This window comes from Streptomyces sp. NPDC005761 (genome assembly GCF_040630635.1).
Classification (GTDB): domain Bacteria; phylum Actinomycetota; class Actinomycetes; order Streptomycetales; family Streptomycetaceae; genus Streptomyces.
On record NZ_JBEXXX010000012.1, the window covers coordinates 127052 to 183719 of the forward strand.

50 protein-coding genes (1 of these 50 only partly in view) are annotated in these 56668 nt (G+C 72.1%); 28 read left to right on the top strand and 22 right to left on the bottom strand.

The genetic code is table 11. The features are described from left to right. Together ABZ434_RS14665 and ABZ434_RS14670 are read right to left on the bottom strand one after the other, a co-directional pair. Positions 1-1255 carry the 5' portion of a SpoIIE family protein phosphatase gene (locus tag ABZ434_RS14665; RefSeq protein ID WP_359135501.1) on the bottom strand. The gene continues 464 nt to the left of window position 1, outside the view, so 1255 of the gene's 1719 nt are visible here — the first part of the coding sequence; its start codon is at positions 1253-1255; the stop codon falls past the left edge of the window. Between the two features lie 156 nt (positions 1256-1411). After that, positions 1412-2119 (bottom strand): alpha/beta family hydrolase, encoded by a 708-nt coding sequence (locus ABZ434_RS14670; RefSeq protein WP_359135503.1) that lies wholly within the window; start codon positions 2117-2119, stop codon positions 1412-1414. A gap of 96 nt (positions 2120-2215) precedes the next feature. Here ABZ434_RS14670 and ABZ434_RS14675 point away from each other — a divergent pair, with 96 nt between their 5' ends. From ABZ434_RS14675 to ABZ434_RS14695, 5 genes are all read left to right on the top strand, one after another. After that, positions 2216-2701 carry a peroxiredoxin gene (locus ABZ434_RS14675; protein ID WP_359135504.1) on the top strand — a complete coding sequence of 162 codons (486 nt, stop codon included), beginning with the start codon at positions 2216-2218 and terminating at the stop codon, positions 2699-2701. 106 nt (positions 2702-2807) lie between these two features. Then, positions 2808-3317, top strand: a complete 510-nt coding sequence (locus tag ABZ434_RS14680) for a hypothetical protein (RefSeq protein WP_359135506.1) — start codon at positions 2808-2810, stop codon at positions 3315-3317. A gap of 75 nt (positions 3318-3392) precedes the next feature. Continuing rightward, on the top strand, positions 3393-4844 hold the full coding sequence (locus tag ABZ434_RS14685) for an SPFH domain-containing protein (protein WP_359135508.1): 1452 nt from the start codon (positions 3393-3395) through the stop codon (positions 4842-4844). Between the two features lie 168 nt (positions 4845-5012). Next, positions 5013-5483 (top strand): TrkA C-terminal domain-containing protein, encoded by a 471-nt coding sequence (locus ABZ434_RS14690; protein WP_326737269.1) that lies wholly within the window; start codon positions 5013-5015, stop codon positions 5481-5483. A gap of 2 nt (positions 5484-5485) precedes the next feature. Beyond that, the gene (locus tag ABZ434_RS14695) at positions 5486-6733 is read left to right on the top strand and encodes a cation:proton antiporter (RefSeq protein WP_359135510.1); all 1248 of its coding nucleotides are present in this window, start codon (positions 5486-5488) and stop codon (positions 6731-6733) included. A gap of 15 nt (positions 6734-6748) precedes the next feature. On the opposite strand, the gene ABZ434_RS14700 is transcribed toward ABZ434_RS14695, so the two are convergent. Next, the gene (locus ABZ434_RS14700) at positions 6749-7300 is read right to left on the bottom strand and encodes a MarR family winged helix-turn-helix transcriptional regulator (protein WP_359135512.1); all 552 of its coding nucleotides are present in this window, start codon (positions 7298-7300) and stop codon (positions 6749-6751) included. A 66-nt stretch (positions 7301-7366) separates the two neighbouring features. Next, positions 7367-8014: a class I SAM-dependent methyltransferase gene (locus tag ABZ434_RS14705; RefSeq protein WP_359135514.1), complete on the bottom strand. Its 648-nt coding sequence runs from the start codon at positions 8012-8014 to the stop codon at positions 7367-7369. A 171-nt stretch (positions 8015-8185) separates the two neighbouring features. Here ABZ434_RS14705 and ABZ434_RS14710 point away from each other — a divergent pair, with 171 nt between their 5' ends. After that, on the top strand, positions 8186-8701 hold the full coding sequence (locus tag ABZ434_RS14710) for a nitroreductase family deazaflavin-dependent oxidoreductase (RefSeq protein ID WP_359135516.1): 516 nt from the start codon (positions 8186-8188) through the stop codon (positions 8699-8701). 19 nt (positions 8702-8720) lie between these two features. Here the strand turns inward: ABZ434_RS14710 and ABZ434_RS14715 are convergent, their stop codons facing one another. Both ABZ434_RS14715 and ABZ434_RS14720 read right to left on the bottom strand, forming a co-directional pair. Then, on the bottom strand, positions 8721-10265 hold the full coding sequence (locus ABZ434_RS14715; RefSeq protein WP_359135518.1) for an MFS transporter: 1545 nt from the start codon (positions 10263-10265) through the stop codon (positions 8721-8723). Between the two features lie 175 nt (positions 10266-10440). Next, entirely contained in the window at positions 10441-11526 is a 1086-nt protein-coding gene (locus ABZ434_RS14720; protein WP_359135520.1) for a helix-turn-helix domain-containing protein, read from the bottom strand. 288 nt (positions 11527-11814) lie between these two features. Between ABZ434_RS14720 and ABZ434_RS14725 the strand changes: the two genes are divergently transcribed. Together ABZ434_RS14725 and ABZ434_RS14730 are read left to right on the top strand one after the other, a co-directional pair. Then, positions 11815-12477, top strand: coding sequence for a hypothetical protein (locus tag ABZ434_RS14725; RefSeq protein WP_359135521.1), 663 nt, complete (start codon positions 11815-11817; stop codon positions 12475-12477). A gap of 219 nt (positions 12478-12696) precedes the next feature. Beyond that, positions 12697-14706, top strand: coding sequence for an NAD-binding protein (locus ABZ434_RS14730; RefSeq protein ID WP_359135523.1), 2010 nt, complete (start codon positions 12697-12699; stop codon positions 14704-14706). Positions 14707-14814: 108 nt separating this feature from the next. On the opposite strand, the gene ABZ434_RS14735 is transcribed toward ABZ434_RS14730, so the two are convergent. After that, complete coding sequence (locus ABZ434_RS14735) at positions 14815-15225, bottom strand: VOC family protein (RefSeq protein WP_359135525.1); 411 nt, start codon at positions 15223-15225, stop codon at positions 14815-14817. 391 nt (positions 15226-15616) lie between these two features. On the opposite strand from ABZ434_RS14735, the gene ABZ434_RS14740 reads away from it, so the two are divergent. The 3 genes from ABZ434_RS14740 to ABZ434_RS14750 all read left to right on the top strand — a co-directional run bounded on the left by ABZ434_RS14740 (position 15617) and on the right by ABZ434_RS14750 (position 17907). Further along, positions 15617-16711: an LLM class flavin-dependent oxidoreductase gene (locus ABZ434_RS14740; RefSeq protein WP_359135593.1), complete on the top strand. Its 1095-nt coding sequence runs from the start codon at positions 15617-15619 to the stop codon at positions 16709-16711. A gap of 2 nt (positions 16712-16713) precedes the next feature. Then, a complete protein-coding gene (locus tag ABZ434_RS14745) occupies positions 16714-17367 on the top strand; it encodes an FMN reductase (protein WP_359135527.1) in 654 nt (217 codons plus the stop codon). A gap of 117 nt (positions 17368-17484) precedes the next feature. Beyond that, on the top strand, positions 17485-17907 hold the full coding sequence (locus ABZ434_RS14750; protein WP_359135595.1) for a universal stress protein: 423 nt from the start codon (positions 17485-17487) through the stop codon (positions 17905-17907). A gap of 73 nt (positions 17908-17980) precedes the next feature. Here ABZ434_RS14750 and ABZ434_RS14755 read toward each other — a convergent pair whose 3' ends face one another. Next, positions 17981-18379, bottom strand: coding sequence for a hypothetical protein (locus ABZ434_RS14755; protein WP_359135529.1), 399 nt, complete (start codon positions 18377-18379; stop codon positions 17981-17983). Positions 18380-18499: 120 nt separating this feature from the next. Between ABZ434_RS14755 and ABZ434_RS14760 the strand changes: the two genes are divergently transcribed. The 5 genes from ABZ434_RS14760 (at position 18500) to ABZ434_RS14780 (ending at position 23695) form a co-directional block, all read left to right on the top strand. Next, complete coding sequence (locus tag ABZ434_RS14760) at positions 18500-19393, top strand: hypothetical protein (RefSeq protein WP_359135531.1); 894 nt, start codon at positions 18500-18502, stop codon at positions 19391-19393. Beyond that, positions 19390-20358, top strand: a complete 969-nt coding sequence (locus ABZ434_RS14765; RefSeq protein WP_359135533.1) for an endonuclease/exonuclease/phosphatase family protein — start codon at positions 19390-19392, stop codon at positions 20356-20358. The genes ABZ434_RS14760 and ABZ434_RS14765 overlap by 4 nt, the downstream gene beginning before the upstream one ends. A gap of 91 nt (positions 20359-20449) precedes the next feature. Next, a complete protein-coding gene (locus ABZ434_RS14770; protein ID WP_359135535.1) occupies positions 20450-21409 on the top strand; it encodes an NADP-dependent oxidoreductase in 960 nt (319 codons plus the stop codon). A gap of 36 nt (positions 21410-21445) precedes the next feature. Next, entirely contained in the window at positions 21446-21697 is a 252-nt protein-coding gene (locus ABZ434_RS14775; RefSeq protein WP_359135537.1) for a DUF2630 family protein, read from the top strand. Positions 21698-21793: 96 nt separating this feature from the next. After that, a complete protein-coding gene (locus tag ABZ434_RS14780; protein ID WP_359135597.1) occupies positions 21794-23695 on the top strand; it encodes an FUSC family protein in 1902 nt (633 codons plus the stop codon). A 137-nt stretch (positions 23696-23832) separates the two neighbouring features. On the opposite strand, the gene ABZ434_RS14785 is transcribed toward ABZ434_RS14780, so the two are convergent. Together ABZ434_RS14785 and ABZ434_RS14790 are read right to left on the bottom strand one after the other, a co-directional pair. Then, positions 23833-24240, bottom strand: a complete 408-nt coding sequence (locus tag ABZ434_RS14785) for a S4 domain-containing protein (protein WP_359135538.1) — start codon at positions 24238-24240, stop codon at positions 23833-23835. A gap of 64 nt (positions 24241-24304) precedes the next feature. Beyond that, positions 24305-25963, bottom strand: a complete 1659-nt coding sequence (locus ABZ434_RS14790; RefSeq protein WP_359135540.1) for a hypothetical protein — start codon at positions 25961-25963, stop codon at positions 24305-24307. A 322-nt stretch (positions 25964-26285) separates the two neighbouring features. Here ABZ434_RS14790 and ABZ434_RS14795 point away from each other — a divergent pair, with 322 nt between their 5' ends. Then, positions 26286-27794, top strand: coding sequence for a VWA domain-containing protein (locus tag ABZ434_RS14795; protein ID WP_359135542.1), 1509 nt, complete (start codon positions 26286-26288; stop codon positions 27792-27794). On the opposite strand, the gene ABZ434_RS14800 is transcribed toward ABZ434_RS14795, so the two are convergent. Then, complete coding sequence (locus ABZ434_RS14800; protein WP_359135544.1) at positions 27743-28939, bottom strand: HAMP domain-containing sensor histidine kinase; 1197 nt, start codon at positions 28937-28939, stop codon at positions 27743-27745. The two genes, ABZ434_RS14795 and ABZ434_RS14800, sit on opposite strands and share 52 nt — an antisense overlap. After that, positions 28936-29589, bottom strand: a complete 654-nt coding sequence (locus ABZ434_RS14805) for a response regulator transcription factor (RefSeq protein ID WP_359135599.1) — start codon at positions 29587-29589, stop codon at positions 28936-28938. The genes ABZ434_RS14800 and ABZ434_RS14805 overlap by 4 nt, the downstream gene beginning before the upstream one ends. Before the next feature lie 147 nt (positions 29590-29736). Here ABZ434_RS14805 and metG point away from each other — a divergent pair, with 147 nt between their 5' ends. Next, positions 29737-31338, top strand: a complete 1602-nt coding sequence (gene metG, locus ABZ434_RS14810) for a methionine--tRNA ligase (protein WP_359135545.1) — start codon at positions 29737-29739, stop codon at positions 31336-31338. Positions 31339-31888: 550 nt separating this feature from the next. On the opposite strand, the gene ABZ434_RS14815 is transcribed toward metG, so the two are convergent. Together ABZ434_RS14815 and aspS are read right to left on the bottom strand one after the other, a co-directional pair. Further along, a complete protein-coding gene (locus tag ABZ434_RS14815; protein WP_359135547.1) occupies positions 31889-32710 on the bottom strand; it encodes a L,D-transpeptidase family protein in 822 nt (273 codons plus the stop codon). Positions 32711-33026: 316 nt separating this feature from the next. After that, positions 33027-34826 carry an aspartate--tRNA ligase gene (gene aspS, locus ABZ434_RS14820; RefSeq protein ID WP_359135549.1) on the bottom strand — a complete coding sequence of 600 codons (1800 nt, stop codon included), beginning with the start codon at positions 34824-34826 and terminating at the stop codon, positions 33027-33029. Positions 34827-34978: 152 nt separating this feature from the next. Between aspS and ABZ434_RS14825 the strand changes: the two genes are divergently transcribed. Next, complete coding sequence (locus ABZ434_RS14825; RefSeq protein WP_359135551.1) at positions 34979-37075, top strand: SpoIIE family protein phosphatase; 2097 nt, start codon at positions 34979-34981, stop codon at positions 37073-37075. Between the two features lie 17 nt (positions 37076-37092). Here ABZ434_RS14825 and ABZ434_RS14830 read toward each other — a convergent pair whose 3' ends face one another. The 3 genes from ABZ434_RS14830 to ABZ434_RS14840 all read right to left on the bottom strand — a co-directional run bounded on the left by ABZ434_RS14830 (position 37093) and on the right by ABZ434_RS14840 (position 39810). Continuing rightward, positions 37093-38178 (bottom strand): AI-2E family transporter, encoded by a 1086-nt coding sequence (locus ABZ434_RS14830; RefSeq protein WP_359135553.1) that lies wholly within the window; start codon positions 38176-38178, stop codon positions 37093-37095. 84 nt (positions 38179-38262) lie between these two features. Continuing rightward, a complete protein-coding gene (locus tag ABZ434_RS14835) occupies positions 38263-39219 on the bottom strand; it encodes a pirin family protein (RefSeq protein ID WP_359135555.1) in 957 nt (318 codons plus the stop codon). A gap of 150 nt (positions 39220-39369) precedes the next feature. Beyond that, positions 39370-39810: an SseB family protein gene (locus tag ABZ434_RS14840; protein ID WP_136207169.1), complete on the bottom strand. Its 441-nt coding sequence runs from the start codon at positions 39808-39810 to the stop codon at positions 39370-39372. Positions 39811-39958: 148 nt separating this feature from the next. Here ABZ434_RS14840 and ABZ434_RS14845 point away from each other — a divergent pair, with 148 nt between their 5' ends. The 4 genes from ABZ434_RS14845 to ABZ434_RS14860 all read left to right on the top strand — a co-directional run bounded on the left by ABZ434_RS14845 (position 39959) and on the right by ABZ434_RS14860 (position 44888). Then, positions 39959-41785, top strand: coding sequence for an acyl-CoA dehydrogenase (locus ABZ434_RS14845; RefSeq protein WP_359135557.1), 1827 nt, complete (start codon positions 39959-39961; stop codon positions 41783-41785). Between the two features lie 336 nt (positions 41786-42121). Beyond that, entirely contained in the window at positions 42122-42805 is a 684-nt protein-coding gene (locus tag ABZ434_RS14850) for a hypothetical protein (RefSeq protein ID WP_359135558.1), read from the top strand. Positions 42806-42860: 55 nt separating this feature from the next. After that, complete coding sequence (locus ABZ434_RS14855; protein WP_359135560.1) at positions 42861-43529, top strand: hypothetical protein; 669 nt, start codon at positions 42861-42863, stop codon at positions 43527-43529. A 60-nt stretch (positions 43530-43589) separates the two neighbouring features. Next, on the top strand, positions 43590-44888 hold the full coding sequence (locus ABZ434_RS14860) for a M18 family aminopeptidase (RefSeq protein WP_359135562.1): 1299 nt from the start codon (positions 43590-43592) through the stop codon (positions 44886-44888). A gap of 48 nt (positions 44889-44936) precedes the next feature. On the opposite strand, the gene ABZ434_RS14865 is transcribed toward ABZ434_RS14860, so the two are convergent. Continuing rightward, positions 44937-45929: a helix-turn-helix domain-containing protein gene (locus ABZ434_RS14865; RefSeq protein ID WP_359135564.1), complete on the bottom strand. Its 993-nt coding sequence runs from the start codon at positions 45927-45929 to the stop codon at positions 44937-44939. Positions 45930-46103: 174 nt separating this feature from the next. Between ABZ434_RS14865 and ABZ434_RS14870 the strand changes: the two genes are divergently transcribed. From ABZ434_RS14870 to ABZ434_RS14880, 3 genes are all read left to right on the top strand, one after another. Beyond that, positions 46104-46694: a cysteine hydrolase family protein gene (locus ABZ434_RS14870; protein ID WP_359135566.1), complete on the top strand. Its 591-nt coding sequence runs from the start codon at positions 46104-46106 to the stop codon at positions 46692-46694. 181 nt (positions 46695-46875) lie between these two features. Further along, the gene (locus ABZ434_RS14875; protein ID WP_359135568.1) at positions 46876-47094 is read left to right on the top strand and encodes a DUF6458 family protein; all 219 of its coding nucleotides are present in this window, start codon (positions 46876-46878) and stop codon (positions 47092-47094) included. Positions 47095-47220: 126 nt separating this feature from the next. Further along, positions 47221-50064, top strand: coding sequence for a BTAD domain-containing putative transcriptional regulator (locus ABZ434_RS14880; RefSeq protein WP_359135570.1), 2844 nt, complete (start codon positions 47221-47223; stop codon positions 50062-50064). Positions 50065-50191: 127 nt separating this feature from the next. On the opposite strand, the gene ABZ434_RS14885 is transcribed toward ABZ434_RS14880, so the two are convergent. Beyond that, positions 50192-52003 carry an NHL domain-containing thioredoxin family protein gene (locus ABZ434_RS14885; RefSeq protein WP_359135572.1) on the bottom strand — a complete coding sequence of 604 codons (1812 nt, stop codon included), beginning with the start codon at positions 52001-52003 and terminating at the stop codon, positions 50192-50194. Positions 52004-52067: 64 nt separating this feature from the next. Between ABZ434_RS14885 and ABZ434_RS14890 the strand changes: the two genes are divergently transcribed. Continuing rightward, complete coding sequence (locus tag ABZ434_RS14890) at positions 52068-52559, top strand: LURP-one-related family protein (RefSeq protein ID WP_359135574.1); 492 nt, start codon at positions 52068-52070, stop codon at positions 52557-52559. Positions 52560-52603: 44 nt separating this feature from the next. Here ABZ434_RS14890 and ABZ434_RS14895 read toward each other — a convergent pair whose 3' ends face one another. Next, positions 52604-53404: a carbon-nitrogen family hydrolase gene (locus ABZ434_RS14895; RefSeq protein ID WP_359135576.1), complete on the bottom strand. Its 801-nt coding sequence runs from the start codon at positions 53402-53404 to the stop codon at positions 52604-52606. A 169-nt stretch (positions 53405-53573) separates the two neighbouring features. On the opposite strand from ABZ434_RS14895, the gene ABZ434_RS14900 reads away from it, so the two are divergent. Continuing rightward, positions 53574-54398, top strand: coding sequence for a maleylpyruvate isomerase family mycothiol-dependent enzyme (locus ABZ434_RS14900; protein ID WP_359135578.1), 825 nt, complete (start codon positions 53574-53576; stop codon positions 54396-54398). An 82-nt stretch (positions 54399-54480) separates the two neighbouring features. On the opposite strand, the gene ABZ434_RS14905 is transcribed toward ABZ434_RS14900, so the two are convergent. Next, complete coding sequence (locus tag ABZ434_RS14905) at positions 54481-55791, bottom strand: MFS transporter (RefSeq protein WP_359135580.1); 1311 nt, start codon at positions 55789-55791, stop codon at positions 54481-54483. Further along, positions 55788-56462, bottom strand: a complete 675-nt coding sequence (locus ABZ434_RS14910; RefSeq protein WP_359135582.1) for a GntR family transcriptional regulator — start codon at positions 56460-56462, stop codon at positions 55788-55790. Before ABZ434_RS14910 ends, ABZ434_RS14905 begins: the two co-directional genes overlap by 4 nt. Positions 56463-56668 lie beyond the last annotated feature (206 nt).

The window sequence follows — 56668 nt, forward strand, 5'->3', positions numbered from 1 at the left end:
GGTGCGGCGGCAGTTCCTCGTCCGCCAGCAGCCGCAGCAGCGAGCGGTAGTGGCTCATGGCGACGGCCGCCTCGACACCGTGCCCCATCACATCGCCCATCGCCTTGAGGTGCCTGCCGTCGGGCAGCGGGATGACGTCGAACCAGTCACCGCCGACCAGGACGCTCCGGTCGGCCGGCAGGTAGCGGGTGGCGACCTCGATGTGCGGGTGCGGCGGACGGGGCTCGGAGAGCAGGGAGCGCTGGAGCTCCAGGGCGATGGTGTGCTCGTGGGTGAAGCGGCGCGCGTGGTCCAGGTCGACGGCAACCCGGCCGGCGAGCTCCCGGGCGACCACCACGTCCTCGTCCGTGAAGACGGGCGAGTCCCCGGCCCTGACCAGGCCGAGGACGCCGATCGGCTCACTGCGCACGGCGACCGGCACGATGACCGCCGAGTGCATGCCGAGGGCCCGGTAGGCGGCGGCCCGTTCGGGCGAGGCCGCGGAACGACCGAGCTGCTCGTCGCTGGTGAGGTTCTCCACGACGGGCTGGTTGGCGGCCAGGCAGCGCGGCACGGCCGAGTTCTCCTGGTAGTCGATGTAGTCGCCGGGCCCGCCGAACCGGGCCACCTGTTCGCGCAGTCCCGGCACCGCCGTCAGCGCCGCCCGCCGCAGCCGGAGCACCCCGGGCGGTGCGGGGCGCACCGGCGGGGCGATGTCCGGCGGGAAGACCTCGACGGTGGCCAGGTCGGCGAGTGCCGGCACGACGAGGTCGACGAGTTCGGCGCAGGTGGTGTCCATGTCGAGGGTGGTGCCGATCCGGGTGCTCGCGGTGTCCAGGAGGTTCAGGTGGCGCTGTGCCTGGGCGAGCCGGCGCTGGTCCTCGTCGGACGCCATGACCTCCAGCACGATCCCGGCGACGCCCACGACCCGGCCGCCGACCTCCAGCCGGTGGTAGGCCCCGTGCCAGTACCGCATGGCGGTGCCGGACGCGGCGGGGGTGCGGCCGCTGGAGGTGATCTCGCGCGCCCGGCCGTCGGCGAGGACCGCCCGCATCAGGTCCTCGCGGGCGTCGACCTCGGGCAGCACCTCGGAGACCGTACGGCCCAGATGCGCGGCGGCCGGGATGCCGTTGAGCCGTTCGAGGGCCGGGTTCACGTACAGGTAGCGCAGCCGGGTGTCGAGGACGCCCACCCCGGCCGTGGTGCCGTCGATCAGGGCCGCGAGCGTCACGATGTCGAGCGGCGACGGGATCTCGGCGTGCGCATCGGCCGGCAAGACAACCTCCTGGGGCAGGGCGCGGGCCGCCGGACTGCCCGGCCCTTCATCGTCGGACGCCCGCACCGCCCCCGCATCCGCAGGACGCCCGCCGAACCGTGCGGTTCGGTGCACCGGCATCGCGCCCCAGGCCGGATGCCGGACGCCGGAGACCGATCAGCCCGGCCCGCCGGGGCGGAGCACCCGGTCCAGCTCCACCGTCCCCTCGTCCGCCGCGGCCCCCGGCGGCAGCCGCAGCGCCTCGGCCACGGGCCCGGGCAGCGGTGCACGGTCCAGCATCCCGGCGACCAGAGCCGTCGTCAGGCGGTGCCAGCCGGCGGCGCTCCGGAGCATCGCGTGGTCGCCGCCCGGCACGGTGACCAGACAGGTCCGGGCGCCGCCCTTCCTGGCCCGTTCGGTGAGCGCGCGGGAGTCCGCCGGGTCCGTGACGCGGTCCCGGGTGCCGTGCACCAGGACGACGTCCCGCCCGGCGAGCCGCTCGACGGGGTCGCTCCGCGGGCACCACGGGGCGAGGCCGACCACGCCCCGCACCAGCGGATGGCCCGCGGCGGCGAGGGCCGCCCGGCCGCCCATCGAGTGCCCGAGCAGCACGACGGGGATCTCCCCCGCCGTCCGCCGCAGTTCATCGAGGGCCCGTACCGCGTCGTGCACCGGATCCGCCCGGTCCCCGTTCCACCCGCGGTGCCCGTACCGGACCGCCCGCACCAGCACGTCGCCGGGCAGCGCACCGCGCAGGCCGCGCGCGAACGGCCGCATCCGCACCGCGGGCAGGTCGAACGGGGCGGGCGGCGGCACCCCGAGACCGGTCTCCCGGCCGCCGTGCAGGACCAGTACCGCGGCCGCCGGCGGGTGTGGTTGCGTCATGCGTACCTCCGGGTGCGGTGGGGCGGGCCCTACCGAGCATGCTGTACGGAGCACGGGCCGCACCATCAGGCAGCGCAGGACACCGAAGGACACCACATGGCAGCGTCACCCCAACTCGGTCAGCAGGTCCAGGACTTCACGCTCGCGGGAGGTGTGCTGGACGGGGACTCGTTCGAGCGCCGCGACTACACGCTCTCCGCCGCGCGCGGCCGGGCCCTCGTCCTCGCCTTCTACCCGGGCGACAACACGGCCGTCTGCACCAAGCAGCTCTGTTCGTACTCCTCCGGCATGGAGACCTTCGAAGGGCTCGACGCGGAGGTCTGGGGGATCAGCCCGCAGGACGTGGACAGCCACGAGGCGTTCGCCCGCGCCCACCGGCTGCGCATGCCGTTGCTGGCCGACCCGGGCCGCGCGACGGCCCGCGCGTTCGGGGTGGCGGCGCCCGGGATCGGGGTGCGGCGGGCGGTGTTCCTGATCGACGCGGACGGGGTGCTCCGCTGGAAGCACGTGGCACTGCTCGGTGCCACCTTCCAGTCACTGGACACGCTGGCGGAGCGGCTGTCCGGCATTGGTAACAGCTAGAACTCTGCCGGGATACGGCAGTGTCGGCGGCCGGGGATGTATGGGACCATCCAGCCAGTTCGACGGAAATCCTCGGGGGATTCCCGCAGCCGGGAGGGGAGTTCACGTGACCTTGTTTCTCGGTCTCGGCATTGCGGGGCTCGTACTGCTCGCCCTGTCACTGATCTTCGACGGCATCCTCGAAGGGCTCTTCGGAAGCTTTCTGGAGGGCCTCTTCGGCGGGCTGGTCTCCCTTCCGGTGATTGCCGGTTTCATCTCGATGCTCGGATTCGGCGGCGCCATCGTGCTCGGTACGACCGGTGCCGGCACGGTCGCCGCCACGGGTGCCGGGGCGCTCGCCGGGCTGGTCGCGGCCTGGCTGACCTGGAGGTTCAGCCGGGCCCTGATGCGAGATCAGACCCACGCCACACCGCGGGACGAGGACCTCGTCGGCACGTCGGGGTCCGTGGTCACGGCCATTCCGGCCGACGGCTACGGGGAGGTGCTGCTGCGGCTGGGGGGCCAGCCCGTGAAGCTCTCGGCGAAGAGCCCGGTCCCGGTCGCACGCGGCACCGAGATCTGGGTCGAGGCCACGCTCTCGACCACCTCGGTCTCGGTCCGTCCCGTCGAACGCTGAGCCGGCACACCGGCCGGCACGCCACCGCTCGCCACAGAACTGCCGCCCCGCAGGGAGGCAGAGGGGGACACCGTCATGAGTCCAGTCCTGATCGCCATCGCCGGAGTCGTCGTACTCCTCTTCCTGCTCACCCTCGCCGTCATCACCCGCTACAAGGTCGCGGGGCCCAGCCAGGCGTTCATCATCACCGGCCGTCGCGGCAAGAAGTCCGTGGACCCGGTGACCGGGCGGTCCAGCATCGACAACAGCGGCCAGAAGGTGGTCGTCGGGGGCGGCGTCTTCGTCGTGCCGTTCGTCCAGCAGAAGTTCACCCTGGACCTCTCCAGCCGGCACATCCCCGTCGCCGTGCGCGGGGCCGTCACGCTGCGCGGGGTCAAGTCGCACCTCGAAGGCGTCGCGATCGTCAAGGTCGGCGGCAGCGAGGACGCCATCCGGGCCGCGGCCCAGCGTTTCCTGCGGCAGCAGGACGGCATCGTCGGCTTCACCCAGGAAGTGCTCTCCGGTGCGCTGCGCGCCATCGTGGGCCGGATGTCGGTCGAGGACATCATCCGCGACCGGGCCGCGTTCGCCGGCCAGGTGGCGGAGGAGGCCGAGGCCAGCCTGTCCGGTCAGGGCCTGATCCTGGACGCCTTCCAGATCCAGGACATCACCACCGAGGGCTCCTACCTGGAGGACCTCGGCCGCCCCGAGGCCGCCCGCGCCAAGCAGGAGGCGGACATCGCCGAGGCGAACGCCCGCCGCGCCTCGGAGCAGGCCCGGCTGAAGGCCGCCGAGGAGATCGCCATCGCCGAGCGGACGTTCAACCTGAAGCAGGCGGAGATCAAGGCCGAGACGGAAGCGGCCGTCGCCAGGGCGAACGCCGCGGGCCCGCTCGCCGAGGCCGCCCGTCAGCAGGAGGTCCTCCAGGAGCAGGAGAAGGTCGCCCAGCGCCAGGCCGCCCTGACCGACCGCGAACTCGACACCAAGGTCCGCAAGCCCGCCGACGCCGCGCGCTACCAGGCCGAGCAGGAGGCGGAGGCCCGTCGCATCGCCCAGGTCAAGCAGGCCGAGGCGGACGCCGAGCGCTCGCGGCTGACCGGTCAGGGCGAGAAGCTGCACCGCTCCGCGCTCGCCGACGCCGTACGCATCGAGGGCGAGGCCGAGGCCGCCGCCATCGCCGCCCGGGGTTCGGCCGAGGCCGAGGCCATGCAGAAGAAGGCGGACGCCTTCGCGCAGTACGGCGACGCGGCCGTGCTCCAGATGCTCGTCGAGGTGCTCCCGCAGGTCGTCGCCAAGGCCTCCGAGCCGCTGAGCGCCATCGACAAGATGACCGTCATCTCCACGGACGGCGCCAGTCAGCTGTCGCGCACGGTCACGGACAACGTCGCCCAGGGCATGGAACTCCTCAGCTCCACCACCGGGGTCGACCTCGCCGCGCTGCTGCGGAACCTCAAGGGCGCGAACCCGAAGCCGGAGGTCCCCGCCCGCACCGACACCGCCACCGCCACCGCCGCCGCACCGAACGGCAGGATCGAGATCAGCGACTGACGCCTCGCGTCACCACCGTGTGCCCGGCCGGACGCGCACCGGCCGGGCACACGTGTGTACGGGCCCGGGAACCGGCCGGAAGGCGGCGGGACCCTCCGGATAAGGTAATGCGGAGCTAAAGAGATCACCAAGTACGTCGGGACGCACCGGACTCCTCGGGAGAAAGCCATGGGAACCCACCGCACCACACTGCCCGGAGTCGGCGTGCAGTACGACTACACCACCGAGTCGGGACAGCACATCTCCGTCGTCGTGCACCACGACGGGCGCCGGTTCATCGGCTTCTACGACCAGGACGATCCCGATTCCTGCAAACTCTCCGTGCCCCTGACTCCACAGGAGGCCACCGGTCTCGCGCACCTCATCGACGCGGCACCCATCGACGCCGTGCGGACCGAGGGCATCGACCTGGTCACCGAGCACATCCCGCTCGGGACGCGTTCCCCGTACGGCGGCCGGCTGCTCGGGGACACCCGGGCGCGGACCCGGACCGGGGCCTCCATCGTGGCGGTGCTGCGGACCCACAGCGCGCATCCGTCACCCGGGCCGGACTTCCGGCTCGCCATCGGGGACACGCTCGTCGCCGTCGGTACGAGGGAGGGCGTCGACACGCTCTCCGAGATCATTGCGGAGGGCTGACCGTGCATGACACGACCGCACTGCTGGTGGAGCTCGGCTCCGTCATCCTGGGACTGGGCATCATCGGGCGGTTCGCCGGCCGCGTGGGACTCTCGCCCATCCCGCTGTACCTGCTGGCCGGGCTCGCCTTCGGTGAGGGCGGGCTGCTGCCGCTGGGAGCGAGCGAGGAGTTCACCGCCGTGGGCGCCGAGATCGGCGTCATCCTGCTGCTGCTCCTGCTGGGCCTCGAATACAGCGCCTCCGAACTCGTCACCAGTCTGAAGACCCAGTACCCGTCCGGCGCCGTGGACTTCGTCCTCAACGCGACCCCGGGCGCCGTCGCGGCCCTGCTGCTGGGCTGGGGGCCGGTGGGTGCCGTGGCCCTGGCCGGAGTCACCTGGATCTCCTCGTCCGGGGTGATCGCCAAGGTCCTCGCGGACCTGGGCCGGCTCGGCAACCGGGAAACGCCCGTCGTCCTCGGGGTGCTGGTCATCGAGGACCTGTCGATGGCCGTCTACCTGCCACTGCTCACCGCGATGCTCGCGGGCGTCGGCTTCGCCGGGGGCAGCATCGCGCTGCTCGTCGCGCTCGGCACCGTCGGGTTCGTGCTCTACCTCGCGCTGCGGCACGGCCGGCTGATCAGCCGGGCCGTGTCCTCGGACAACCCGGAGATGCTGTTGCTCGTCGTGCTCGGGCTGACCGTCCTGGTCGCCGGCGTGGCCCAGCAGCTGCAGGTGTCGGCGGCCGTCGGCGCGTTCCTCGTCGGCATCGCGCTCTCCGGTGAGGTCGCCGAGGGCGCGCGCAAGCTGCTGACCCCGCTGCGGGACCTCTTCGCCGCCGTGTTCTTCGTGTTCTTCGGACTCTCCACCGATCCCGCGGAGATCCCGCCGGTGCTGCTGCCGGCCGCGCTGCTGGCCGTCGTCACCGTATTCACCAAGATCGCCACCGGCTGGTACGCGGCCCGGCGGGCCGGTATCGGACCCCGCGGGCGCTGGCGCGCGGGCGGCACGCTCGTCGCCCGCGGCGAGTTCTCCATCGTCATCGCCGGTCTGGCCGTGGCGACCGAGCCACGGATAGGGCCCATCGCCACCGCGTACGTCCTCATCCTCGTCATCGTCGGCCCGCTCACCGCACGCTGGACCCAGCCGGCGGTCGAGCTGATCCAGAAGTGGCGCGGCGGCGGAGACGGCCCGGCCGGCACGCCCGGCGCGGTCCCCGCCACGCGGCCGACGGCGGCCCCCCAGGAGGAGCTGGCCACCTCCGCGGACTGAGCGCCCGGGGCGCCGTCAGCCGTCGTGCGGGGCGGGGAGGTCGGGCGCCCAGCCCAGGGGGTAGGCGTCCGCGCCGCCCCCGGGCACGGCCGGCTCGCCGCCCGCCGCGGTGAACGCGGTGAGTGCCTCGATCAGCGCGGTGCACTGTTCCGGCGCGAGACGTTCGACGATGGCGGCGACTTCCCGGCGGCGGGCGGAGGTGACGTCCTCCACCAGACGGCACCCCTCGGGCGTCACCCGCAGCGAGGTCTCCCGGCGGTTGGCCGGGTTGACCTGCCGTTCCGCCAGACCGGCGGCGATCAGCCGGTCCACCATCCGCATCGCGGTGGACGGGTTCACGCCGAGCCGCTCGGCGAGCGACACCAGCTTGGCGTCCCCGTGCGTGGCCAGGACCACCAGCAGCCGGAACTGGGGCAGCGTCACCCGGTCCTCGACCGTCGCCAGCGAACGGGCGGACACCGCCACCAGCAGCCGCGACGCCGTGAGCACCGCGCGCGTCACCGCGTCGACGTCATCCCTGCCCGGGGCGGACGGTCGTTCCTCAGATGACTGTTCCTGCGCGGCCATGCCTCTTTGTACCGTGCGGGAGGGCCGTACTCGAACCAGGACGGGCCCCTTCGCGGGCCTGCGTGCTCAGCCCTTGCGCGCCAGGAGGTACGTCTCCCGGAACTGCCGGCGGTCGGCCGGCTGGGGCTCGCGGACCATCCGGGCCACCTCGGCCAGGCCGGCCGCGCGCAGCAGCGCTGCGAGGTGATCGGGCCACCACCGGTAGGCCGGCGCGACCGCGTGGTCGAAGACCTGCGTCGGGTGCGAGGGACCGTCACTGGCGGAGAAGCCGATCAGGAGGTGACCGCCGGGGGCCAGCACCCGATGGAACTGCGACAGGATGACGGGGAGCTCCGGCGGCGGTGTGTGGATGACGGACCACCGTGAGAGAACGCCGCCCAGCACGCCGTCGGCGATGTCCGGCGCGGCCATGTCGCCGGTGTCGAACCGCAGGTCCGGATGGGTGCGCCGAGCCGTTTCGATCATCGCGCGGGACGCGTCGATGCCGAACACGGAGAGTCCCAGCGTGTCCAGATGGGCGGCGACATGACCGGGCCCGCATCCCAGATCCGCGACCTGTCCGTTCCCGCTCTCGCGCACGAGCTCGGCGAAGGCGCTCAGCATCGCGCGGTCCAGAGGCCTGTCACGCAACTCGTCACCGAACAATTGCGCATAGGCGGGGGCGGCAGCGTCGTAGGCCTCGCGGGTGGCACTGAGGGCATCGTGTTCGACCATGCCCGCGAGAGTAGTTGCCTGCCCGGAAGCGGGCGGGAGAGTTGCACCGGCTCGCCCGCGGCCCCCACCGCTCCGGGAACACGCCTGGGCCGAAACGGTGTCGAACCGTCACCGAATCCCTGGCACAAGTCCATGACACCCACCTTTGGACTGTGCAACGTTTGCACAGTGATGTCTGAACCCGCACCTGCGCCCGAACCGGAGCGACCGCCCCTGCCGACCGGCCTGAGGCGCGTCGCCGCCCGGCTGCCCGTCCATATGTTCCGCGCGGGGCTCGGACCGTTGTTCCGGGGCCGCCTGCTGCTCCTCGTCCACACCGGGCGCGCCACGGGCCTTTCCAGGCGGACGGTGATCGAGGTCGTCGAGTCCGCGAGCGTGGACGGCCGGCAGAGCTGGACCGTCGCCTCCGGCTTCGGCCCCGCCGCCGACTGGTACCGCAACCTGCTCCGCACGCCGCACGCCACCGTGCAGGCCGGGCGCAGGTTCCACGCCGTGACGGCGCACTCCCTGCCGGCCGAGGAGGGCGGCGAGCTGATGGCGCGCTACGCCCCCCGCCACCCCCGGACCGCCCGCCGTCTCTCCGCCTTCATGGGGTTCACGGTCGACGGCGGCACGGAGGACTACCGGCGGGTCGGCGAGTCGATCCCGTTCGTCCGGCTCGTGGCGAGCACCGGGCCCGGCCGCTGAGCCCGTGCGGCCGGGCACGTCAGGCCCGCGCCGCCTCGGCCTCCTCCACCAGGTGGGGGCTGGGCGCGCCCCGGCGGTAGAGGATCACCGTGACCAGCAGGCCGAGGGCGAAGAAGCCCGCCGACCACCAGTACGCCGTGGAGTAGCTCTCCAGCTGGGCCTGGGCGACCGCGTCCGGTGTCGGCCTGCGGCCCACCAGGTAGTCCGTGGCGGCGCTGGTGGCCAACGTGTTGAGCAGCGCCGTGCCGATGGAACCGCCCACCTGCTGACTGGTGTTGACCATCGCCGAGGCCACCCCGGCGTCGCGCGCCCCCACTCCGGCGGTGGCCAGGTTCATCGCCGTGGCGAAGATCATGCCGAGCCCGAGGCCCAGGCAGAGCAACGGCGGCAGCACATGGGCGAGATAGCTGCTGCCCAGGTTCAGCGTGGTCAGCCACATCATGGCGGCCGCCGAGATGCCCATGCCGAGCGGCACGATCGGTTTGGCGCCGTACCGCGGGACGAGCGCATTGGTCGTCGTCACGGACGTCACGATCATGACGGCGACCATCGGCAGGAAGGCCAGACCGGTGGAGACCGGAGAGTAGGACAGGCTCTTCTGCAGGTAGTACGTGAGGAACAGGAACACGCCGAACATGCCGCCGCCGGAGATGAACATCGCGAGGAACGACGCCCCGCGGTCCCGGTCCAGCACCACCCGCATCGGCAGCAGCGGATGCTCCGCCCGGGTCTGCCACCACGCGAAGGCGGCGAGGAGCACCGCACCCGCCAGCAGGAACCCCCAGGTCTGCACCGAGCTCCACGGATGCATCTCGGCCTTGGAGAAGCCGAACACGATGCAGAAGAGTCCGGCGGAGACCAGCACGGTTCCGGGGATGTCGAGCTTCGGACGGTCGGCCGGCGCCCCGGCGGTGAGCAGACGTACCCCGCCGACGAAGGCGACGAGCGCGAACAGCAGGTTCACGTACAGGCACCAGCGCCAGTCCAGGTATTCGGTGAGCACCCCGCCGAGCAGCAGCCCCACCGCGCCGCCCGCACCCGCGATGGCGCCGTAGATCCCGAAGGCCTTCGCCCGTTCCTTGGGCACGGTGAACGTCGTGGTGAGGAGTGAGAGCGCGGCCGGGGCCAGGAGGGCACCGAACATCCCCTGCAACGCGCGGGCCAGCACCAGGATCTCGAAGCTCGGGGCGGCGCCGCCGATGGCCGAGGCGACCGCGAAGCCGACCAGACCGGTCAGGAACACCACCCGGCGGCCGACCAGGTCGGCGATGCGTCCGCCGAGCAGCAGCAGCGAGCCGAAGGCGAGGGCGTAGGCCGTCACGATCCACTGCCGGTTCCCGTCGCTGAAACCGAGGTCCTGCTGGGCGGAGGGCAGCGCGATGTTCACGATCGTCGCGTCGAGGACCACCATCAGCTGGGCCAGCCCGATCACGCCCAGCACCCACCACCGGTGGGAGGGTCCGCGCTCGGGGCCGGGAGCCGCCCGGGGCGCCGCCCCGGTGGCCACTCGTCCCCCCTGTCCGTCCTCGGCGGGCTCACCCGGCTGACGTGAATGACGGGCCATGGTGCGGATCTCCCTCACTGCACACGACACCAGAAATCCCCCCGGGTGATCACGCTAGGCGGAGCTCGGCATCCCCGCATGCGGGGAGAGCCGGCAGCACGTGATGCTGCCGGAACCCGGCAGTGGGGAGAGTGGGGAGACAGCGTCCGGTGCCCTCTGACGGGCAGTCCGGGGGTCAGATCTCCTTGGCCGGCCAGTCCAGCAGCCGGGCACCGATCACCGCGGTCTGGAGGGTGTAGCGGTGCATCGGGTCGGACGGGTCGGAACCGGTGAGCTGATGGATCCGCTCCAGCCGGTAGGTCAGCGCCCGCACGCTCAGCGCGAGGCGCCGGGCCGACTCGGCCGCGACACAGCCGGCGTCGAAGTACACGGAGAGCGTCTTCAGCAGCGGCTCCGCACCGCCCCGCGCCTGCTGGAGCGGTCCCAGCTCGCTGCGGACCAGATCGGCCATGGCCTGCCGGTCACGGGTGAGCACGGGGTAGACGAGCAGATCCGCCGCGTACAGCACGGGGTCGTCCAGCCCCATCCGGTCCGCCAGATCGAGCGCGTCCAGCGCCTCGTCGTACGACTGGACGACCCCGCCGGGCCCCCGGTGGGCCCGGCCGACCGCCACCCGGCCGCCGTCCGTCGCCGCGTGCGCCTGCTTGGCGAAGTACCGCAGGACATCGGGCTGACTGCCGGGCGCAATGCAGATCAGCCGGCCGTCCTTCGTCGTGAGCAGGATCTTGCGGCCGCTGAACCGGGCCAGCAGCGCCGACTCCACCTGCCGCGGGACGGCATCGGTCTCGGTGTACGCCTCCGGGCCCGCGGCCACCGCTACGGCGTGCGCCCGGGAGAGCCGCAGCCCGAACCGGGTGGCCCGCTCGGCGAGCCGGCCCAGGTCGCTGCGCCCGTACAGCAGATCGTCGATGAACTCCCGGCGGGCGGCCTCCTCCCGCCGGACGGTGAGGCGCTGGGCCCGCTCGAAGCCCTCGGCGAACGCGTCGACCGCCTGCTCCACCGCGGCCAGCACGCTCTCGGTGGACGCGGCGGTCGCGGCCGCCGTCGCTCCGGGGACGGCGGCGGGCCAGGTGGTCCGGGTCTCGGCCAGATGCATGCGGACGAGGGCGCGCAGCTGGTGTCCGGCCTCGGCGGCCTGCCTGCCGAGGGCGCGGCGGGTGTCGATCTCCTCCCGGGTGAGCCGACGGCCCGAGACGGCGACCTCGCCCAGGATCCGGGCGTAGTCCTCCAGAAAACTGTCGGGAATCACCGGTTCCGCCACCCGCCCCGCCCCCTCTGCCGAAACGTCACTGATATTTGCACAACGCATACGTGTGCATGCCGGTGCCCGGCATGGAGCGTGAAGAAAGTTTGCCGGATCCCGGCAATGCGGCCGACCAGCTGCAAATGACACGATCCTGTCAGCACCAACCGGGGGACCACGGGGGAAACACGGGGGTGCAGGGGGACGGGGGCGACCCGGCTGTCGCGGTGCCGTTGGGACGGCACCGCGGCTCCGGGTTCACCGCGGGACCCCGCGACACGCGCCGGCAGCGGGCAGGGGTGGACGATGCAGGAGTTCCTGATCGCGACGCAGTCCTTCCCCACGGTGCTCTTCTCCGCGGCCCTGGTGGTCGTCATCGCCTTCTGGCTGCTCGTCCTGGCCGGTGCGGCCGACCACCACTCCTTCGACGCGGACCTCGACACCGATCTCGCCGGGATCGGCGGTGTGCCCGTCACCGTCTCGGTCTCGGTGATGGTGGCCGCCGGCTGGTTCACGGCGCTGACCGGCTCGGTCCTGCTGCACCGCAGCGACGCCACCGGGACCGTCCGGGCCGCACTCGCCTTCGGCGTCCTGGCCGGCGCGCTGCCGGCCGCCTGGGCCGTGGCCCGGCTGCTGGTGCCCCACCTCCGCCGCTTCTTCGCGGACCGGCCCCCTCCATCGCGCCCGGGCGGCCTGGACCGGGTCGGCACGATCCGTACCGGCTCGGTCGGTACGGACTCCGGCCGGGCCGAGGTCGTCGCGGCCGAGGGATCCACCGCGGTCGTCCAGGTGCACCGGCCCGCCCCGGCCGACGGGACACCGTCGGCGGGGAGTGCCGGGCCGCTGTACGCGTACGACGACACGGGTGAGTTCTTCCGGGTCGCCCCGTACGACCGTGCGCTCGACCCGGGACCGCCACCGGCCCTGCCGCGTCCTCGGCACCGTCCACCGCCCCGCCACCCCGCCTGATCCGGGCGCACGCCCGAGCCCCCACCACGCACCGCCCCGGGCTGCCCGGGCCTGCGCACACCTCTGGCGCCCCGTTCCGGATCGCGGCCGTCGCATCGGCGATCGGCCGGGCGGCGGGCCCCCGTCATCTGCTCACGCGGCCGCGGCCGTGTCCCCTCGGAAACCCACCAGGACACCCGGGAACCACTGACCGTACCGATCACGAGAAGGGAGCAGGGCATGCTGGGACATGTGCCTCCTCTTCCCCAGCAGCCCCAACGCTCCCCGTTCTCCGGCCACATGGTCGTCTGCGGCGACGACGCCCTCGCCCAGCGGCTCGCCGTGGAACTGCGTTACGTCTACGGGGAGCGGGTCACCCTGGTCCTGCCGACGGAGCCGGGCGCGGCCGGACCGGAGCTGCCGCTGAGCGGACGCGGGCGGGCGGCCGCCCTGTTCGGCAGGATGTCGTCGGCGATGAGCCGGAACGGCGGCCTGACCCACGGCAGCGCCGGGGACGGGGACACCAATGCGGGGGTGGACGCGATCCGCATCCTCCAGACGGCGGAGCCCTCCGACGAGTCCCTCGAAGAGGCGGGCATCGGCTCGGCCTCCGCGGTGGCCCTCGTCTACGACGACGACGAACGCAACATCCGCGCCGCGCTGACCGCCCGCCGGCTCAACCCCCGTGTCCGGCTGGTGATCCGGCTCTACAACCGCAAGCTGGGCCAGCACCTGGAGACCCTGCTCGACCAGGCGGCCGCCGTCGCCTCGCCCGGTCTCGACCCTGCCACGCTGGACGCCTCCACCACCGTCCTGTCCGATGCCGACACCGCCGCCCCCTCCCTCGCGGCCACCGCGCTCGCCGGATCCACCAAGGTGATCCGCGCGGAGGGCCTTTTCCTGCGGGCGGCCGAACGCCCGCCGCCCCGGGACGGCCGGGCCGCCGACCCGGGCCTGTGCACCCTGGCCCTGCTCTCCTCCACCACGCACGACCCGGCCGGCACCGAGGGCTCCGACAGCAGCGGCGCCGAAGGCCCCCAACTCCTGCCCGACCCCGCGCAGGTCGCCGCCGCGGCCGGGCGCGGAACGGTGGTCCTGGAGGCCGTCACCCAGTCCGGCCCGGCCGCCCCGAAGGCCCGGATGAGCGGCCGGAGCGCACCGCTGAGCCAGTTCTTCTCACGTCGGCTGCGCTGGTCGGCGCTGGGCGTGGGACTCGCCGTCCTGGGCCTCGCGGTGGCGTCCTCGCTCACCACCGGCGACCATCCCCTGCACGCCGCCTACCTCACCCTGCTCGACCTGTTCGCGATGGGTGACCCGGCCATCGGCGACCCCACCGCCCGGCAGGTCATCCAGCTCCTCTCCGGCATCGCCGGGCTGATGCTCCTGCCCCTGCTGGTCGCGGGCGTGCTGGAGGCCTTCGGTTCGCTGCGTTCGGCGTCGTCGCTGCGCCGCCCTCCGCGGGGGCTGTCCGGGCACGTGGTGCTCCTCGGCCTCGGAAAGATCGGTACCCGCGTCCTGGTGCACCTGCGGGAACTGGGCATCCCCGTGGTCTGCGTCGAGGACGACCCGGACGCCCGTGGCATCCCGGTGGCGCGGCGGCTGCACGTGCCCGTGGTTCTCGGGGACGTCACACAGGAGGGCGTGCTGGAGGCCGCCAAGATCGGTCGCTCGCGCGGTCTGCTCGCCCTGACCAGCGTCGACACCACGAACCTGGAGGCCGCGCTGTATGCCCGCTCCCTCAAGCCGGATCTGCGGGTGACGCTTCGCCTCTTCGACGACGAGTTCGCCACCGCCGTCTACCGCACACTGCGCACCGCCCACCCGCAGGCGCTGACCCGCTCCCGTTCGGTGTCCCATCTGGCCGGGCCCTCGTTCGCCGTCGCCATGATGGGGCGGCAGATCCTCGGGGCGGTGCCGGTCGAGCGGAAGGTGATGCTCTTCGCCGCGGTCGAGGTGGCCGGGCACCCGCAACTGGAGGGCCGGACGGTGGAGCAGGCGTTCCGGGCCGGTTCCTGGCGGATCCTGGGCCTGGACGTGGCCCCGCCCGCCGACCGCGGGCCCAGCCCGGCCGCTCCCGCCCCGCCCCCTCGGGCCCCAGGGGCCGACCCGTCGGGCGACCGTCCGGGCGGACTCGTGTGGAACCTCCATCCCGGCTACGTCCTCCGGCCCACCGACCGGGTGGTGATCGCGGCCACCCGCCGGGGCCTGGCGGAACTGCTGGGCAGGCAGGGTTCGTTGACTCGGCGCTGAGGCGGGGCGCCCGCCGGCGCAGACGCCCGTCGCCTCCCGCACCGCTGCCGGCGCCGCGTCGGCGACGGCGCGTTCGTCGCACGCGATGCGCCGCTCGGCGTTCCTCCGTCAGGCGTTGGACCAGCTACGCCGGCAGAGCACGAGCCGGTACCCGTCCGGATCCTCGACGGTGACGCCCCACTCGTTCCAGTACGGATTGGGCGAGGGCACCCGCGTGCCGCCATGGGCCACGAGCCGTTCCACCAGTTCCTCCGGTACGGGCTCGTCCAGATACACGACGAGCAGGTCCTCGTCGGTGGGGCGGGGGTCCACCGGATGGTCGCCGCCGTGCACGAGCTCCAGATGCCAGGAGGCGTCCGGGTGCCCCACCATGAGCAGGTCGTGCTCGCCGGGCTCCCCGCCCCCCTCGGTGCGGAACAGGACCGTCAGCCCGAGTCCCGCCACCCAGAACCGCTCGGCGGCCGCGAGATCCCGTGACGGCCGGGCCATGCGGATGTGGGCGTGACCGTTGAACAGCACGGAGTTCCTCCCTGTCGTCGGCCCGCTCGGCAGCGCGCCGGACCCCGGAGCGTAGGCGTTCGGCGCGGATGCCGCATCGGCCGATGGTCGTGGTCCTGCGGCCCCGGGCACGGTCGGCGCCGCCCCCTGCCCCTGCTTCTTCGCGTGCTCGGGGACGGCCCCGCTCGGCGCTCCGGCCCCGTTCATGCCTGCCTCCGGCCGCCCGGACCCGGGCGGCCGCCGTGTCCGTCCGGCGTGCGCAGCGGGCTCGGCGGTGATGGCTGGTGTCCGGCGCGGAACGGATGCGGACAGGCGGAATAGGGAGGTGGGGTGCTCCGTTGTAGGGTGTGTTCAGATAGTTCAACGTTCAACCATAATGTTCGACACGGATCGACCTCTGGAGGCGGGCGCCATGCAGTTCGGGATCTTCACCGTCGGGGACATCACCACCGACCCCACGACCGGCACGACACCGAGCGAGCACGAGCGGATCAAGGCCACCGTCGCCATCGCGCGGAAGGCCGAGGAGGTCGGGCTCGACGTGTTCGCGACCGGGGAGCACCACAACCCCCCGTTCGTCCCGTCCTCGCCGACGACCACCCTCGGCTACATCGCCGCCCGCACCGAGCGCATCATCCTGTCCACCTCGACGACCCTGATCACCACCAACGACCCGGTGAAGATCGCCGAGGACTACGCCACGCTCCAGCACCTCGCCGACGGCCGCGTCGACCTGATGATGGGCCGCGGCAACACCGGACCTGTCTACCCCTGGTTCGGCAAGGACATCCGCCAGGGCATCCCGCTCGCCATCGAGAACTACGCCCTCCTGCACAAGCTGTGGCGCGAGGACGTCGTGGACTGGGAGGGGAAGTTCCGCACACCGCTGCAGTCCTTCACCGCGACCCCGCGCCCGCTGGACGGCGTCCCGCCGTTCGTCTGGCACGGCTCGATCCGCTCCCCGGAGATCGCCGAGCAGGCCGCGTACTACGGCGACGGCTTCTTCCACAACAACATCTTCTGGCCCATCGAGCACACGAAGAAGATGGTGAACCTCTACCGGCAGCGCTACGCCCACTACGGCCACGGCACCGCCGAGCAGGCCATCGTCGGCCTCGGCGGCCAGGTGTTCATGCGCAGGAACTCGCAGGACGCGGTACGGGAGTTCCGTCCGTACTTCGACAACGCACCGGTCTACGGGCACGGTCCGTCGATGGAGGACTTCACCCAGCAGACGCCGCTCACCGTGGGGTCCCCGCAGGAGGTCATCGAGCGGACGCTGTCCTTCCGGGACGCCGTCGGTGACTACCAGCGCCAGCTGTTCCTGATGGACCACGCCGGGCTCCCGCTGAAGACGGTGCTGGAGCAGCTCGACATCCTCGGCGAGGAGGTCGTCCCCGTGCTGCGCAAGGAGTTCGCCAACCTGCGGCCCGCCGGGGTGCCCGAGTCCGCGCCCCTGCACCCGGCCGTCGTCGCGGCCGCCGCCACCGTCACGAAGGAGAGCTGACCGTGTTCGCCACCGAACCGCTGAGGATCGTCGCCGTCTCGGCCGGCCTGAGCAGCCCCTCGTCGACCAGGCTGCTGGCCGACCGGCTGGCCGCGGCCACCCGGGAGCGGCTGGAGACCGAGCAGGACCGCCCGGTCCAGGTACGGGTGATCGAACTGCGCGACCTGGCCCTCGACATCGCCGGGAACCTGGTGTCCGGATTCCCGTCCGCCACCCTGGAGGAGGCCATCGGCGCGGTGACGGGGGCCGACGGGCTGATCGCCGTCACGCCGGTCTTCACCGCCTCGTACAGCGGCCTGTTCAAGTCGTTCTTCGACCTGGTCGAGAACACCGCGCTGACCGGCAAGCCCGTCGTCGTCGCGGCGACCGGCGGCACCGCACGGCACTCGCTGGTGCTGGAGCACGCGATGCGCCCGCTCTTCGCCTATCTGCGGGCCGTCACGCTGCCGACGTCGGTGTACGCGGCGTCGGAGGACTGGGGCTCGTCGGGCGACGAGTACACCGAGGGCCTGCCGGCCCGGATCCGTCGCGCGGGCGGCGAGCTCGCGCAGGCGGTCACGGGCGGCCGGGCGGTCTCCGGAGCCAGCAGAACCCTCGGACTGGACGACGAGGTGGTCCCCTTCGAGCGGCAGCTGGCCGACCTTCGGCTGAACTGACCGGCCCGAAGGATGTGCTTTCGTCCGGTTTGACTACAGTTGCGCGAGGAGGTGCGTGGTGCGGGTATCCGTCACCACGCACCCGTGCGACGCAACGGAACCGAGCTGGAGGCAGATATGGGCAGGATCGTGGTGGGCGTTGACGGCTCCGAGTCGTCGATCAAGGCACTGCACTGGGCCGTACGCCAGGCGGAGCTGACCGGTGACACGGTGGAGGCCGTCAACAGCTGGGAGTACCCCTCGACCAGCTGGGCGTCCATGATGCCGGGCATGCCGGAGGACTTCGATCCGCAGGCCGTGGCCACCGTGTCGCTCACCGAGGCGCTGGAGGAGGCCCTCGGTGCACAGGGTGCCGCCGCGGTCAGCAAGGTCGTGGTGATCGGCAACCCCGCTCAGGCCCTGCTCGACCGGGCCGCGGGCGCGAGTCATCTGGTCGTGGGCGCGCGCGGCTACAGCGGCTTCAAGGCCACCCTGCTCGGCTCGGTCAGTCTGCACGTCACCCAGCACGCATCGTGCCCGGTGACCGTGGTCCGCGGCTGACGACGGCCCCGTACACCGGTACGGGCCCGCGCATCCGAGGCGCGGGCCCGTACCGGCACAAGCCGCGGCGGGCTCAGTCCTCCCGCGTGTAGAAGAAGTAGAACGCGGCGAGCAGCGTGCCCGCCCCGATCAGCAGTCCCAGCACCGATGCGGCCAGCACGCTCTTGCCGGAGAGGCTGTAGAGGAAGCCGATCGAGCCGCCGGACAGCGCACCGTACGCGGCCGCCCTCAGCCCGACCGGCAGGTGCTTCTGCACCCGGCCCAGACCGAAACAGAGAGCCGCGAGCACGGCGCCGGAGACCAGTCCGAGCGCGAGCTGCGTGCCGGTGAGCACACCGCCGCCTCGGACGATGGACGTCGCGTACCAGCCGAGGATCACACCGAGCGTCACGGGAACGGCCCAGCTGAGCGCGGAGTGGTGCTGGGCACGCGCGCGCGTGCCGCGTGCCTGCACCGAAGCGTGTGCGGCCATGGCAGGAAGCTCCTTCCGTCGCCCCCGCTTTCCTCAAGGGCACACCCGGCCGGGCCCCCCGGCAACTCGGATGGCCCACGGCCCGGGGCGCGGTCTCACCATCCGCGGTTCCCTGGTGAGGTGCGGACCTACTTCTCGGCGGCTCTCTCGGTGGCATTCCTGGTGCTGCTCGCCGTCCTGGTGCCGCTGAGCGCGTTGTCCGCCTGGGTCGACCTGGAGATCGACGACACCGACCGTTACGTGGCCGCGGTGGCGCCGCTCGCCTCCGACACCGATGTGCAGAACACCGTCGCCGACCTGATCACGGACGAGGCGATGAAGCAGATCGACGTCGGCCCGCTCCAGGGGACCGTCCGCGAATTCCTCCACCAGGCCGTGCGGTCCTTCACCACCACCGACGCCTTCCAGGCCGCCTGGAACGCCGCCAACCGCACGGCCCACGAAGCCGTCACGGCGGCCCTGGACGGGGAGAGCGGCGAGAGCGTCACCATCGATCTGGCGCCCGTGACGGAGAAGGTGAAGCAGAACCTGGTGGACAACGGGGTGCCGTTCGCCGACCAGATCCCCGCCCAGCACACCGACATCCAGATCGTCTCCGCCGACCGCGCCGACCAGATGCGCCAGAGCTTCCGGTGGCTGCGGGCCGCCAGTGTGTGGCCCGCGGTCGGCACGCTCGTGTTCGCACTGCTCGCCGTCCTCCTGGCCTGGGTGCGCGGCGGGCCCGGCCGCCGCGGCTCGACTCTCGCCGCGCTCGCCGCCACCGCCGTCGCCGGGGCCGGTTTCGCGCTCGGCGCGCTGGTGCTGCGCGGGGCGATCGCGCTGGCACGCAACCGGGTGCTGGCCGAGGTGCCCGGCAGTGACACCGACGGAGCGGCGGCGGTCTACGACGCGCTGACCGCCTCGCTGCGCACCACCGTGTGGATCGTCTTCGGTACGGGCCTGGCGGTGGCCGTGTGCGCGGTGGCGGCACGGATCTGGGCCCAGCGGGTGCTGCCGGCGCCGTCCGGGGCATGAGGGGGGCCTCCGCCCCGAGGAACGCCTCGCTCTGCGCGGCCGCCCTCCTCCTCGCCGGGGTGAGTCTCGTGATCGGCTTCCGCGCCGCCGGCTCCGACGGCACCACGCCCGTCCCGCAGGCCCTGGCCTTCCTGCCCTGGCTCCTGGTGCCCGGCGCGGCCGGTCTCGGACTGGCCGCGCTGGCCCGGTGGCGCGGGGGCCTGGTGTGGGCAGCGGTGGTGCTCGCGGTGACCGTGTGGTTCGTGCGGCCGTACGGCCCCGGCACCACGGGCGCCCGCGGTCCGGTGGTGGCCCGGCTGGATGTCCTGACCTCCAACGTGGAGTTCGGGAACGCGACGGACGCGCTGATCGCGACGGTCCACCGCGAGAGGCCCGATGTGGTCTTCGTCCAGGAGTGCGACCCCGCGTGCGCGGACAAGCTCGCCGCCCACGTCCCGGCCGCCTCGTACCCGTACCGCGACGTCGTACGGCTCGACGGTTCGCACGGCTCCGCGATCCTCAGCAGGTTCCCGCTGCGCCCGGCGGGCCGGATCGACGGCACGATGGCGATGCCCGGGCCGGTCGCGGTCGTGGCCGGCCGGGACGTACGGCTCCAGCTCGCGCACCCCATGCCGCCGGTCCCGGGCGGGGTCGCCCTCTGGCGCCGGGAACTCGGCCGGATCCGCGACCTCGCCGCCTCCGTCCGGGCACGGCCCGCCGTCGTGGCGGGCGACTTCAACGCCTCCCAGGACCACGCCGCCTTCCGGGCCGTCCTGGACGCCGGCGACCTCCACGACAGCGCCCGCCTCGCCGGCTCCTCCCGTACGTATTCCTGGCCCGCCGACCGTGCCTCACCCCTACGCACCCAGATCGACCATGTGCTGGTCAGCGAGGAGTTCTCGGTCCGCTCGGCCCGCTTCCTGCGCCTGGCCGCCACCGACCACCGCGCGCTGCTCGTCGGCCTCGAACTGCACGACGGCCCCTGACGTCCCGGTCCCTCCGTGCCGACGTGCGGGCGCCGTCGGGCCGGGGAAGAGTGGATGGGGTGACTGCCGGGGGCTACTGGGAGGTCTGCGTATGCGAGCCGTCGCCGTCAGCACGTTCCGGGCCGGTCCCTCTCTGGTCGTCGTCCCCAAGCCGGAACCGGGGACCGGCGAGGTCCGGGTGCGGATCGAGTACGCCTCACTCAACCCGCACGACCGTCAGCTCGCGTACGACGGCGCCCCGGACGCGCCCCTCGCCCACCCGGTGGTCGTCGGAGTGGACTACGCGGGCCGGGTGGACATGATCGGCAGCGGCGACAACCGCTTCCGGGTCGGCGACCACGTCTTCGGCCGGGCCGGCGGTCCTGCGGACGGGGCGGGGACGTACTGCGACTACGTCTGCGTACCGCAGGATTCCGCCATCGCCCTCGTCCCGCGCGGGCTGGACGCCCGGATCGCGGCCGCGCTGCCCTCCGCCGGGATGGCCGCCGCGCAGATCCTGGAGGCGGTGTCGCTGCGGGGCCACGAGAGCCTGCTGGTCGTCGGCGCGGCGGGCGGCGTAGGCAGCTGCCTGACCCAGCTCGCCAAAGCCCGGGACGTACGCGTGATCGCCGCGGTGCGCGGCGACGAGAGGTCCAGGATGGGGTCGTTGGGCGCCGCCGTCACGATCGACGTCACGGACGGCCCGGCTGCCGACGCGATACGTGCGGCCTGCCCGGACGGTGTCGACGCGCTGGCCGACCTGGCCTCCGCGACCCCCGGCGCCTTCGCCGAGCACGCCGCGACCCTCCGGCCGGGCGGCATCGCGCTCTCCACCCTCGGCGTCGCGGCCGGGGCGGAGCTCCCGGCGACGGTGCGGGGCGTCGACTTCCGGCTCGACCCGAGCCCGGTCCTGCTGGACGTGCTGGCCGCAGGCGCCGCGGACGGGATCCTGCGTGTCCCCATCGACATCGAACTCCCCCTGGAGAAGGCCCCGCAGGCCCTGGCCCGCGACCGGGCCGGCGGGGCGCGCGGAAAGACCGTCATCGTGCTGAAGGAGCACGGGCACTGCTGAAACCGTTGAATCCGTTGCGGCTGAGAGGACGACGTCATGGACGACCAGGAACGGGACATCATCGGCGGCATCGACGGTCTCGTCGCGGAGGAACGCGCCCTGCGTGACCGCAACGGGCGGGAACCCGGCCTGTCCCCCGAGGAAAGGGCCCGACTGCGTACGGTGGAGGTCCGTCTCGACCAGTGCTGGGACCTGCTGCGGCAGCGCCGAGCACTGGACGAGTACGGCGAGGACCCGTCACAGGCCCGGGTCCGCCCGGCCGACCAGGTCGAGGGCTATCGCAGCTGACCGCTGCTGGGAGGGGACGCAGTGACCGGCAGCAGGGCCGACGGAGCCGGCCACTCCTCCACCGCGGCGCAGCGCCGCGGAACGCCGCCCGTCTGGCTGCGCTACGGCCTGCGCCCCCTGCCCACGCCGGTCCCCTGGGCCGCCGTCGCCCGCGCGAGTGTCGCCCTGGCCGCACCGCTCGCCGCCGGATTCGCCGCCGACCGGCCGATGTACGGGGCGCTGGCCTCCATGGGCGCGCTCTCCGGTGTCATCGGCGACACCGCCGACGCGTACCGGATGCGCATCCTCAACATCGCCGTGCCGCAACTGTTCGGCGCTCTCGGCATCATGCTCGGCACGTTCGTGTACGGGACCGGCTGGGCGGCCGTCGCCGTGCTCACGGTCGTCGGCCTCGCCTCCGGGATGATGTCGTCGATCGGTGCCGTCGCCTCCGTGTCGGGCCTGCTGCTCCTGCTCAACTCCGTGGTGGGCGCCGGACTCCCGATGCCCGACCCCTGGTGGGTGGCGCCGCTGCTGCTGACGCTGGGCGGTCTGTTCGTCCTCGTCCTGACCCTGCTGGCCTGGCCGTTGCGCCGGAAGCTCCCGGAACGCGTCGCGGTCGCGGACACCTATCTCGCGGTCGCCGATCTGCTCGCCGCCGCCGGTACACAGGCGTACGAGGAGAAGCGGCAGGCCGTCACCGAGTCCCTCAACGCCTCCTACGACCTGGTCCTCGCCCGCCGCGCCCGCTACCACGGCCGCAGCGGCACCATGGTGCGGATGCTCTCCCAGCTCAACGTGGTGATCCCGCTGGTCGAGGCGGCGCCCGCGGTGCACGTACGAGGGTTCCTGCTGCCCGACGAGATCCCGGCGGCGGTCCGGGCACTGGCCGAGGACATCGAGGAGAGCCGCACCGGCGGCGACGGACCCGGCCTGCCGGCACCCGACTCACCCGCCACCCGGGCGGTCGACGGCGCCCTGCGCCATGCCGCCGCCGTCGTGCACAAGGCCGACCCCGACCCGTACAACGTCGACGACCGGCTCGGCAGGCCCGCGGCCCTCGGGGTCCGCGTCCGGCGCGCCACCCGCAACGTCCTGCTCTCCGGGCCTTCCTGGCGGTACGGGCTGCGCCTCGCGCTCTGCATCGGGCTGGCCCAGGCGCTGACCTCGCTGATCGACGTGCCGCGCTCCTACTGGGTGGCGCTGACCGTCACCTTCGTCCTCAAGCCCGACTTCGGCTCGGTGTTCTCGCGTGCCGTGCTGCGTTCCGTGGGTACGGCCGCGGGCCTCGTGATCGCGGCGCCGGTGCTGGCGGAGGTGCCGGTCGGATGGTGGGACGTGCCGGTGATGATGGTGCTCGCCGCGCTGATCCCGGCCCTGACAGCGAAGGGGTACGCCTTCCAGACCGCGGCCGTCACCCCGGTCATCCTGCTGCTGTCGGACCTGCTGAACCACCAGGGCGTGCACCTGGTCTGGCCGCGCTTCCTGGACAGCCTGATCGGCTGCGGCATCGTGCTGGTGGCCGGATATCTGCTGTGGCCGGAGAGCTGGCACACCCGGATCGGCCGCCGCCTGGCCGACGCGGTCGCGGACATCGCGGACTACGTGGGGGTGGCGTTCGAGCCGGACGGCGACGGTGACGGGGCCGAGCGGGTCCGCGCCCGCCGCCGCATCTACCGCGATCTGTCGTCGGTGCGCTCCGAGTTCCAGCGCGCGCTGACCGAACCGCCGCCCACCGGCAGGCGCGCCGCCGCGTGGTGGCCGCTGGTCGTGGCCGTGGAACGCATCGTGGACGCCACCACGGCGGCCCGTGTCCGCGTCGACCACGGGGCCCCGGAACCGGAACCGGCCGAGGTCGCCGCGGTCCGGGCCCAGCTCCGCGAACTGGCCGAGGGAATGAGGGCGAGCGAGGTCCTGGTGGCGGTACGCACCGAACTCCCCGGGGACGAGGAGGGCGTCCTGGCGCCGCTGCGCCAGGAGGTGGCGGCAGCCCGGGCCATCGCCTCGCCCGAGCCGTAGAGCCGCAAAGCCGTCCGCCCGTGGGGCCGAGCGGTATCACGCCGTGGGCCGAGGGGTCTGTCGCCGTGGGGCCGTGGGCCGAGGGATCTGTCGCCGTCGGGCCCGGTCCGGCCGCACGCCCTCGCGCGCCGCGCCCGTCACTCCGTGGCGTCGGGACCCGCGCCCCGCAGGCGGTCCATCTCGCGCCGGTCCCGCTTCGTCGGCCGCCCCGCGCCCCGGTCCCGTACCGGAACCTGGATCGCGGCCTCGCGCGGCGGCGGGGGCGGGCTGTTGTCGACGAAACACTCCGCCGCCACCGGCGGGCCCACCCGCTTCTTCACGATCTTCGACACGACCACGACCCGGTCCCGGCCCGCGTGCCGCAGCCGCACCTCGTCGCCGACGCGCAGGGCCTGGGCCGGCTTGGCCCGTTCGCCGGCGACCTTCACATGACCCGCGCGGCAGGCGGCAGCAGCCTGCGCGCGGGTCTTCGTGAGCCGGACCGACCAGATCCAGACATCGACCCGAACGCTGCCTGCCGCCTGCGGCGCCTCACCGGAAACCATGGGTCCGACTGTAGTGCGGCGGACCGTGATGCGGCGGACCGTGATGCGGCGGACGCCGACGGGGTCAGCCGAAGTCGCTGATCACCTCGGACATGTTGTAGCTGTACACCTCCCGCTTGCACGCCCCGCACTTGCTCGGCGCGTGCTCGCTCAGCGACCAGAGCTGCGGCGGGAAGCCGTCACCTCGCCCGTGGGCGAGGTAGAGGTCCTCGGGGCCGAACGCCGACTGCAGCGTCTTCGCGTTGCCGACGAGCCGGCTCGTTCCGTCGACCGTGCCCGGGGTGGCCTGGAGCAGTCGGCCGTTGTCGTAGGCGTTGCTGCGGTGGAAGTACCACTTGCCCTCGTACCGCATCGCACCCTGCATCTTGTGCCACAGGTCCTCGTTGCCGAACGTGGCCCCGGTGGGCAGTCCGTAGGCCTCGTCGGCACCGGCGGCCGTCCCGGACGCGCCCTCGACCGCGGCGGTCAGCGCGCTCATCGGATAGGTGCCGACCCGCCCGGGGCTGCTGCCCCCGTTGTTCGTGTTGCAGTACTCGCCGAGGATCATGTGGTCGGTCCCGGTGCGGTCCAGCGAGATGTACGACGCCTTCGGCCGGCCGGTCGCGTAGCACTGGTTCCCGCTGGTCGTGCCGCTGTTCTTCGCCGTGCTGAACTTCAGCGTGGCGACCTGCGGCATGACGTAGCGGTAGCCGTATCCGTACCAGACGTTGCTCTGCCGCCCGATCCGCTTCTTGTCCTGGACGTCGCTGACCAGTCCGTCCGGCGTCGGGTCGTTGACGGCCGCGTCGTTGTCCGGGTTGAGGTCCATGATCTTGCGGAGGTCGAAGACCCGCATGCCGTTGGCGGTGTCGGCGACGTACAGGTAGTTGCCGTACCAGACCATGCCGCCCGCGTGGATGCCGTTCTGCGCGGCGCAGCCCGTGACGACGACCGGGTTGCACCGGCCCTCACGGGCGTGGAGGGCGTCGAAGGAGATGTGGTCCATGGAGTTCATGTACGGCCACACCAGGAGCACATGGCGGTACATCTTGGTCGCCTGGTTGAAGAAGGTGACCCGGATGCCCTTCTCGTTGCACGCGTCCGACGCGGAACTCTCCAGACAGTCGTCGCGCCCCGCGATGTAGTCGCTGCGGCCCGGGTTCACCGCGTCGTAGCCGCCCACCGCGATCGGCTCGGCGTTCGACGTACCCCAGTCCTCGTCCTCCTGGGCGTCCGAGACACCCGAGATGGCCTGCGGCACCCACTCCGAGGAGGTGGCGTCGTCGTCCTTCCAGCAGACGCGGTGGCTGACGGTCAGGTCGGGGCCGTAGATGCCGGCGGTGCCGCAGTCGGCGGCCGGCCGGTTGGCCTGGTCCAGCAGTTCCGTGAGGCCCTGCTTGGGCAGTCCCGCGTCCAGCTTCGTGACGAGCCCGGACAGGTCCGTGCCCTTGACCAGCCTGAAGTCGGCCGGGCGGCCCGGCACCGGGGCGGCCGCCGCGGCACTCCTGCTCGCGCCGGCCGTCGCGGTCCCGGCCAAGTCGTCCTGTTCGCCCTCGGGTTCGTCCTCGAAGCCGTCGTCCGGCATGCCCTCGTGGTCCGGTACGGGGTCGTCCGCGACCGGGACCGACGCCGGTCCGGCCGCGGGGACGGCGCTCGCTCCGGCAACGGGCGCGAGGCCGGAAAGCATCGCCCCGGCCGCCACCGCACAGGCCGCAAGACGTATGCGGCGGGATGGGTTCCTCATATGAGAGCCCTTCTTGTCACACCTGCGAATAACGGAAACGGTGCCCCTGACTGTTTGTCAGGCGCACCGGCCGCACACGCTAGCAACACGAAGGGGCACCTCGGAGGCTTATGTGAACGACTTACCGTCGACATCCATGAGGTCCGCACAGTCCGGTCACAGGACTCGGTACGGGATCGGTTGCAGCTCAGTTGCCCCACGGGCGGGCCGCACCGACGAAGGGCCGGATCCGGCCGCTAACCTTACGTATCCGCCCTGGCCAGGGATCATTTCCCGCAGTACGGACATACATCGCACCCAACTCACGCGAAAGGCCTCGCCCATGGGCATTCGGAGCTTGCTGCGCAAGGTGTTCGGCCGTGACCGCACGGAGCAGGACGAGCCGACCACGGCCACGGTCCCGGCCCAGGGCGAGCGCACCCTGGCCCCCGAGTCGGAGTCGGTGACGGTGGACGAGCCGGCGGCCGAGCCCGCCCCGGCCGTCAAGGTGTCGGTGCCGGCCCCGGCCTCTTCGGAGTCGGCCCCGACCAGCCGCTCCCGGTCCACGAAGGACGAGAGCGGAGCGGCGGCGGACCTGGTGGCCGCCGCCTTCGACAAGGCCGCCGCGCCCACCCCCAAGACCACTCCCACGGTTCCGTCACAGGGGTCGTCCCGAACGAAGGCCGCGGAGGCCGAGAAGGCCGAGAAGGCCGAGAAGCCGACGGAGGCTGTCGCGCCGGCGGAGGCCGAAAAGGCCGAGAAGCCGGCGAAGGCTGTCGCGCCGGCGGAGGCCGAAAAGGCCGAGAAGCCGGCGAAGGCTGTCGCGCCGGCGGCGTCGCCTGCTCCGGAGGTCGAAGCGGAGCCCGTGGCCGAGCCCGAGGCCGTGGTTCCGGAGCCCGTGGCCGAACCCGGGACCGTGAGCCCGGAGCCCGTGGAGACGCCCGCCGAGGCCCCTGCCGCAGCAGCCGCACCCGAGCCGGTCGCCGCAGCGGTCGCCGAGCCCGAGCCGGTCGTCGCCGAGCCCGAACCGGTCGCCGCCACGGTCGCCGAGCCCGAGCCGGTCGCCGCTGCCGCCGCGGTCGCCGAGCCCGAGCCGATCACCATCGAGATGGACCCGGAGCCCGCACCGGAACCGGCGTCCGAGCCCGTGGCCGAGGCGGCCCCCGCCCCCGCCGGCAAGCCCGCGCTCACTCTCGCCAAGGTCAAGTCCCGCGCGCCCGAGCTCGTGGGGCCGTACAAGGCCGCCCAGGCCGGGCTGAAGGCGCACGGGCTCACCGGTCTGCGCGCCACCGTCTATCTGGTCCTGGACCGCTCCGGCTCCATGCGGCCGTTCTACAAGGACGGCAGCGCCCAGCACCTGGGCGACCGCACGCTCGCTCTCGCCGCACACCTCGACGAGAGCGCCACCGTCCAGGTGGTCTTCTTCTCGACCGACATCGACGGCACCGGCACGGTCGGACTGGACGGTCATGAGGGCCGCATCGACGAGTTGAACGCGGGTCTCGGACGGCTCGGCCGGACGAACTACCACCGCGCCGTCGAGGAGGTCGTCGCGCACTACGAGAAGTCCGGGACCACCGGACCGGCGCTGGTGATCTTCCAGACGGACGGTCCGCCGGACGTCAAGCAGGCCGCCCGCCAGGCGCTGACGGACGCGGCACGGCTGCCGCTGTTCTTCCAGTTCGTCGCGTTCGGCGACGAGGACGCGAAGGGCTTCGACTTCCTGCGGAAACTGGACGCCCCGAACGCCGGCTTCTTCCACGCGGGCCCCGCCCCTCGCGAGGTCGCGGACGCCGTCTTCTACCGCGAGGCGCTCGCCGCGCTGCCCGCCTGGGTCGCCGCCGGCGCCTGATCCACCGGCAGGCGTACGGTCACGGCGAGCCCGCCCTCCGGGCCCGGCACCGCCGTGACCGTACCGCCGTGCGCCATGGCAATAGAACGTACGATCGAAAGCCCGAGTCCCGAACCCGCTCCCATCCGGTCCCTGCCCTCACCGCGCCGGAACGGCTCGAACAGACCGGCCACGTCGGCCGCCTCCACCACCGGACCGGTGTTGCGCACCTCCAGCAGCGCCCCCGTGCCCGCCGGCACCAGGGACACCCCCACGCTCCCGCCGGGCACGTTGTACGTCACCGCGTTGGCCAGCAGATTGGCCACCAGCTGGGCCAGCAGCAACCGGTTCCCGCGCACCGCACAGCGCTCGGCGTCGACCACCACCCCCGGATACCGGTCGGCCTCCTCCACCACTACATGGGCCAGGTCCACCGTCTCCCGCTCGCTGTGCTCCAGCCCGCGTTCGCTGCGCGCCAGCACCAGCAGCCCCTCGATGAGCCGCTCGCTGCGCCGGTTGTTGTCCAGCAGCGTCTGCCGGGTCCGTACGAGATCGTCCGGCGTCGGGTCCTCGAGACCCACCTGGATCGCCACCCGCTGCGTGGCCAGCGGGGTGCGCAGCTCGTGCGAGGCGTTGGCGATGAACCGGCGCTGGCTGTCGAACGCCTTCTCCAGCCGGGCGAGCAGCGCGTCCAGCGTGTCGCCCAGCTCCTTCAGCTCGTCGTCGGGCCCGCTGGAGGCGATCCGTTCGTGCAGCGTGTGCGCGGAGAGCCGGCGCGCCTTGGCGGTCATCGCGTGGACAGGGCGCAGAAGCCGCCCTGCGGTCCACCACCCCACGCCCACGGCACACGCCGTCATGACGAGCAGGGCGGCCACGGACCAGTTGAGCAGCTGGTCCCCGGCGGCGTCGCTGACGTGGTCGGTGAGGTCGTAGACGGTCGGCGGCCCCAGAGTGCGCCGGGTGACGAGGGGGCCGTTGACCGCGTAACCGGGCTGGACGACCACGGCGGTCCGGGCGATGGCGCGGGCCTGCGAGTCGGTACCGGCCCGGGCGGCGAGGTTGACCGTGGCCAGCAGAGCCGTACCGAGCACCAGGAACACGCCGCCGTACACGAGCGCGATCCTGGTCCTGATCGTGGCGTGCGGCACCCGGGCAGGGCGCCTCACAGGGCGTACCCCACACCCTGCACGGTGCGGATGACGGCGGGCTCGCCGAGCTTTCCGCGCAGCTTGCTCATGCAGACGCGCACGGCTCCGGTGAAGGGGTCGGCGTGGGCGTCCCAGGCCCGCTCCAGGAGCTCCTCGGCGCTGACCGTGCCGCCGTCGGCCTCCAGCAGCAGCTGGAGCACGGTGAACTCCTTCGGCGAGAGATCCAGCTCCCGGCCGTCCCGGACCGCCCTGCGGCGCACGGTGTCGAGCCGGATGCCGTGACGCACCAGCTCCGGGGGGACGGGGCGGGCGCTGCGGCGGCGCAGGGCGCGGACCCGCGACACGAGCTCGGGGAACTCGAACGGCTTGCCCAGGTAGTCGTCGGCACCCAGGTCCAGCCCGGCGACGCGGTCCTCCATGGACCCGGCCGCCGTCAGCATCAGGATCCTGGTCCGGGAGCCGGAGGCGACCAGGCCGCGGGCCACGTCGTCGCCGTGCACCCGGGGCAGATCGCGGTCCAGGACGACGACGTCGTAGTCGTGCAGCCCCAGGTAGGCCTGGGCGGCGTCGCCGCTGTAGACCGTGTCGACGGCGAATCCGGCCCGCCGCAGCCCCGTGGCGACGAGCTCCGCCAGAATCTCCTCGTCCTCGGCGACCAGTACCCGCATCGTGATGTCCCCTGCCTCGTGCACGCCTGTCCACTCCCTCCCAGGATGCGTCTTTGCTACCGGAAGGCATGTTTCGCAAAGGTCTCCGCGCCCCGGCGGGTTTTATCGGTGTGAGTGGATCTCCCACGGGCCGTTAGGATTTCGGCCATGGCGGCCACTGGATCCGAGAAGCAGGCGGCGACGGCGTTCTACGTCTCGACCCCCATTTACTACGTCAACGACGCTCCTCACCTGGGCCACGCCTACACGACCGTCGCAGGCGACGTGCTCACCCGCTGGCACCGCCAGCGCGGCGAGAAGGTGTGGTACCTCACCGGCACGGACGAGCACGGTCAGAAGATCATGCGTACGGCCGAGGCGAACAACGTCACGCCCCAGGCGTGGTGCGACAAGCTCGTCGAGGAGGCCTGGAAGCCCCTCTGGGAGCACCTGAACATCGCGAACGACGACTTCATCCGTACGACGGAGAAGCGGCACACCGACCGTGTGCAGGAGTTCGTGCAGGACCTGTACGACAAGGACGAGATCTACAAGGGCGGCTACGAGGGCCCGTACTGCGTGGGCTGCGAGGAGTACAAGCTCCCCGGCGACCTCATCGAGGACGAGGCCGGCGTCAAGCTGTGCCCGATCCACAAGAAGCCGGTGGAGATCCTCAAGGAGGAGAACTACTTCTTCAAGCTGAGCGAGTACGGCCCGAAGCTGCTGGAGTTCTACGCGGCCAACCCGGGCTTCATCCAGCCCGAGTCCGCGCGCAACGAAGTCGTGAACTTCGTGAAGCAGGGGCTCCAGGACCTCTCGATCTCCCGCTCGACCTTCGACTGGGGCGTCCCGGTGCCGTGGGACGACAAGCACGTCATCTACGTGTGGGTCGACGCGCTGCTGAATTACGCGACGGCGGTCGGCTACGGCGCCAACCAGGAGAAGTTCGACGGTACGTTCCCGGCGAACGTGCACCTGGTCGGCAAGGACATCCTGCGCTTCCACGCGGTGATCTGGCCGGCGATGCTGATGGCGCAGGGGCTTCCGCTGCCGGGCCGCGTCGCGGCCAACGGCTGGCTGATGGTCGGCGGCGAGAAGATGTCCAAGTCGAACCTGACGGGCATCAAGCCGCAGGACCTGACCTCGCACTTCGGCGTGGACGCCTACCGCTGGTACTTCCTGCGGGCCATCGCCTTCGGCAGCGACGGCTCGTTCTCCTGGGAGGACTTCACCGCCCGCTACACCTCCGAGCTCGCCAACGACTACGGCAACCTGGCCTCGCGCCTCGCGGCCATGGTCGGCAAGTACTACGGCGGCGCGCTCCCCGAGGCCACGGCCGTCGGAGAGGCCGAGCAGGCGGTCCACGAGGGGCTGGCCAAGGCTGTCGCCACGGCCGACCTGAAGATCGGCGAGGAGCTGGACTTCCAGGCAGGCATCCTGGCGGTCTTCGACTTCGTGAAGCAGGTCAACGGCTACATCACGGGGCAGGAACCGTGGAAGGTCGCCAAGGACGAGTCGCCGGAGGGCAAGGCCCGCCTCGCCACGATCCTGTACACGGCCGCCGAGGCGCTGCGCGGTGTCGCGGTCCTGCTGAACCCCATCATGCCGGACACCTCGCAGAAGCTGTGGGAGTCCCTGGGCGCCGAGGAGTCCCTGGGCGCGCTGTCCGACCAGCACGTGCAGGACGCGGGCACGTGGGGCCTGCTGCCGGCCGGCGCGACGGTGACGAAGGGCGCGGTGCTGTTCCCGCGCCTGGAGGAGAAGCCGTAGGCCCCTTCGGGGCCGGGTCTTCGTGTGTCGGTTGACCCGGTCCGGGGTCGGGGGTTCCGTCCTCAAGCGCCGGACGGGCTTGGGTTGGGCGCCGAGCCCCGCGGGGTGCGCCTTCACCCGGTGGATGGGGGTCCGGGGCCCCTCCGGGGCGTCTCCTCGAACGACGAACGTTTCCAGTACCACGCAGCGGACCCCGGTATCCGTTCGTCGTCCTGCGGGGACGCCCCTGCACGCCCCCGGGCCCGGCCGGAGTGCGCCCGCGCCCCCGGTTCTTCCACCAGTGGTGCCACCGGGGCGCGGGCGCACGACGGCGTCGGGTGGGGCCGTGCAGGGGCGTCCCCGCAGGAAAATGGCGTACTACCCGGCCCCCGCAACAGCGTACGTTGCCACGCCAGTTTCTGAGGAGACGCCCCGGAGGGGCCCCGCCCCCACCCACAAGCGCACCCCACAAGGAACCCGCACCGAACCAAGCCCGTCCGGCGCTTGAGGACGGAACCCCGCGCCCCGGACCGGGGGCACCCCACACCAAGGCCCCGGCCCCACAGGGGCCTCAGCGGCTCAGCGACACCGCGTCCCCCATCACGATGACCGGCTCCATCGCCGGGTCGAGGATGCCCAGCAGTTCCTTCATCCGGTCCTCGGTGACCGACACGCAGCCCTGGGTGGGGCCGCCGTGGTCGACGTGGATCCAGATGCCGCCGCCGCGTTCCTCGCCGAGGGGGCGGGTGTGGTCCAGCGGGGACGTGCCCGGGACGCGGTTGTAGTCGATGGCGACGACGTAGTCGAAGGAGCCCTCCAGCGGCTCCCCGTGGAACCCCTCGCCCTCCACCTCGAAGTCCGGGCTCAGGTCGTACGGGAAGGCGGTGTCCGGGGGTTCGAGGCGGCCGCCCGCCGAGGTCAGGGTGAAGACGCCGACGGGTGAGCGCAGATCGCCCTCGTAGTGCTCGGCCGTCCAGCCGTTCAGGGCGTTGTGGGCCGGCCAGGGGGCCAGGGCCGCCCGCCAGTCCGCGGCGGGCCCGGCCCGGGTCCAGAGCACGGCCGTGGAGCGGTTGGAGTCCGGTGACTGGCCGGTGACCACGAACGCCTGGCGGGCCCCGGCCGGGATCTGCGCCCGGGTCTGCGGCCCCAGCCCGGAGATCTCCCGCGGCGGGGCGGGGGGCTGTGTGGGCGGTACGGCGGGCCGGGGCCGCGCGGGGGCACCGGCGGCCCCGGGAGGTCCCGGTACGCCGGTGGCACCCGCCGCCTTGGTGAGGGCACCGTTCCCGTCCATCCCGGCGAGGGGGCCCGCCCCGCACCCGGCCAGCAGCAGCAGGAGGGCGGCGCAGACGACGTACGGGAGGCGCAGCGGAACGCGCGAACGGGGCACGGGCACGGAGGGCTCCTCAGCGGTAGGTGGCCGGGCGCGGGGCTCTGCGGACAACGGGCCGGGGTCCGCACTGCACCGAGGTCGGCCCAGGCAGTCTTTGCCGCAGTCGCGGGCCGCCAATCCGGCGCGGGGGCCATCCGGGTCTCACCGTTCGGGTGATTCGTGTACTTGTATGCGTGCAGCCATGTGTCCGGGGGGGCAGCACGCGAGGCCTCGCCACGCGTTCCCGTGCGGCCGGACCCGGACGTGAAACAGCCCCCGGCAGAAGTGCCAGGGGCTGTTTCACGTGAAACCCGGTGAGTGCGCCGGTGAGCGCGGCGGGCTACTTCTCGGAGGCGTCCTTCGAGGCGGCGTCCTTCGAGGACGCGACCGGCTTGCGGAGCTGGATGTTCAGCTCGCGCAGCCGCGTCTCGTCCAGCTCGCTCGGGGCGCCCATCATCAGGTCCTGGGCGTTGCCGTTGAGCGGGAAGGCGATCGTCTCCCGGATGTTGGGCTCGTCGGCCAGCAGCATCACGATGCGGTCGACGCCGGGGGCGATGCCGCCGTGCGGCGGGGCGCCGAGGCGGAACGCGCGCAGCATGCCCGCGAACTCCCGCTCGACGGTCTCCGCCTCGTAGCCGGCGATCTCGAAGGCCTTCAGCATGACCTCGGGCTCGTGGTTACGGATGGCGCCCGAGGACAGCTCGATGCCGTTGCAGACGATGTCGTACTGCCACGCCAGGATGTCGAGCGGGTCCTTCTCCTCCAGGTCCTTCATGCCGCCCTGGGGCATGGAGAACGGGTTGTGCGAGAAGTCGATCTTGCCGGTGTCCTCGTCCTTCTCGTACATCGGGAAGTCGACAATCCAGCAGAAGCGGAAGACGCCCTCCTCGAAGTGGCCGGCGCGCTTGGCGGCCTCGACGCGGACGACGGACATGATCTTGGAGACCTCGTCGAACTCGCCCGCACCGAAGAAGACGGCGTGGCCGGGGACGAGGGACAGGCGCTCGGTGAGGGTCTTGACGTCCGTCTCGGTGAGGAACTTGGCGATCGGTCCCGCCAGGGTGCCGTCCTCGCCGACGCGGACCCAGGCGAGGCCCTTGGCGCCGTGCTCGACCGCGTACGCACCGAGGCCGTCGAAGAACTTCCGCGACTGGCCCGCGGTGTCCGGCACCGGGAGGGCACGGACGTGCTTGCCGGCGAAGGCCTTGAACTCCGAGTCCGCGAAGATGTCGGAGATGTCGACGAGCTCCAGCTGGGCCCGCAGGTCCGGCTTGTCGTTGCCGTACTTCAGCATCGACTCGCGGAAGGGGATGCGCGGGAACGGCGAGGTCACGTGGCGGCCGTTGCCGAACTCCTCGAAGAGCTCGGTCATGAGCTTCTCGATCGGCTGGAAGACGTCCTCCTGCTCGACGAACGACATCTCGACGTCGAGCTGGTAGAACTCGCCCGGCGAACGGTCGGCGCGTGCGTCCTCGTCGCGGAAGCAGGGCGCGATCTGGAAGTAGCGGTCGAAGCCGGAGATCATCAGCAGCTGCTTGAACTGCTGCGGCGCCTGCGGAAGAGCGTAGAACTTGCCCGGGTTCAGGCGGGACGGGACCACGAAGTCGCGGGCGCCCTCGGGGGACGTCGCGGCGAGGATCGGGGTCGCCATCTCGTTGAAGCCGAGGGCCACCATCTTGGAGCGGATGGCGGCGATGACGGACGAGCGCAGCATGATGTTGCGGTGCATGCGCTCGCGACGCAGGTCGAGGAAGCGGTACTCCAGGCGCCGCTCCTCGTTGACCCCGTCCTCGGCGTTGATCGTGAAGGGCAGCGGGGCGGCCTGGCCGAGCACCTCGACCTCGGTGACCTCGATCTCGATCTCGCCGGTCGGCAGTTCCGGGTTGACGTTGTCGGCGCCACGGGCGGAGACCTTGCCGTCGATCCGTACGACGGTCTCCTTGGTCAGCTTCGCCAGGGCGTCGTTGCCGGGGGTACCGGGACGTGCGACGAGCTGCACCAGACCGTAGTGGTCGCGCAGATCGATGAAGAGGATGCCACCCAGGTCTCGGCGATTGTGCAGCCAGCCGCTCAGCCGGACGTCGGTGCCGACGTCAGAGGCGCGGAGCTCGCCGCAGGTGTGGGACCTGTACCGATGCATCGTCGTTCATCCAGTCTTCGCGGTTGGGGGATGATTCAGCCACCCCAGGCTACCGCCCGCGACCGGACCGTTTCATTGTCATTGTCCGCTCCAAGATCGTCGGTGGGCCGTTGGCGCTGCCCCGTACACACATGCCGGTTTAAAGTGGGGCAATGCGCACCGAGGAAGTTCTGGCCGCGACCGCGACCGGCCTTTGGCGCTGGGACAACGGAGCCGGGACGGTCACGCTCGACGCGGAAGCGGCCCGGCTGCTGGAGCTGCCCGCCGAACACGGCGTCTTCCGTGAGTCGCAGGTGCGCTCCCGCTTCCACCCGGTCGACTGGAACGAGATCTACGGGGTGGTGAACCTCGCCGTCGCCGAAGGCACCCTCGCCGAGGCCCGGCTGCGGATCGTGGACGCGCGCGGCCGGGTGCTGCGGACGGTCCGGAGCCGGTCCAAGCCGCTCCTGGCCGAGACGGGCTCCGAGGCGGACTACGTGCTGGTCGGCACGCTTCAGGAGGTCGCCGAACCGCAGCCCGGCACCACGGGGGCGCACACCCCGATCACCGGTGACTGGCGGCGTTCCCGGGAGGCCTTCCTGCTGGACGCGGGGCGGGCGCTGGCCGAGGCCCGGTCGACGGCGGAGGTACTGCGGGTGGCCTACTCGCTCTCCATGCCCGGCTTCTCGCCGGACGGCCTCGCGGTCTTCGGGGTCGAGGGCGAACGGCTGACGATCATCGGGCACCACGGGCACAACATGGGCGACGAGGGCCCGTTCAGCGACATGCCGCTGGAGACCGACTACCCGGCCGCCGAGGTGGTGCGGACGGGCCGGGCGGTCTATCTGCCGACGGCCGACGACTACCGCGACCGCTATCCGGCCACCTGGCCGCTGGCCCGGCGGTTCGGGCGCCGTTCCTGGGCCTTTCTCCCGCTGATCGTGGCGGGCCGCACGATGGGCACCTGGATGGCCGGGTTCCGGCACCCGGTCTCGTTCTCGCCGGACGAGCGGTCGGTGCTGACGACCGTGGCCCGGATGCTCGCCCAGGCCCTCGCCAGGGCCGGGGTCGCCGAGACGGAGCGGGAGCTGTCGCTCGGCCTCCAGCGCTCGATGATGCCGTCCCTGGGGCCCGACATCCCGGGGATGACGGTGGCCGCCCGCTACGTCCCGACCGGGGGCGGCCTCCAGGTCGGCGGCGACTGGTACGACATGATCCCGCTCCCCAGCGGCCGCATCGCCCTCGTCATCGGCGACGTCCAGGGGCACGACGTGCGGGCCGCGGGGCTGATGGGCCAGTTGCGGATCGCCCTTCGCGCGTACGCCTCCGAGGGGCACCCCCCGGACGCGGTGCTCTCGCGCGCCTCGCGCTTCCTGTCCGGGCTCACCGACGCGTACGAGGACGGCGAGCAGCCGGACGCGCGCTTCGCGACCTGCCTGTACGCGGAGGCGGATCCGGAGACCGGCACCCTCGACATCGCGCGGGCCGGCCACCCCGACCCCGTGGTCATGACCGGCGACGGGACCGCGGTCATCCGCCGCACCGAGGGCGGCCTGCCGCTCGGCGTGGAGGCGGACGCCGACTATCCGGCGACCCGCATCACGCTGGAGGCCGGAGAAACGATCATGCTGTGCACGGACGGGCTGATCGAGACCGGCGGGCACGACCTGGCCACCGGCTGGGTCCGGCTCCGGCCGATCCTGGAGCGGCACAACGGCGATCTGGAGAAGCTCGCGGACGAGCTCGTGCAGGCCGTGCACGGGCCGGCCTCGCACTACACGACCGGACCGCTCGCCGACCGGCGCGAGGACGACATAGCGGTCCTGCTGCTGCGGCGCGAGGTCTCCACGACGCACCCGGCCGGGCCCCGGCGGACCGCGCTGACCATCGCGCAGGCCGAGCCGGAGCGGATCGCCGCGGCCCGGACGCTGCTGCGGGAGCTGCTGCACGACTGGGCGGATGCGGAGCAGGTCGACTCGGCGGTGCTGATGGTCTCCGAGATGGCCACGAACGTGCTGGTCCACACGGACGGCGACGCTCTGATGGTCGCGCAGGCGAGTGGGGAGCTCGGCGAGCGGCGGCTGCGGGTGGAGGTGTCCGACGGCAGCGACGAGCTGCCGCACAAGCGGCGGCCCGGCGAGATGGCTTCCAGCGGCCGGGGCCTGGTGCTGATGGAGATGCTCGCCGACGCGTGGGGGGTGGATCCGCGGGGCGCGGGGAAGTCGATCTGGTTCGAGCTGTACGAGTCGGTGGACCCGGCGGAGCCGTAGGCCCCTGCGAGGACGTACTACGGTGACGGCTCCCCGGGCGGTGCGGCGGGTGCCTGTGGGGCGCTCGGGGCCGCCTTGCGCAGCTCGCCCAGGATGCCGAAGGCCGCCGCGCACAGCGGGACCGCGAGCAGCATCCCGAGGATTCCCGCCACGCTCGCGCCCGCCGTCAGCGCGATCAGGATCATGGCGGGATGCATCTGGACCGTACGGCTCTGGATCATCGGCTGGAGGACATGACCCTCCAGCACCTGAACGGCGACGACGACCCCGAGCACCCAGAGCGCGATCACCACCCCCCGGTCCGCGAGCGCCACCAGAACCGCGACGGCGCCGGAGATGAAGGCACCGAGGTAAGGGATGTAGGCGCCGACCAGGACCAGCGCGCCCAGCCCCACCGCGCCGGGCACGCCCAGGATCAGCAGACCGATCGTGATGCAGACCGCGTCGATCAGGGCGATGAGCGTCGTCCCGCGCATGAAGCCCTCGACGGCCTCGAAGGCGCGCCTGCCCATCGCCTCGACGAGGTCGCCCTGGCCGCGGGGGGCGATGGAGTGCGCGAGTCCCGCGGCCCGGTCGGAGTCGCGCAGGAAGAAGAAGGTCAGCAGCAGGGCCAGGACGCTGGTGGCGACGAGGGAGCCGATCAGGCTGATTCCGGAGAGGAGCCCGCCCGCGGCGCTCGCGCCGAACTTCTCCACCAGGGTCTTCGCGTTGGCCGCGAGGTCGTCCACGTCCGTGCCGTCCTCGATCCCGAAGTGATCGATGACCCACTGAACGGTGTCCTTCAGTGACTGGACGATCTGGGAGCCCGTGTCGACGAGCGCGGTGACGACGATGTAGCCCGCGCCGCCGACCACGGCGACGAGCACGGCGCAGGTGACCCCTGCGGCCACCGAACGGTTCACCCCGTGGGCGGTCATGCGGCGGTGGACCGGCCCGAGCAGCGCCGTACCGAGCAGCGCGAGCAGGACCGGCGTGACCGCCGTCTTGAGAGCGCCGCAGAGCCAGACGCCGACCGCGGCCACGCCGACGACCAGCAGGACGACACCGCACCACGCGGCCGTACGCCGGGCGGCATCGGGCAGGAGGGGCTTGTGGGTCTGCACCCTCCCACCCGATCACGCCGCAGGAGCGGTGTCCCGCCCGTGCCGCCGTACGAGTGATGCACCGTCATACGGCGGCTGCGCGGCTCACATCCCGTGGACGGCGGGCACGGTGCCGAGGCGGCCGGCCTGGAAGTCCTCGAAAGCCTGCTTGAGTTCGGCCTGGCTGTTCATCACGAACGGCCCGTAGTGCGCCATCGGCTCCCGGATGGGACGGCCACCGAGCAGCACGACCTCCAGGTCCGGGGTGTTGCCGTCCTGCGTCTCGTCCGCGCGGACGGTCAGCGAGGAGCCGGCGCCGAACACGGCGGTCTGGCCCTTGTGGACGGGGCGGCGCTCCTCACCGACGGAGCCGCGGCCGGCGAGCACGTACGCGAGACCGTTGAAGTCCTCGCGCCACGGCAGCGTCACCTCGGCGCCGGGGCGCACGGTGGCGTGGATCATCGTGATGGGGGTGTGGGTGATGCCCGGGCCCTCGTGGCCGTCGAGCTCGCCCGCGATCACCCTCAGCAGCGCGCCGCCGTCCGGCGAGGTGAGCAGCTGGACCTGGCCGCCGCGGATGTCCTGGTAGCGCGGGGCCATCATCTTGTCGGCCTTGGGCAGGTTCACCCAGAGCTGGAGGCCGTGGAACAGACCGCCCGACATGACGAGCGACTCCGGCGGCGCCTCGATGTGCAGCAGCCCGGAGCCGGCGGTCATCCACTGGGTGTCGCCGTTCTGGATGGTGCCGCCGCCCCCGTTGGAGTCCTGGTGGACGAAGGTGCCGTCGATCAGGTAGGTCACGGTCTCGAAGCCGCGGTGCGGGTGCCACGGAGTGCCCTTCGGCTCTCCGGCGGCGTACTCCACCTCACCCATCTGGTCCATCATGATGAACGGGTCGAGGTGCCGGTAGTTGATCCCCGCGAAGGCGCGGCGGACCGGGAAGCCCTCGCCCTCGAACCCCGTCGGCGCCGTGGTCACGGTGAGTACGGGACGGGCCGTGGCGTCGCCGGCGGCGGCGACCTTGGGCAGGGTCAGCGGGTTTTCGACGGTCACTGCGGGCATTCGAGCCACCTCCGGGGGACTGTTCTGGAACCAATTTAGTTGAATGGTGAACATCCTGCAAGGTGGCATCCATTCCCGCGCCTGCCGGGGCAGCACAAAGGGGTCCGTACCGCCGAGCGGTACGGACCCCTTTCCGGAGGCGGCCTGCGGTCAGCCGTACATGCGGCGCATCGCGAAGTCGACCATCTGCTCCACGGCCTTGGCGTCGAAGACCATGCGGTGCTCGCCCTCCATGTCCAGGACGAAGCCGTAGCCCGTGGGCAGCAGGTCGATCACCTCGGCGCCGGTGATCACGAAGTACTTGGACTCCTTGCCCGCGTAGAGCCTCAGCTCCTTGAGCGTGGTGAACATCGGGATCACGGGCTGCTGGGTGTTGTGCAGCGCGAGAAAGCCCGGGTTGTCGCCGCGCGGGCAGTAGACCTTCGACGTCGCGAAGATCTGCTGGAAGTCCTCGGCGGACAGCGAGCCGGTCGTGAAGGCCCGTACCGCGTCGCCCAGCGAGGGCGGCGAGGGTTCGGGATACAGCGGCTGCTCGCCGTAGCCGCCACCCATCGGCTGCTGTGCGCCCTGGTTCTGGTCGTAGCCGTACATGGGACAAAGAGTAATCGGACACATCTACCCCTTGAGGGGTTGCGTCTTATTACTGACGGGTAGCATCATCGTAGAGGTCAGCTGATACGTCCGGGCCACCCCTCCACGGGGCGCTGCGCGCCACTGCTATTGATTACGGAGCCTTCCCATGGGGCACTACAAGTCGAATCTCCGCGACATCGAGTTCAACCTCTTCGAGGTACTCGGGCGCGACAAGCTGTACGGCACCGGACCGTTCGCGGAGATGGACGTCGACACCGCGAAGAGCATCCTCGACGAGGTCGCCCGTCTCGCGGAGAACGAGCTCGCCGACTCCTACGCCGACGCCGACCGCAACCCGCCGGTCTTCGACCCCGAGACCAACACCGCGCCGGTCCCGGCCTCGTTCAAGAAGTCGTACCAGGCCTTCATGGACTCCGAGTACTGGCGCCTGGGCCTGCCCGAGGAGATCGGCGGCACCACCTCGCCGCGCTCACTGATCTGGGGCTACGCGGAGCTGCTGCTCGGCGCCAACCCGGCCGTGTGGATGTACTCCTCCGGCCCGGCGTTCGCCGGCATCCTCTTCGACGAGGGCAACGAGGCGCAGAAGAAGATCGCCGAGATCGCCGTCGAGAAGCAGTGGGGCTCGACGATGGTGCTGACCGAGCCGGACGCCGGCTCCGACGTCGGCGCGGGCCGCACGAAGGCCGTCGAGCAGGAGGACGGCTCCTGGCACATCGAGGGCGTGAAGCGCTTCATCACCTCGGGCGAGCACGACATGTCCGAGAACATCCTTCACTACGTGCTGGCCCGCCCCGAGGGCGCCGGACCCGGCACCAAGGGCCTCTCGCTCTTCATGGTCCCGAAGTTCCACTTCGACTGGACCACCGGTGAGCTGGCCGAGCGCAACGGCGTGTACGCGACCAACGTCGAGCACAAGATGGGCCTCAAGGCCTCCAACACCTGCGAGATGACGTTCGGCGACCAGCACCCCGCCAAGGGCTGGCTGGTCGGCGACAAGCACGACGGCATCCGCCAGATGTTCCGCATCATCGAGTTCGCCCGCATGATGGTCGGCACGAAGGCCATCGCGACGCTCTCCACGGGCTACCTCAACGCGCTGGAGTACGCCAAGGAGCGCGTCCAGGGCACCGACCTGTCGCAGTTCATGGACAAGACGGCCCCCAAGGTCACCATCACGCACCACCCCGACGTCCGCCGCTCGCTCATGACGCAGAAGGCGTACGCCGAGGGCATGCGCTCCCTCGTGCTGTACACCGCCTCCGTCCAGGACGCGATCCAGGAGAAGGAGGCCGCGGGCGAGGACGCGAAGGCGCTCAACGGCCTCAACGACCTGCTGCTCCCGATCGTGAAGGGCTACGGCTCCGAGAAGTCGTACGAGCAGCTGGCGCAGTCGCTCCAGACGTTCGGCGGCTCCGGGTACCTCCAGGAGTACCCGATCGAGCAGTACATCCGTGACGCCAAGATCGACACGCTGTACGAGGGCACGACGGCCATCCAGGGCCAGGACTTCTTCTTCCGGAAGATCGTCCGCGACCAGGGCGCCTCGCTCAACACGCTCTCCGAGGAGATCAAGAAGTTCCTCGCGGGCGCCCAGGACAACGAGGAGCTGTCCGGCGCGCTGGACCACCTCGCGAAGGCCGCCGTGGACCTGGAGGCGATCGTCGGCACGATGATCACCGACCTCACCGCGACCGGCGAGGACGTCAAGAACATCTACAAGGTCGGCCTCAACTCGACCCGCCTGCTGCTGGCCTCCGGCGACGTCGTCGTCGGCTACCTGCTGCTGAAGGGCGCGGCCGTGGCCGCCGAGAAGCTGCGAGACGCCTCCCCGAAGGACGTCGCCTTCTACCAGGGCAAGATCGCCGCCGCGAAGTTCTTCGCCGCGAACGTCCTGCCGGGCGTCGGCGCCGAGCGCGCGCTCGCCGAGGCCGTCGACAACTCCCTGATGGAGCTGGACGAGGCCGCGTTCTAGGGGCTGTCGTCACACTCCCGCCGTCGGCCGCAGGCGGGAGTTCGACAGGGGCCCCCAGGGGCTCCTGTCGCCGAGATCGTCACTCCGCACCGCCACCCGGACACACCTCGGGTGGCGGTGCTGTCGTAAGGGCCGGGTACGGCCTGCTCGCGACGTGGACGTGCGGGAACCACGAGGCGTCCGGGAGGTACGTCTGCGACGGGGGCCGCCGCGCCCCGCCCCGCGCTTTGCTCCTGCACGGCGCCCGTATCGATCTGACGGCGATCGACAGGACGCGGCCTCCCTCCCCGCCGCCTTCCCTATGATCGAGATCGATTCCGAGGGGGCGGGCGGCACATGAGTGGTGCGGGCAGGCGATGGCACATACGGGGCGCGGCCGCGGCGGCGGCGCTGCTACTCGCGGGCTGCGGGGGATCGGACGACTCCGGTTCCTCCGCCGGCACCGCTGATGCCAAGGCGGCGTGGATCGACCAGACCACCATGCGAACGGTCCTGCCCGACGCACGGGCCATGCCCGGCTGGAAGGCCGCCGCCGAGATCTCGACCACGCCGATGGCGGACCGGAGGACGAAGAGCCTCATCTGTCCGGGCAGGAACAAGACGGGCTGCGAGCGGGCCCGTTTCCTCGGCTCCGTCACCTTCCGGCGCGCCGACGACAAGGCCGAGGCCCGGTTCTGGGTGGTCACCTACCAGGAGGAGCGGGACGCCGACCTCGCGTACGACACCCTGTGGAAGGACACCTGGGGCAAGACCGGCACCCACAGCGTCGACATCGGCACGGTGGGCGCGGAGCGCGGCGCCACCGGGGGCACCGCGGGCCGGCACGCGGAGGGGTTCACCGCCCAGATCCGCGTCGGCACCGTGATCCTCTGGGTGGGCAGTACGGCCGCGACGGACGCCGAGGGGGTGCCGGACCCGGCCGCAAAGGACTTCGCCGAGGACGTCACGGCGATGTTCGCCGAACGCGCCCAGCAGGCGCAGAACGGCGAGGAGCCCTCGTCGGCGCTCGACGCCGAGTAGGGCCTGCCCTCCGAGGCGAGGTCCTGGGCAGCAGCCGACGAACGGGGAGCGGATCATGACGAAGCGGCAGTGGTACGTACGCGGTGCGGCGTCCGGGACGGCGGCGCTGCTGCTCGCGGGGTGCGGTGGCGTGAACGGGGGCGGCGAGGCCGCCGCGAAGGCACTCAGCAAGGCGGAGGTCGCCTCGGTGCTGCCCGGCGCGAAGGCGGTGCCGGGCTGGCGGACTCTGCTGGAGCCTGACGCGCAGGAGCCGGTCCCGGAGTATCCGCCGACCGTCTGCCAGGTGCCGGACAGGAAGAAGCGCGCGACGACCTGCGGCGGGATCACCTATTACGGCGTCTCCGGCTTCGCACGCAGGCCCGACGGCACCTCGCTGAACTTCTGGGCCCTCGCCTACAAGGACGAGAAGGCCGCCGACGCCGCCTACGACGCGCTGGCCGCCTACTACGGCGGGGACAGGGTCGGCATCGGCGCGGTGCCGGTGAAGATCGGGGAGCCGGGCGCGGAGCGCGTCTCCCACCGCGCCGAGGTCGGCACGATGGGCGGACCGGCCACGATCACCCAGATCCGGGTCGGCACGACCGTGCTCGGCATCAGCACCGGAAACCAGGGCAAGAAGGAGGTTTCCGGCCAAGAGGTGAAGGCCTTCGCCGTCATGTTCGCCGATCGGGCCCAGCAGGCACAGGACGGCGAGAAGCCGTCCGCGGGCATCACCGGAGGATAGCGGCGGTCCCGGCAGGACTACCGTCAATCTCCCCGCGAATGCCTGGTTACAGTGAAGAACATGAGTTCCTCCCTCCGGTTCGACCGCGGCCACACCGACGATCTGATGGCCTTCCTGATGTCCGCCCCCTCCCCGTACCACGCCGTGGCGAGCGCCGCGGCGAGGCTGGAGAAGGCCGGTTTCCGGCAGGTCGAGGAGACCGCGGCCTGGGACGGGACGACCGGCGGGAAGTACGTCCTGCGCGGCGGCGCCATCGTGGCCTGGTACGTGCCGGAGGGCGCCGGCGCGCACACCCCGTTCCGGATCGTGGGCGCGCACACCGACTCGCCGAACCTGCGGGTGAAGCCGCTGCCCGACACCGGCGCGCACGGCTGGCGGCAGGTCGCCGTGGAGGTCTACGGCGGCACGCTCCTCAACACCTGGCTGGACCGCGACCTCGGTCTCGCCGGCCGGATCTCGCTCCGCGACGGCACGCACCGGCTGGTCGACATCGACAGGCCGGTGCTGCGCGTCCCGCAGCTGGCCGTGCACCTGGACCGTTCGGCCAACGCCGACGGGCTCAAGCTGGACCGCCAGAAGCACATGCAGCCCATCTGGGGGCTCGGCGACGTGGAGGAGGGCGACCTCATCCGCTTCGTCGCCGAGGAGGCGGGTGTCGACGCCGAGGACATCACCGGCTGGGACCTGATGCCGCACCCCGTCGAGGCGCCGTCCTATCTGGGCCGCGACCGCGAGCTGGTGGCCGGTCCGCGGATGGACAACCTCCTGTCGGTGCACGCGGCGACCGCGGCGCTCGCCGCCGTCGCCGGACAGCCCGACTCCGAGATCCCGTACATCCCGGTGCTGGCCGCCTTCGACCACGAGGAGAACGGCTCGCAGTCCGACACCGGCGCGGACGGCCCGCTGCTCGGCACGGTCCTGGAGCGCTCGGTGTTCGCCCGCGGCGGTACGTACGAGGACCGCGCCCGCGCCTTCGCCGGCACCGTCTGTCTCTCCTCGGACACCGGCCACGCGATCCACCCCAACTACGCTGAGCGCCACGACCCGACGCACCACCCGGTCGTCAACGGCGGGCCGATCCTCAAGGTCAACGTCAACATGCGGTACGCGACCGACGGCGGCGGCCGGGCCGTGTTCGCCGCGGCGTGCGAGAAGGCGGGTGTGCCGTGGCAGACGTTCGTCTCCAACAACTCCATGCCGTGCGGCACGACGATCGGCCCGATCACCGCCGCCCGGCACGGCATCCAGACCGTCGACATCGGGGTGGCCATCCTGTCCATGCACAGTGCCCGTGAACTGTGCGGCGCCGACGACCCGTTCCTCCTGGCCAACGCCCTGGCGTCGTTCCTGGCCGGCTGACGGGACGATGGGTGGTCCCCCTGGCGGCAGCCGGCAGGGGGGCCGCTGTCATTCCGGGGCGGTGCGGAACCGGCGCCGGTACTCGGTCGGTGTCGTGTCGAGCCTGCGGCGGAATGCCCTGACCAGGGTGTCGGTGGTGCCGAACCCGCAGGCGGAGGCGATCCGTTCGAGGGTGGCGTCGGTGGATTCGAGCTCGTTGCGTGCCCGCTCGACGCGGACCGACTCGATGTAGGCGTGGGGCGTCGTGCCGAGTTCGGACTTGAAGATCCGGGTGAGCTGCCGGTCGCCGATGTGGCCGTACCCGGCGAGGTCCGCGACGGTGAGCGGCCGGCCGATGTTGCGCATGATGTAGTGCCGCAGATCCTCGATGCGGCGGGTCGTGGAGACCTGTTCCAGCGGAACGCTGAACTGGCTCTGCCCGCTCGGCCGCTTCAGGTACATCACGAGTTGCCTGGCGACCCGCAGCGCGACGGCCTCACCCAGATCGTCGGCGACGAGGGCGAGCGACAGATCGAGGCAGGCGCTGATCCCCGCGCCGGTCCACACGTCTCCCTCGCGGATGAAGATCGGATCGGCGTCGACCTCGACCAGCGGGTGATCGTCGGCGAGCTGCTGTGCGGTCGACCAGTGCGTGGTGGCCCGTCTGCCGTCGAGGAGTCCGGCGGCGGCGAGGATGTGCGCGCCGACACAGACGGACGTGATCCTGCGCGCGCTCCCGGCGAGCCGTTCCACCCGGCGCACGACGGCCGGGTCGGTGAGCGCGTGCACGCGCCCCTGCCCGTCGGTCTCCACCGCGCCGGGCACGAGGAGGGTGTCGATACTCCTCGCCCCCAGCTCGTCGAAGGTGAGGTCGGGGAGGATCCGGACTCCCGCACCGGTGGTGACCGGAGCCGTCGTCTCGGCGGCGAGGACCACTTCGTAGCCCGCCGCCTCCTCCGTCTCGCGGCGCGCGAGGGAGAACACCTCGGGCGGCCCGGTGACATCGAGCAGGTCGACGCCTTCGAAGAGGACGATGACGATCAGTCGATCGACGGTGCTCACGAGCCTCCTGCCCTGGTGCGGCTGCGGTGTCCTGGCGCGCACAGCCGCGGTGTCGGTTTTTGCATGTTAGGCGACATTGCCGACACGGGAGGGTGCGCCGTAGCGTTTTGAGTGCGGCCCGCCGGACCGGTGGGCCCCTCCCCTTCCCCGTCAGACACCTGAGGTGCCACAGCCATGCCCCGAACGACGTTGCGCCGGCTCAACGGCCTCGACGACACCCCCGCGAAGCTCGCCGACTCGACCCTGGTGCTCATCGACTACCAGAACACCTACACGACCGGCGTGATGGAACTGGACGGCTGGCAGGCCGCGCTCGACGCCGGCGCCGCACTCCTGGCACGGGCCCGGAAGGCGGGCACCACGGTCGTCCACGTCATCCACGACGGCGGTGAGGGCACCCCGTACGACATCGGGGCCGAGATCGGCCGGATCCACCCGAGCGTCGCACCGGCCGACGGCGAGGCCGTCGTCGTCAAGCGGGCGCCGGACGCCTTCTTCGGCACCGACCTGGGCGAACACGTCGATGCCGCAGGCAGGACCGACCTCGTCGTCGCAGGCTTCATGACCCACATGTGCGTCGCGTTCACCGCTCAGGGCGCCTTCCTGCGCGGCAACCGGCCCACCGTCGTGGCCGATGCGTGCGCCACCCGGGCGCTGCCCGTCGCCGGCACGGAACTGGACGCCCGCCAGGTGCAACACAGCGCCCTCGCCACCATCGCCGACCTGTACGGGGTCGTCGTCCCGACGCAGAAGTCCCTGAGCTGAGGCATTCGTTCCTCGATCGGGCCCCGCGAGCCCGGCGTGATCCGGGCGAAGGCCCCTCGCCGGGCCCGCCCCCGCTCCCTACGGCCGACCGGCGTCCACACACAGGAGCATGCTCGGCGGCGGGCCGGGTACCCGCTGCGTACACGGCCCGGAGCTTCCGGGCCTCAGGGAGGCGGAACTCATGGGACTCGGAGGCTGCATCATCCTCATCGGTGCGGGGGCGATTCTTGCCTTCGCCACCGACTGGCACATGGACAGCGTCAACGTCGACATGGTCGGCTGGATCATGATGGTCGTCGGAATCATCGGCGTCTTCGTCTACGCGAGCGTGATGCGCCGGCGCCGTATGGTCGTTCCGCCCACCACCACCGTGGTCGGCGACGACGAACGCCGGTTGTGACCTGCGCGGGTGCGCCCCGCCCGGCGGGCGCACCCCTTCGTCCCCACCTCGGTATCCCCGATATTCTGGGCACTTGTCCGTGACCCGGAACCGGGCGCGTCACACCCGGGAATTGGGGAGCCGCTCGTGGAGTTCCGGTTGCTCGGCACGGTCTGCGTCGACACGCTGACCGGTCCGCTGCCACTCGGCCCCGCCAAGCGCCGCAGCCTGCTCGCCGCACTGCTGCTGCGCGCCAACACACCCGTCTCGATGACGCGGTTGACGGACTGCCTGTGGGACGACGCCCCGCCCCTCCACGCCCGCACGGTCATCCAGGGCCATGTCTCGCGGCTCCGCGCCCTGTTGACGAGTGCGGACGCGGAGGCGTACGGCGTCGAACTGGCCACGCTCGGCGACGCGTACGTGCTGCGGGCGCCGGAGACACTGCTCGACTCCCAGCGGTTCGAGGAACTGCTGATGCTGGCCCGGGAGCAGCGCAGCCCGGCCGACACGGTGCTCATGCTCAAGGAGGCCCTGTCCCTGTGGCAGGGACCCGCACTCACCGGTACATACGCGAGCGCACCGCTCCAAGCGGCCGCGCACGCGCTGGAGGAGTCCCGGCTGGCGACGGTCGAGCAGCTGGCGCGCGCCCACACCGTGCTGGGGGAGCACCACCGGGCGGCGGCGCTGCTGCGGGCGGAGGCCGACGCCCACCCGATGCGGGAGTCCCTCGCCGCTGCCCTGATGACGGCGCTGTACCGCTCGGGACGGCAGTCCGAGGCGCTGGACCGGTTCCACCGCACCCGCCGGCTGCTCGCCGACGAACTGGGCATCGACCCGGGGCGCGAGCTGGCCGACGCGTACGCGCAGATCCTGCGCGGCCATCCTGACCCCGCGGACGCGGGGCCCGGCAGCGAGCCCCGGACCGGGGAGAAGCCGGACACCGGTCGGACATCCGCGGCACACCGCGAACCCGGTTCGGACGAAGGGGCCGGCGGGGCCCCGCCGGCTGAGCCGGCCGGGGCCGGCGCCACCGCCGCACCGCCCCGCTCCCCGCACGTCCTGCCCCCGTCCCACCCCACCGATCTGCTGCCCCGTGCCCCCCGCGGCTTCCACGGGCGCGGCGCCGAACTCACCGCGCTCTCCCGGGCCGCGGCGGGCGAGGCGCCCGTCTGCCTGGTCACCGGCCCGGCCGGGGTGGGCAAGACCGCGCTGGCCCTGCACTGGGCGCGCCGGTCCCCCGCGGCGTTCCCGGACGGACGCCTCTTCGCCGACCTGCGCGGGTTCTCCGACACCGGGGAGCCGGCACCCCTCGAGGTCCTGCGCGAGTTCCTGCTCGCGCTCGGCGTCGCGCCCCGCCGGATCCCGGAGTCCGTCGCCGGTGCCGCGGCACTGTTCCGCTCGCTGACCGACCGGCTCAGCCTGCTCGTCGTCCTCGACAACGTCCGTGACTCCGCGCAGGTCAGGCAGTTGCTGCCGGGCGGCACGGACTGCGTCACGCTGATCACCAGCAGGCACCGCCTGGAGGGGCTCATCGCCTCGGATGCCGCCGTCCCGGTGCCACTGGACGTACTCGAACCGCCGGACGGCACCGCGCTGCTGGCCGGGGTGCTGGGCGAGGAGCGGGTCACCGCCGAACCCGTGGCGGCCCGGCGGCTCGCCGAGCTCTGCGGCGGACTGCCCCTCGCCCTGCGGGTCACGGCGGCCCGGCTGGCGGGCCGACCGCAGTGGACGCTCGCCGGCATGGCCGACGAACTGGCCGACGAGCGGAGCCGGCTGACGTATCTGGCCGTGGAGGACACCGGGGTCTCCGCAGCGCTGAGGCTGACCGTGCAGCAGTTGCCGCCGGAAGCCGTCCGCCACTTCACCCGGCTCGGCCACCACCCGGGCAGCCACTTCGACCCGTACACGGCCGCCGCCCTGGCCGGGAGCGACCCGGTCGTCGCCGCGGCCGCGCTGGAGCGGCTCGCCGCCGCCCATCTGGTCACCGAGGCCGGCCCCGGGCGCTGGATACTGCACGATCTGGTGCGGCTCTACGCCCGTGGGCTCGACCCGGCGTCCGGGCCGGACGCGCTCCTCGGTGTGCTCGACCACTACATCGCCACCGCCCTCGCCGCCGCGGACACGGCTGAACCCGGTGGTGAGCCCTGCTTCGTGCTGCCGGACGACTTCCACCGGCCGGCGGCCGTGCGGGACTTCACCGGCCGGGAGGCGGCGATGGACTGGCTCGCGGCCGAGCGCGAGGACCTCGCCCTGGCAGCGGCGGCCGCCCGTGCCGCAGGACTCGACGACCGGGCCTGGCGGATCATCCTGCTCCAGTGGCCGCACGTGGTGTGGCGGGCGCGGGACGGGTGGACTCCGATGCTGGAGCTGGCCCTGGCCGCGGCGGCCGCGGGCCGTGACCCTTACGCGGAGTCGCGGGTGCGCAATCTGCTGGGCTGGGTGCTGTCGGAGGAGGGCAGGACCGCCGAGGCCGTGGCCCTGCTCGAACCTTCGCCCGGACTCGCCCGGCAGGCAGGGGACCGGCTCGGCGAGGCGACGGCTCTGATCAACCTGGCGATCGTCCAGGCCGAACAGGGCGGTCTCGAAGTGGCGCTGGAGGGCTGCGGTCAGGCCCTGGAGCTCGCCAGGAAGGAACCCGACGCGCACACGGAGATGCTCGCTCTCCAGCACCTCGCCCGGATGCAGCTCAGCGCGGGGCGCCCGCAGGACGCCCTGGACTCCGCCCGCGCCGCCTTCGAACTGGGCCCCGAACACGAGGAGGCGGCCCGCCGGGTGCTGCTGACGACGGTGAGCGGCGAGGCCCAGCTCGCCCTGGGTGCGGAGGCCGAGGGGGTCCTGCTGCTGGACCTGGCGGCCGCGGAGGCCGAGCGGGCGGGATACGACGTGGGCGCGGTGCGGGCCCTGGAAGCGCTGCTGCGGGTGGCCGCCGCGCCGGAGTACGTGCGGCGCTACGAGGAGGCCGTCCGGCGGCTCACCGACAACGGGTGACGGCTGCGGGGGCGCTGCGCCCCCGCCGGGAGACCACCGGCCGGGACGGGACCAGTGGCGACGACATCCACCCCGATAGCCGGCCGGGCGACGGTGGCCCTCCCCGTCCGTCCCGGCCGGCGGGCTGTCAGACCTGCTCGTCCATGCCGGCGAGCACCAGCGGCAGTCGCGACGCCCCCTCGGCGCTCACGCTGACGGGCACGCCCCAGTCCTGCTGGTGGACATGGCAGGCCGGGTACTCGTTCGCCGGGTCGTCGTCGCAGGACGCCGCCATCGCGGAGACGTGCAGGACCCCCTCGGTGACGCCGTCGGCGAGGACCAGGTCACGGAAGAGATCGGTGCCCGCTCCTTCGCCCCCGGCCAGCAGCTCCGGCGGGGTCGAGGAGACCAGCAGCCGGGTCGAGGGGCCGTAGCGGGTGTCCAGCTTCTGACCGGCCGGTGCCTGGAAGACGACATCGAGCCGGAGCGTGCCCGGGGCGATCGCGGTCGCCGCGCGCTGGGTCCGGTGCGCCTGGTCCGCGACCCGTACCGCCTCCTCGGGCAGCCGCAGCCGGGTCAGCCGGTGCCGGGCGGACTCGACGACCACGAGGTCGCCGTCGACCAGCACGGCGTCGCTGGGCTCGCGCAGATCCGTGGCCAGCGTGGTGACTTCGTCACTCGCCGGGTCGTAGCGCCGCAGCGCGTGGTTGTACGTGTCGCAGACGGCGACGGACCCGTCCGGCAGCGCGGTGACACCCAGCGGGTGCTGGAGCAGCGCCTGCGCGGCCGCCCCGTCGCGGTGGCCGAAGTCGAAGAGTCCGGTGCCGACGGCGGTGTGCACGGCGCCCTGGCGGTCGACGTACCGCAGCGCGGACGTCTCCGAGTCGGCCACCCACAGCCGGTCCTCGGTCGCCGCGAGCCCGGACGGCTGAGCGAACCAGGCCTCCGCGCCCGGACCGTCGACCAGACCCTCGTTGGTGGTGCCGGCCGCGACCCGGACGGTGCCGCCCTCGGGGTCGTACGTCCACAGCTGGTGCACGCCCGCCATGGCGATCCACAGCCGGCCGTCGAACCAGGCGATGTCCCAGGGCGAGGAGAGGTCGACCTCGTGTCCGGCGCCGCTGGTGGGCGCGCCCTGCCACCACTGGCGGCCGGTGCCCGCGAGGGTGGTCGTCACACCGGTCGTGAGATCGAGCGCCCGGATCGCATGGTTGACCGTGTCGGCGACGGCGATCCGGCCGTCGGGCAGCAGCGCCAGCCCCTGGGGTTCGCTGAACCTGACGACTTCGGGTCCGCCGTCCACGAGGCCGCGCTCGCCCGACCCGAAGTGACGGCGCACGCTCTCGCCGTCCGCGTCCAGCTCGACCAGGCGGTGGCGGGTGGTGTCGGAGACCAGGAAACCGCCGTCGGCGAGCAGCAGCGCCTTGCCGGGGAACCGCAGATGGGTGGCCACCGGCTCGGGCGCCACGTAGGGCCCGTCGCCGCGTCGCAGCGTTCCCTTCGCCGCGTGCTCGGCCTCCAGCTCCTCCACCAGCTTCTCGATGGCGTGGGCATGGCCCTCACCGGCGTGCTGGGCGACGACATAGCCCTCGGGGTCCACGACGACGAGTGTCGGCCAGGCACGTACCGCGTACTGCTTCCAGGTGGCGAGCTCGGGGTCGTCGAGCACCGGGTGGTGGACCTCGTACCGCTCGACGGCGTCGACGACGGCCTGGTGCTCCGCCTCGTGGACGAACTTCGGCGAGTGGACACCGATGATCACCACGGTGTCGCGATGCTTCTCCTCCAGCTCGCGCAGCTCATCGAGGACATGCAGACAGTTCACACAGCAGAACGTCCAAAAATCCAAGATCACAATACGTCCTCGCAGGTCAGCGAGGGTGTACTGCCGGTCGCCTGTATTGAGCCAGCCGCCCTTGCCGATCAGCTCGGGGGCCCTGACGCGCGCACGTGTTGCCATGTGAAGAGTCAACATCACCGTGGCGTCCGCACATTCCACCGGGGGCTCGGGGAACCTGTGAGTCATGAGACTTCTCGTGCGTGAGCGACTGTTCGGCATCGGTGACGACTACTGGATCGAGGACGCCGAAGGCCGCAAGGCCTTCCTCGTCGACGGCAAGGCCATGCGGGTGCGCGACACCTTCGAGCTGAAGGACGCGCAGGGCCGGATCGTCGTCGAGATCCGGCAGAAGCTGCTCAGCCTGCGCGACACGATGCTCATCGAGCGCGACGGCGAGCAGCTCGCGAAGGTCAAGCGGAAGAAGCTGTCGCTGCTGCGCAACCACTACCGGGTGACGCTGGTGGACGGGACCGAGCTCGATGTCAGCGGCAAGATCCTGGACCGTGAGTTCGCCGTGGACTACGACGGGGAGCTGCTGGCCCAGATCTCGCGCCGCTGGCTGACGGTCCGGGACACGTACGGGATCGACATCGTGCGCGAGGATGCCGACGCCGGGCTGCTGATCGCGGTGGCGGTGTGCGTGATCGTACTCGCGGAGAAGGACCACGAGGGATGAACGACGTGGGTGCCTGTTTCACGTGAAACAGGCACCTCCAGCCGTCAGACCAGGCGCGGCGGCGGCGCGAGCCCCAGTCGGCGGTCCTTGAGCGCGGGGAACTGCTCCCGGGTCGTGGCGACCTTGGCCGGGTCGAACTCCACGGTCAGCACCTCCTCGTCCGCACCCGCCTCGGCGAGCACCTCGCCCCATGGGTCGACGACGATGCTGTGCCCCGCCTGCGGGATCCCGCCGTGGGTTCCGGCGCAGCCCACGGCCAGGACGTAGGCCTGGTTCTCGACGGCCCGGGCCTGGGCGAGCAGCGTCCAGTGGGCGCGGCGGCGCTCGGGCCAGCCGGCCGCGACGACGAGGGTCTCTGCGCCGGCGTCGACCAGGCCGCGGAACAACTCGGGGAAGCGCAGGTCGTAGCAGGTGGCGAGGCCGAGCGTGGTCTGCGGCAGGGCGAGCGTCACCAGCTCCTCGCCTGCGCCCATCATCACCGCCTCACCCTTGTCGAAGCCGAAGCGGTGGATCTTGCGGTAGGCGGCCGCCCGCTCACCCTCGGGCGTGAAGACGAGGGTGGTGTTGTAGAGCGTGCCGTCGGTCCCCCGTTCGACGAAGGAGCCGGCGTGCAGCCAGACCCCGGCGTCGGCGGCGGCCTTGGCCATCACCTCGTGCGTGGGGCCTTGCAGCGGTTCGGCTTCCTCCTCGAACGCCGTGTAGGCGAAGGCGCCGACCGGCCAGAGCTCGGGCAGGATCACCAGGTCCGCACCCTGTTGGGCCGCTACGAGCGAAGCCGCGTGTTCCCTACGGGAATTGACGGATTCGTCCGGGTCTACTGCGATCTGGATGAGGGAGGCGCGCACACTACCACCGTCCTGGCATTCGAGCCGTCAACACGGGCCTACGATCGTCACACGAAAGCACTGCCGGGGTGCCTGCTCGCAGCGTAACTTAGCGACCGAACCTCATCGCAGCCCGCCGTCCGCGCCCAGCTCTCCAGCCCATGCACCGCAGAACCGCACGAGGGGTCCCGTGACCGTCCATCCCAGCCTCCAGACCTACGCCGACGCCTGGACCCACTCCATCGAGTCGATAGCCGAGCTGGTGAGCCCGCTCACCGAGGGGGAGTGGAACGGCCGCACGCCATGCCCCAACTGGTCGGTCCGCGACATCGTCTCGCACGTCATCGGCATGGAATGCGAACAGCTCGGCGATCCGCGCCCCATCCACACACTTCCGCGTGATCTCTACCATGTGCAGAGCGACTTCGCCCGCTACATGGAGATGCAGGTCGACGTGCGGCGCCACCACACCGCGCCGGAGATGACCTCCGAGCTGGAGTACACGATCATCCGCCGGGCCCGTCAGCTGCGTAACGAGACGCGTGACCCGGAGACCATGACGCGGGCACCGCTCGGCGCCGAGCAGACCCTCGAACAGGCCCTGCGGATGCGCGCCTTCGACGTCTGGGTGCACGAGCAGGATCTGCGTACGACGGTGGGCAAGCCCGGCAACCTGGATTCGCCCGGGTCCGCGATCGTCCGGGACACGCTGCTCCTGGCGCTGCCGAAGGTCGTGGCCAAGGACGCGGGCGCACCGCCCAACTCGGCGGTCGTGCTGGATGTGCACGGACCGGTCGAGTTCCTGCGCACCGTCAGGGTCGACGCGGAGGGCCGCGGTTCGGTGGACGGTGCGCCGTCGCTGGGCCCCGCGGTGACGCTGGCGATGGACTGGGAGACGTACGTCCGCCTGGCCTGCGGGCGGGTACGGCCGAGCGCGGTGGCGGACCGGATCAAGATCGACGGCGATCAGGACCTGGCCGCCGCGATCCTGCGGAACTTCGCCGTCACCCCGTAACGACCGCGTCCGGCGGCGCCCGCCCCGGCACGAGGGGACGGGCGCGCCGCCGTAGCGGTCACATGCGCCGCCGTTTCCGGAGTCACGCGGGCACGTGCACGGCTTCCACCCGGCTGATCACGTGATGCTCGCGCTCCCGGTGCGCGGCCTTCAGACGCAGCCGCAGGATCTGCACGACGCCGAACGCCTCCAGGACGAAGACCGAGGCGAACGCGATGCGGTAGTTGTCGCCGGTCGCGTCCAGCAGCACACCGACGGCGAACAACGTGGTCATGGAGGCGACGAAGCCGCCCATGTTGACGATGCCGGAGGCGGTGCCCTGGCGCTCCGGCGGGTTGGCCGGGCGGGCGAAGTCGAAGCCGATCATCGAGGCGGGTCCGCAGGCGCCGAGCACCGCGCACAGGGTGATCAGCAACCACATCGGCGCATGGTCCCCGGGGTGGAGGATGGCAGACGCCCACAGCAGGGCCGTCATCCCGACCGTCCCCAGCGCGAGCGGGATCCGGGCCGCGTGGTGGCGGGCGATGACCTGCCCGTAGACGAGGCCGACAGCCATGTTGGAGAGCACCACCAGGGTGAGCAGCTCCCCCGCGGTCCCCCGGCTCAGCCCCTGGTCCTCCACCAGGAACGGCATGCCCCACAGCAGCAGGAACACCATGGCGGGGAACTGTGTCGTGAAGTGCACCCACATCCCGAGCCGGGTGCCGGGCTCCCGCCAGGCGGCGGCGATCTGCTTGCGTACGTACGTGGCCCCGGCATGCTCCGCGGGTGGCGGCTCGAAGCCCTCGGGGTGGTCCTTGAGGAAGAGCAGGAGCAGCACCAGCACCACGACCCCGGCCAGTGAGCTGCCGACGAAGGTGGTGGTCCAGCCCAGGCCGTGCAGGGAGCGGGCGATGACCAGCGTCGAGACGAGGTTGCCCGCCATGCCGAAGAGGGCGGCGACCTGTCCGATCAGCGGGCCGCGCCGGGCGGGGAACCAGCGCGCCCCGAGCCGCAGCACGCTGATGAACGTCATCGCGTCGCCACAGCCCAGCAGGGCGCGGGAGGCCAGCGCGGTGCCGTACGAGGAGGACAGCGCGAAGCTGAGCTGCCCGAGGGTGAACAGGACGGCCCCGATGGCGAGGACCTTCTTGGTGCCCAGCCGGTCGACCATCAGGCCGACGGGTATCTGCATGCCCGCATAGACGAGCAGCTGGAGGATGGAGAACGTGGAGAGCGCCGAGGCGTTGACGTCGAAGCGGTCGGCGGCGTCGAGTCCGGCGACGCCCAGGCTGGTGCGGAAGGTGATCGCGACGAAGTAGACGGCGACGCCGATGCCCCAGACCCAGGCGGCCCGCCGGCCGCCGGGCGGATCACCGGGCAGGGACAGGGTGGGGGCGGCGGCAGAGCTCACCGGTCCTCACCCCGGACCAGCACCTTGACCCGGCTGACATGGCGGCGCACGACCTGCGCGGCACCGTCCGCGTCCCCGGCCCTGATGGCCTCCAGCAGCTCACCGTGCTCGGTGATGTTGGCGGCGATCCTGCCCGGGTGGGACTCCATGACGGCGACGCCCATCCTCAGCTGCCGGTCGCGCAGCTGGTCGTAGAGGCGGGACAGGATCTCGTTGCCCGCGTGGCGGACGATCTCGGCGTGGAAGCAGCGGTCCTTCACGGAGACGGCGGCCAGGTCACCGGCCTCGGACAACTGCCGTTGCTCCTCGAGGAGCTCCTCCAGCCGGGCGATCAGCTTCGCCGAGGCGGGCACCGCCTTGCGCACGGCGAACTCCTCGACGAGCAGCCTGGTCTCCACGACGTCGGCGATCTCCTGCGCGGAGACGGCGAGCACGAGGGCGCCCTTCTTCGGGTAGAGCTTGATCAGCCCCTCGACCTCCAGCCGCAGCAGCGCCTCGCGCACGGGTGTACGGGACACCCCCACCGCGTCGGCGAGGTCTCCCTCGGTCAGGAGCGTCCCGCCCTCGTAGCGGCGGTCCAGGACCGCGTCCTTGATGTGCGTGTAGACGCGCTCGGCGGCGGGTGGCCGCTTCACGGGCGGGCGGACGGGGGACGGGGCTGGGGCAGGCATGAGCACAGCATAGATACAACATGCACGCATGAGGGAAAGCGTCCGGAATCTGGACCGCCTCGTAGAGGGGCAGGCGGCAGCGCCCGCCCCTGTCGTAGGCGTGCAGGGCGGCAGCACCGATCCGGGCTGCGTGCGGTGCCGGCCCCCCGGCCTCGACGCCGCGCTCGTGCCGGATCCGACGATGTCCCGGACGGCCTCGTCCCGGC

Excerpts from the sequence above, each read along its gene's own strand:
- ABZ434_RS14670 (WP_359135503.1), bottom strand. The coding sequence starts at position 2,119 with ATGACGCAACCACACCCGCCGGCGGCCGCGGTACTGGTCCTGCACGGC.
- ABZ434_RS14675 (WP_359135504.1), top strand. The coding sequence starts at position 2,216 with ATGGCAGCGTCACCCCAACTCGGTCAGCAGGTCCAGGACTTCACGCTC.
- ABZ434_RS14685 (WP_359135508.1), top strand. The coding sequence starts at position 3,393 with ATGAGTCCAGTCCTGATCGCCATCGCCGGAGTCGTCGTACTCCTCTTC.
- ABZ434_RS14690 (WP_326737269.1), top strand. The coding sequence starts at position 5,013 with ATGGGAACCCACCGCACCACACTGCCCGGAGTCGGCGTGCAGTACGAC.
- ABZ434_RS14700 (WP_359135512.1), bottom strand. The coding sequence starts at position 7,300 with ATGGCCGCGCAGGAACAGTCATCTGAGGAACGACCGTCCGCCCCGGGC.
- ABZ434_RS14705 (WP_359135514.1), bottom strand. The coding sequence starts at position 8,014 with ATGGTCGAACACGATGCCCTCAGTGCCACCCGCGAGGCCTACGACGCT.
- ABZ434_RS14710 (WP_359135516.1), top strand. The coding sequence starts at position 8,186 with ATGTCTGAACCCGCACCTGCGCCCGAACCGGAGCGACCGCCCCTGCCG.
- ABZ434_RS14715 (WP_359135518.1), bottom strand. The coding sequence starts at position 10,265 with ATGGCCCGTCATTCACGTCAGCCGGGTGAGCCCGCCGAGGACGGACAG.
- ABZ434_RS14725 (WP_359135521.1), top strand. The coding sequence starts at position 11,815 with ATGCAGGAGTTCCTGATCGCGACGCAGTCCTTCCCCACGGTGCTCTTC.
- ABZ434_RS14730 (WP_359135523.1), top strand. The coding sequence starts at position 12,697 with ATGCTGGGACATGTGCCTCCTCTTCCCCAGCAGCCCCAACGCTCCCCG.
- ABZ434_RS14740 (WP_359135593.1), top strand. The coding sequence starts at position 15,617 with ATGCAGTTCGGGATCTTCACCGTCGGGGACATCACCACCGACCCCACG.
- ABZ434_RS14750 (WP_359135595.1), top strand. The coding sequence starts at position 17,485 with ATGGGCAGGATCGTGGTGGGCGTTGACGGCTCCGAGTCGTCGATCAAG.
- ABZ434_RS14755 (WP_359135529.1), bottom strand. The coding sequence starts at position 18,379 with ATGGCCGCACACGCTTCGGTGCAGGCACGCGGCACGCGCGCGCGTGCC.
- ABZ434_RS14765 (WP_359135533.1), top strand. The coding sequence starts at position 19,390 with ATGAGGGGGGCCTCCGCCCCGAGGAACGCCTCGCTCTGCGCGGCCGCC.
- ABZ434_RS14770 (WP_359135535.1), top strand. The coding sequence starts at position 20,450 with ATGCGAGCCGTCGCCGTCAGCACGTTCCGGGCCGGTCCCTCTCTGGTC.
- ABZ434_RS14775 (WP_359135537.1), top strand. The coding sequence starts at position 21,446 with ATGGACGACCAGGAACGGGACATCATCGGCGGCATCGACGGTCTCGTC.
- ABZ434_RS14785 (WP_359135538.1), bottom strand. The coding sequence starts at position 24,240 with ATGGTTTCCGGTGAGGCGCCGCAGGCGGCAGGCAGCGTTCGGGTCGAT.
- ABZ434_RS14790 (WP_359135540.1), bottom strand. The coding sequence starts at position 25,963 with ATGAGGAACCCATCCCGCCGCATACGTCTTGCGGCCTGTGCGGTGGCG.
- ABZ434_RS14795 (WP_359135542.1), top strand. The coding sequence starts at position 26,286 with ATGGGCATTCGGAGCTTGCTGCGCAAGGTGTTCGGCCGTGACCGCACG.
- ABZ434_RS14805 (WP_359135599.1), bottom strand. The coding sequence starts at position 29,589 with ATGCGGGTACTGGTCGCCGAGGACGAGGAGATTCTGGCGGAGCTCGTC.
- metG (WP_359135545.1), top strand. The coding sequence starts at position 29,737 with ATGGCGGCCACTGGATCCGAGAAGCAGGCGGCGACGGCGTTCTACGTC.
- aspS (WP_359135549.1), bottom strand. The coding sequence starts at position 34,826 with ATGCATCGGTACAGGTCCCACACCTGCGGCGAGCTCCGCGCCTCTGAC.
- ABZ434_RS14825 (WP_359135551.1), top strand. The coding sequence starts at position 34,979 with ATGCGCACCGAGGAAGTTCTGGCCGCGACCGCGACCGGCCTTTGGCGC.
- ABZ434_RS14835 (WP_359135555.1), bottom strand. The coding sequence starts at position 39,219 with ATGCCCGCAGTGACCGTCGAAAACCCGCTGACCCTGCCCAAGGTCGCC.
- ABZ434_RS14840 (WP_136207169.1), bottom strand. The coding sequence starts at position 39,810 with ATGTACGGCTACGACCAGAACCAGGGCGCACAGCAGCCGATGGGTGGC.
- ABZ434_RS14845 (WP_359135557.1), top strand. The coding sequence starts at position 39,959 with ATGGGGCACTACAAGTCGAATCTCCGCGACATCGAGTTCAACCTCTTC.
- ABZ434_RS14850 (WP_359135558.1), top strand. The coding sequence starts at position 42,122 with ATGAGTGGTGCGGGCAGGCGATGGCACATACGGGGCGCGGCCGCGGCG.
- ABZ434_RS14855 (WP_359135560.1), top strand. The coding sequence starts at position 42,861 with ATGACGAAGCGGCAGTGGTACGTACGCGGTGCGGCGTCCGGGACGGCG.
- ABZ434_RS14860 (WP_359135562.1), top strand. The coding sequence starts at position 43,590 with ATGAGTTCCTCCCTCCGGTTCGACCGCGGCCACACCGACGATCTGATG.
- ABZ434_RS14870 (WP_359135566.1), top strand. The coding sequence starts at position 46,104 with ATGCCCCGAACGACGTTGCGCCGGCTCAACGGCCTCGACGACACCCCC.
- ABZ434_RS14875 (WP_359135568.1), top strand. The coding sequence starts at position 46,876 with ATGGGACTCGGAGGCTGCATCATCCTCATCGGTGCGGGGGCGATTCTT.
- ABZ434_RS14885 (WP_359135572.1), bottom strand. The coding sequence starts at position 52,003 with ATGGCAACACGTGCGCGCGTCAGGGCCCCCGAGCTGATCGGCAAGGGC.
- ABZ434_RS14890 (WP_359135574.1), top strand. The coding sequence starts at position 52,068 with ATGAGACTTCTCGTGCGTGAGCGACTGTTCGGCATCGGTGACGACTAC.
- ABZ434_RS14910 (WP_359135582.1), bottom strand. The coding sequence starts at position 56,462 with ATGCCTGCCCCAGCCCCGTCCCCCGTCCGCCCGCCCGTGAAGCGGCCA.